The following is a 57,671-nucleotide window of genomic DNA, read 5'->3' on the forward strand; positions in this document are numbered from 1 at the left end:
CGCAAGAAGCTGTTGGCGCGGCTGCTGGCGATGGCTCAGAAAGACTGAACGGCCAAGCAGAGTCGCGCCGCACGCACACGCCGCATCACGGCCGATCACAACTCACTTGCCCAGACATCCACTGACATGATCCGGCGCATCGACGGCATCCCGCGATCGTAGTTGTATCGCGTCCGGGGGACGCTACGTTCCGCCGTGTTCGGCGATTCCTGCGAGGAATGGCCGGGCCCAATGGAGAGATCAGATGACCAAGACCGGCGCCGCGTTGCTCGCGGCAGCGACCATCCTCACCCTGGCGGCGGCTCCGGCCTCGGCCCGCGATTTCCCCTACTGCCTGCAAGGCGGCGAATGGGGCTATCCGGGTAACTGCCAGTTCGACTCGTACCAGCAGTGCATGGTGACGGCTTCCGGCACCCGCGCCTACTGCGACATTAATCCGGTCGTCGCGTTCAGTGCACGTCAGCAGGCCGCTGAGCCGCAGGACGTTCCACCGCAGCAGCTGCGCAAGCGCCGGCACTAATCAGAGACGCTTGTTCGCGCGCGTCACGGCACACAACGCCAGCTACCAAAAACAACGGCGCCGCTTCCTCTCGGAAGCGACGCCGTAAAACTTCGATCAGGCCACCGACCTATTCGTCGCGATACACCTTTTCGCGCTTCTCATGGCGCTCCTGGGCTTCGACCGAGAGCGTCGCAATCGGGCGCGCCTCGAGCCGCTTGAGAGAGATCGGCTCGCCGGTCTCTTCGCAATAGCCGTAGGTGTTATCTTCGATACGTTGCAGCGCTGCGTCGATCTTGGCGATCAGCTTGCGTTGACGGTCGCGAGCGCGCAGCTCAATTGCGCGGTCGGTTTCGGAGGAGGCGCGATCAGCCAAGTCGGGATGATTGACGTTCTCTTCCTGTAGTGCCTGGAGCGTGAGTTTGGCTTCACGCAGGATCTCGTCCTTCCAAGCCAACAATTTGGCGCGAAAATACTCGCGCTGCCGCTCGTTCATGAACGGCTCTTTCTCGGATGGTCGATAGTCTTTCAACTTTTCCAAGGGCAATCCATGATCCACATCAGGCGGTAAACACCCCGCCTGCGCGGCAGCTTATATAGCGCTGGGTTGTGACAGACAATATCGTCCGCGCCGATCGCACCGGATCGGCGGAATAGCTGGGGAACACGAATCGCAGACTTAGGCTTGGCCGGCTTTGGCGAGTTCGACCTCGACTCGCAGCTCGATCTCCGCCAGCACCGCGTCGAGGCCGGGATCGCCGGAGGAGTTCTTCAATTCGGCCGCAGCTGCCCGCAGCCGCGCCACCGTGGCACCGTCCAGCATGCCGGACAGCAGACCGATCTTCAGATCATCGAGCGCATCCAGCGCCGTCCGTCCGCGCTGCACTGAGCGCTTGCGGCGTTCGGTGGCGTCCTCCACCCCCTGCATGGCGAGCAGGGCGTCCAGCGCAGCCGGCGGCCGCGGCGCGCTGATCGGCTTGGCTTCCGATTGAGTCGGGGCAGTGGGCAGCGAAAACGTGCTCGATCCGGAGCGCCGGACAGTGCCGGAGCCGGTCGATGTGGTGGTGCCGTTCGGACCGTAAATGCGCATTGTGTCTCTCGCCGTGTCCAGGCTCGCCGCGGAACAGCTTACACCCAGGGCGGCAATAGGGCTGAGGCCCCCGACCCGCAGCAAACCGGTTTATGGTTAACGATGGGTAAACAGCTCGGCAAGAATTGCCGGTGACGGCAGTTTCGCCGCGGCGGGAACCCGAACGGAACTCTTCAGAGAGGAACTTACCCTCGGAAAATCAACAAGTTGCCTCAGATTCGCGGGTGGCACAGGACTGGCAAGGAAAGACTGACCGCATCGTCCGCGACAAGCGGCGATGGATCGACAGGAGCCGACAATGCCGCGCGTATCGACCCACTTTGTGAAACTGGCCGCGGCGGCCCTGTGCGCGCTGCTGCTGTCAGCCGTCGCAGCGAGCGCGACCTCGCGGATCAAGGACCTCGCCAACATCGAAGGTATTCGCCAGAACCAGCTGATCGGCTACGGCCTGGTGGTCGGCCTTAACGGCACCGGCGATACCCTCAACAACATCCCGTTCACCAAGCAGTCGCTGCAGGCGATGCTGGAACGCATGGGCGTCAACATCCGCGGCGCCACCATCCGGACCGGCAACGTCGCCGCCGTGATGGTCACCGGCAATCTGCCGCCGTTTGCCACCCAGGGCACCCGGATGGATGTGACCGTGTCGGCGCTGGGCGACGCCAAGAACCTGCAGGGCGGCACCCTGCTGGTCACCCCCCTCCTCGGCGCCGACGGGAATGTCTATGCGGTCGCGCAGGGCTCGCTGGCGATCGGCGGCTTCCAAGCGGAGGGCGAGGCCGCCAAGATCACCCGCGGCGTGCCCACGGTCGGCCGGATCGCCAACGGCGCCATCATCGAGCGCGAGATCGAGTTCGCGCTGAACCGGCTGCCGAACGTGCGGCTGGCGCTGCGCAATGCCGACTTCACCACCGCAAAGCGGATCGCCGCCGCCGTCAACGACTACCTCGGCACCAAATGCGCCGAGCCCCTCGACCCGTCGACTGTCCAGCTCTCTATCCCGGGCGAGTTCAAGGGCAATGCGGTGGCGCTGCTTACCGAGATCGAGCAGTTGCAGGTCGAACCGGACCAGGCTGCCAAGATCGTGATCGACGAGCGTAGCGGTATCATAGTCATGGGGCGCGACGTCCGAGTCGCCACCGTGGCGGTGGCCCAGGGCAACCTGACGGTGTCGATTTCCGAAAGCCCGCAGGTAAGCCAGCCGAATCCACTCGGAGGCGGCCGCACCGTGGTCACGCCGAACTCCCGGATCGGGGTCACCGAAGATGGCAAGAAGCTCGCCGTGGTCAAGGACGGGGTGTCGCTGCAGCAGCTCGTCGACGGCCTCAACAGCTTGGGCATCGGCCCGCGCGACCTGATCGGCATCCTGCAGGCGATCAAGGCCGCCGGGGCCATCGAAGCCGACATCGAGGTGATGTGATGACAGTCGCCACGACCTACGGGCCGACCATGCCGACCTACAATGGGCGGCCCGACTTTGCCCTCGCCGAAGCGCTGTCGAAGGTGCCGGCGCAGATGCAGGACAAGACCCGAAAGACCGCCAAGGACTTCGAGGCGATGTTCCTCAACACCATGTTCTCGCAGATGACCTCCGGGCTGAAGGGCGAAGGACCATTCGGCGACACCGTCGGGACCGGCGTTTGGCGTTCGATGCTGACCGAACAGCATTCGCAGATGGTCGCCAAGGCCGGCGGCGTCGGCATCGCCACCGACGTGTACCGCTCCCTGATCCTCCAGCAGGCAGCCCGCTCCTAAGCGCAAAGGACGACGCCATGACCGCGATGCAACGCCCGCAAGCCCATCCCACCGCCGTTCAACCGGTGGCAACGCCCGCAGACGCACGTAAGCTCGCCGATGGCCTGATCACGGTGATGGATTCGTTGCTGAAGGTGATCGAACACGAGACCGAGTTGGTCCGCGCCGGCAAGATCGCCGAGGCGATGCGGCTCGAGGCCAACAAGTCCGAAGGCACAAAGCGCTACATCACCGCGATCACGCTGGTGCGCGCCAGCCAGCCCTACATGTCCAAGGCGACGCCCGACCTGCTTGCGACGCTACATCGGCATCACGAAGTGTTCCGCGCGATGCTGCAGGTCAACCTGACGGTGCTGGCGACCGCGCATGCAGTGTCGGAAGGCATCGTGCGCGGCGTCAACGCCGAAGTGCAGAAGCGCAACGCGCCGCAGACCTACACCGCCTATGGCCGCCATACCGGTCCGAGCCCGCGCCAGCTGACGCCCATCGCGGTCAGCCGCTCGCTGTAACGCTTCGCCTCACAACGACCTTGCAGGCGTCGACGCGCATTGGCGCGCGAATTCGCACGCCTGGGCGATGCAGAGCTTTCGATTCAAATCATCGGAGTCTTTGCAGGAGGAATTTCAGAACTGTTTGCCACGATGCTGGAGGAGGTGTGGGATTGACCTGATGGAGGCCAGGAGGCTGACATGAGTATCGATTTCACCATCAAGCCGGTGGGGACGCCGGTGATTACGCCGATCCTCAGGCCGGAGCCTGAGGCGGCGCAAGCGGCCGTACCGACCGATCTGCCGGCGCCACAGAGCGTCACCGCGGCAGACGGCGGATCGGCGACGACTGCCACCAAGACCGGAAGCAACTCTGCATCTTCGATCTCCCGCCAGGTGATCTTCGATCAGGCTGCTGCCGAGATGGTCTACGTAGCAGTCGATCAGAACACGCAGTCGGTGATCAGCCAGTATCCTGACTCCTGGCAGCTCAAGGCACGCGCCTACTTCCGCGAACTCGATCAATCGAAGCCTCAGCGCATCGGATCGCTCGCAACCGACCGCGTCGCCTGACGCCGAGTTGGAATGAGACCGGATCTCCCGGCCCGTCGGTTGCGGGCGCGGGCGCTTCGTGCTGGGCAAAGAAAAAGTTGGAGGCGCACTAACGCAACATCACGACGTTGGTCGTGTCACGGACGGCCGCTGAGACCCGCGGCGATGTTGCGATTGATGTCGATCAGCGCCTGCAGGCGTTCGACTTCCGGCTTGATCTGCAAGGCGCTGGACTGGCTCATCACGAACACGCCGATGTTGGCGATGTTCTGCCGGATCTCGATCGACTGCGGATTGTCGTCGCGCATCGCCTCGGTGACGAAGATCGACCAAAGTTTGCGATTGAACAACAGCGCTTCCTGAAGTCCGATCGCGCCCTTCTCTTCCCAGTTTGTGACGACGTCCTGCAGTTGCTTAGCCGCCTTCAGCAGCGCCTGCGCTTCGATCTCGCGGGGAGATGCAGTTCTCTGCGCCGTTCTGGCGTAAGCTTGCGCGGCACTCGACATCGGCTACCTCGACAACAATTCTTCTTCACGCTTGATGAGGGGGCGCAGCTCTCTGAGTGCCTTATAGAGATTGCCGCTTAAGATATGATTACTGGTTGCTTCGATCGTTTCGCGGAAGCTCGGCACCGCCTCGATCAACTCTTTGATGAAACCTAGATACAAATCCTGATAAGCCGGGATGTCGTTCTGCAGATACATCATCTGCACGCACAGATAGATGCGCTTCACCGGCGTATTGGCCGTCTCCGCGGTGAGAATGTCTTTCTCACGAAGGATCGGCGCATCACCGTCGATCAGAAATGTGGTGCGGGTGTCGGAGTTGGTGATCACGCTCTGGCCGATCACGATCCGCTCGAACGGCTTCAATTCGACTCGCAGAGGCATCGCTTCTCCCTTCGCATATGGTCACGGGACCGAGATCGACTCATCCTCCAGCCCTTTTTCCTTATGCGCAGGGTTTGCGAATCGATCCAGTACAAACGCGCCGTACTTTCAGGGGAAAAATGCAACGGGAGATTGCGCGGCGCCGAATCGCGCCGCCGCCCGGGACGTGGCCGCCCCGCGATCGCCGCCCCGGCGCGAAGCCGGGGCCGCCGCGATTAACGCAGCAGCTGCAGGACGCTCTGCTGCGACTGGTTTGCCAGCGACAGCGCCGACACCGCGATCGATTGCCGCGTCGACAGCGCCTGACTGTTGGCCGCTTCTTCGTTGGTATCGGCGAGCGTCAGGTTCGCCGAGCCGGTCTGCAGCACGTTGATCAGACTCTTGGCGAAGTTCTGGCGGATCTGCACGATCGACAGATTGGAACCGTACGACGACGCCTGCGACCGCAGCGTGGTCGATGCGGTGTTGAGCGCAGCCAGCGTCTTGTTGGTGGCTGCGTTGTCGATGAAGTCCGTGCCGGCCACCAGCGTCGGCAGGCCGAGCGCAGCGGGCGTCAGCGCCGTGCCGACGATGGTCAGCGTCGACTTGCCGGTTTCGTTGAATACCAGCTTCAGCGTGTCGCCGTTCAGCAGGTTCACGCCGTTGAACGAAGCGTCCTGCGACGTGGTGGTGATCTGCGCGATGACGTTGTTGTACTGCTCGACCAGCTTGGCGCGCGCTGCCTGCGAATTGAGGTCGGCGACCGGCGGGTTCGGCGTGGTGAAGGTCAGCGTCGAGGTGATCGAGCCACCAAGCACGCCGCCGTCCGCGACCGAGCCGAGCGTCGACGACGCGTAGTCGTTGCTCGCCGAGATCATCAGCACGCCGTTGGCATCGACCTGCGCGGTCAGGTTGTTCGGCGCGAGCGCGGCGTTGAGCTGCGCCAGCGTCTTCACCGTGCCGCCGGTGCCATCGCCGAAGGTGACGCTGACCGGCGAGCCGCCCTTGAACGAGGTGAAGGTCATGGTCTTGCCGGAGACGCCGCCGGCGCCGGAGGCGCGCGACGCCTGAAACACCGTCGAGGTGCCGGTGTTGCCGGCGAGGCCGAGCGCCAGCATCGCATTGCCGGTGCCGCTGATGGTGAGGTCGGAAGCGCTGCCGGTCGAGATCTTCAGCGAACCGCTCGACAGCGACGAATTGGCGGAGCCGAGCTGGGTCGTCAGCGTCGCACCGGTCTGGGACAGCGTCGCGGTCTGCACGCCGGTGGCAAGGTCGATCGCCTTCAGCACGTCGGCGACGGTGCCGCCCTGCAGATAGACCGTCGAATTGCCGAGACCGTCGGTCTCGACGTGACCACTCACGCCGGTGTGGGTCGCCGAGGCGAGCGGCACCGGGGCGTTCTTGAAGGTGATAGTCTTGCCGTTGACGGTGAGGATCGAGCCGTCGTCGATCAGCGTGCCGATCGTGTTTGCACCGGTGATGCGCGGAACGTCGAGCGTGGTCGGGCCGGAGCCGGTCGAGGTGGTGAGGTTCAGCGACTTCAGGAAGTCGGCAGGACCGGTGACGTGGAGATCGGCGCCGGTCGAAGAGTTCAACGTCACCACGCCGGCGCCGCTGATCGAAGACGCCGTGCCGTTGGCCGTGAAGGTCGCAATGCCGCCCGAGATCGTCGCCGACTTCACGCCGCTGGCGAGATCGATCGACGTCAGCACGTCGCCGACGGTGGCATTGGTGAAGGTATTGCTGGTGCCGAGATAGATCGTCGAGTTGCCCTGCGAGTCGGCAACAATGTTGCCGAGCACGCCCGAGCCGACCAACAGGCCGGCCGGCGACGGCGGATCGGACGCCTTGAAGGTGATGGTCTTGCCGTTCACCGTCAGCGTCGTGCCGTCGGCGATCGCCGCACCCAGGCCGCCCACGGTGTTGAACAGCTTGGTGCTGGCGGTGATCGGCGCCGAGGCGCCGGTGCCGAGCGACGTCGAAACCGGGGCGCTGAAGCCGAGCTTGGCCAGCACGGTGCCGCCCGAGGTGTCGGAGACCGACAGCGCGCGGTTGGTGCCGGTATGGAGCTCAAGGTGGCCGCTGGAGTTGACCACCGACGGGTTGCTGGTGTTGCCGTTGATGGTGTCGACCGTGGCGAGCAGTGCGTTGATCGGCTGGTTGACGCCGATCGTATAGTTGCCATTGCTGTCGATGGTCGGGGTGCCGGTGGCGGTGAAGGTGATGGTCTTGCCATCGACCACCAGCACGTCGCCGGCCTGCGGGCCGGTCGGGGTCGTGGTCGAACCATTGGTCAGCGACGAAATCAGGTCGGTGCCGGTCGCAGTCGCCGTCGCGGTGCCGGTATAGAGCACTGAGCCGGTCGAGGTCGCGTCGGTCGGCACGTTCTTGGTGACCGCGGTGCCGACCAGCGAGCCGATGCCGCCGCCCAGCGTATCGGTCAACGACACGCCGCTGGTGCCGCCGGCGGTGCCGTCATAGATCACGTTGCTGGTCGCGATCGCGCTGGCGAAGGTCTGAGTGCCGCGCAGATCGTTCGGCGTGGCGCCCGCGATGGTCGCCGCAACGTTGGATTTGGTCGAGTAGCCGACGTTCGATTGCAGCGCCTGGTTGGCGATCGATTTGGCGGTGTCGATCAGCTTGTTCAGCGAGGTGATGCCGGTGTTGGCCGCCTGAAGGATCTGGACGCCGTTGCCGATGCCGTCGAGCAGGTTGTTGATGTCGCTAGCGCGGCTGTCGAGCCCTGCTGCGGTGAAGAAGTTGGTCGGATTGTCGAGCGCGGTGTTGACCTTCTTGCCGGAAGCAAGACGGTTCTGCGTCGTCGCCAACAGATCGGCAGTCGACTGCAGCGATAGCAGATTCTGGCGAACCGCTGCCGAGAGAACCACATCAGCCATGGTGCAAACCTTCCTGATCCGCGCTGGACGTCGACCTTCAGTCGCACGTCGCTGCTCGCGTCGAACGGTCGTTGCCGCTGCGACACTTGCCGGTTGTGTTTAGACGCCTGTTCTGGAGAGGGACCTCGGCTGCACGACACACGTGCGCACCGGATCAACGCGGCCGATTCTCGACCTACCTTCTTCCTGAGCACCCGGGACTATGGCGGGGGCCATTTAAAATATGGTTAACAGCGTCTTAAGGGGAAAAAAGTCAATTAAATCAACAGACCTGGTGTTTGCCCGCGATTGCTCCTGCCGGGTCAGCAACCAATTTATTAACTGATTCGCTCATTTGGGCACCGGCGATCCGCCCCCACCGGCCGCTCGCTGTGACGCGATGGCGTTTATTGGGCCGGGCCGCTATGGTTTATGAATTATTTACAGCCGCTGGCGCAGGATCCAGCTGCCCTACGGGTCTCTCTGAGGTGCGTCACAGGACCTGAGGAGCTACCATCACTCCGTCGGATTCGGATCCTGAGATGCAGCCCGGACGCAGCAAGGCCATTCCCTCCCGCAATGCCTCTGACAAGGCTTACGAGCCCGCTGTGCTGCTGATGCGTGCGCGTGTGCTCCATCAGCAGGGCCAGCTCGACGAGGCGCGCTCCGCCTATAAGAAGGTGCTGAAGAAGGCGCCGGACAATTTCATGGCGCTGCACTTCTACGCACTCGCCGAATATCAGAGCGGCAACGCTGAACTGGGCATCAAGACGCTGAAGCGTGCGCTACTGGCCGATCCGAAATCGGCGCAGGCGCAGTCCGACATGGGCAGCATGCTGATCGCGGTCGGCCGCTTCGCGGACTCTCTGGCGTCGTGCGACAAAGCGATCGCGATCGATCCGACACTGATGCTGGCTTACGCCAATCGCGGCCTCGCCCTCTCCGCTCTCGCCCGCTACGAAGACGCGATCGCCAGCTTCGACAAGGCGATCGAACTGATGCCGGATCGCGCCGATACCTGGAACGATCGCGGCAACGCGCTGCATAAGCTAGGACGCTACACCGAAGCGCTGGAGAGCTACGACAAGGCGATCGAGATCGATCCTCTCAGCGACGTCGCCTTCATGAACCGCGCCGGCACCTACAAGGATCTGAAGCAGCTCGACAAGGCCCTGGCGAGTTACGACCGCGCGCTGTCGATCGGCAAGCGGCCGGTCCAAGCCGGCCTCGCCCGCGCCGAAACCCTGCTGTTCATGCGCAACGTCAAGGACGCGATGGCGACCTGCACCGCGGTGCTGAAGGTCGAGCCGAACTCGGCAATCGCGCTTACGCTGCTCGGCAACTGCATGGCGTCGCTCGGCGATGCCGAGACCGCAATCGCCTTGCACAGCCGCGCCCTGGAGCTGATGCCGAACTACGAAGCGGCAATCTCCAGCAAGATCTTTTCGATGGACTTCTGCGCAGGCTCCAACGTCGAGGCGCAGCAGGCAGTTCGCAGCAGCTGGTGGACACAGATCGGCGCGCCGATCTACCGCGCCTGCGCCACTCCGCCGACCAACGACCGCGATCCCGATCGGCGCCTGGTTGTCGGCTACGTCTCGGCCGACTTCCGTGCGCATTCGGCGGCGTTCTCGTTCCGCCCGGTGATCGAGCATCACGACCACAGCCAGTTCGAAGTGGTGCTCTATTCGGGCGTGGTGGTGCCCGACGATTCCACTCGAGCCTTCGAAGCGATCGCGGACAAATGGCGCGACGCGACGCTGATGAGCGACCAGGGGCTCGCCGACCAGATTAAGGAAGACAAAGTCGATATTCTGGTTGACCTGTCCGGCCACTCCAACGGCAACCGGCTACGCGTGTTCGCCCGCAAGCCTGCTCCGGTGCAGGTCACCGCCTGGGGCCACGCCACCGGCACAGGCCTTCCGGTAATGGACTATCTGCTCGGAGACCCGGTGGCGATCCCGGTCGAAGATCGTCACTTTTATGCCGAAGCGGTCTATGACCTGCCGTCGATCGTCATCATCGAGCCGGTGCCGCAGCAATGGCGCTCTCTCGAACTACCGTTCGACCGCAATGGCTACCTGACCTACGGCTCGCTGAACCGCATTTCGAAAATCTCGGACGCGGCGATCGAGGTGTGGTCGCAGGTGCTCGCCGCGTCGCCAACGTCGCGGCTGATCCTGAAAGACCATCAGATCGACGACCCCGCGGTGCGGCAGACGCTACTGGAGAAATTCGGCGCGCGCGGCGTCGCAGCCAGCCGCATTACCTTGCTGGGCTCGAGCTCGCGCCAGGATCACCTGGAAACGCTGAAGCAGATCGATCTCTGCCTCGATCCGTTCCCGCAGGCTGGCGGCGTCTCCACCTGGGAAGCTCTGCATATGGGCGTTCCGGTGGTCAGCCGGCTCGGCCACACCGTGCCCAGCCGGGTCGGCTGTGCGGTGCTCGCCGCCGCCGGGCTGCCGGATTTCATCGCGCCCAATGACGCGCGCTACATCGAAATCGCCAGCAAGCCGGACCTTGAGCGGCTACGTTCGATCCGCCGCGGGCTGCGCGATTTCATCCTGCAGCGCTGCGGCCCGGCCGCCTACACCCGCGCGGTCGAAGACGCCTACCGGACGATGTGGAAGCGCTGGTGCGCCGCCCCGTTCGATGAAGCCAAGGACCGGGCCCTGCGCCGCGGGCGCTGAGCCCCGTTCCCGCTATACGCCAGCGCCGCCGCTGTGCTTTGGCGCGGAGCCAGGGACGAACGGCGCGATCAGCATTTCGCGCTTGATCAGCTCATCGTCGATCGACGGCAGCTGACTCTCCAGCGGCGCGCCGAACTTCAGCACCGGGTACAATTTCTGCGCCGGGTTGATTTCGACGTTGCAGAACACCGGGCCTCTGCGCGCATAGACATCGCGGAGCTGGCCGGCAATGTCGGCGCTGCGGCTGATCGTGACCACTGGCAGATCCATCGCCTCGGCAACTTTCCGGAAGTCGACGAACGACAGGCCGCTCGGCGCATCGACGCCGACATAGTGGCCATCGAGCCAGGTCTCCAGCGTCTGCTTCTGGATGCCATGGCCGTGATTATTGAACAGCATCAGCCGCACCGGCAGTTCGTGCCGCTTGAGCAGCGCCAACTCACCCAGCGACAGCATGAGGCCGCCGTCGCCGACGATGCAGGTGACACCGCCCCTCGCCTGCACCGCAGCGCCGATCGCCGCCGCCAGCGCGTAGCCCATCGCGGTGTTGTTCCAGTCCGAGATCAGCCGTTGCCCGCGTTTGATGCGGAAGCCGTTGCAGGTCCAGGTTAGGTTGCCGCCGGTGTCGACATAGAGCAGTTCGTCGGCGGGCGCAGCGTCGCTCAACTTGTCGATGAAGTCGTAGGCGTCGACGAAGCCGGCATTGTCGGGCGCGGGGCCAGGCCGATCATCCGGCAACGCGCTGCGCCAATGCCCGATGGTGTTCAGCCAAGCCTCGCGCGGCGGGGCCGCCTCGATCGCGGCGAGCAGCTTCGGCACGAAGGCGTCGAGCCGCGCTGCGATCCGCGTCGCGATGCGGATACCGCGGTCGTCGAACTTGTCCATCTCGCCGCGGCTGGCGTCGACCATCACGATCGTCGCCTCGCGTGCGAACGACGGCAGGATGCCGCCGGTGACGTTCTGCGACAGCCGGCTGCCGAGGCACAGGATCAGGTCGGCGTTCTGCACCGTGAAGTTACCGAGCCGCGGCCCATAGACGCCGAACGGCCCGACCCGCAGCGGATGGTCGGCTGCGATCAGATCAGTCGCCGCCCAGGTGGTCAGCACCGGCATGCCGAGGCGGCCGACGAGGTGATCCAGCATCGACCCGATCCGCGGCGTCGACAGCCCGCCGCCGAGCACCAGCACCGGCCGCTTGGCCCGCGCAATCAGCGGCAGCAGCGCCGCGATCTCGGCGTCGAGATCATTCGATGCGGCCTCTGGCTCCGGCATGAAGCCCGGCAACGCGTCGGGATCGATCTCGGCCCGTTGCAGATCGTCCGGCAGATCGATCAGCACCGAACCGGGCCGCCCCTCGAACGCGAGATGGTACGCCTTCTCCAGATGATAGCGGATCGTGGTCGGATCGGAGATCTGCACCGCGTATTTAGTCACGGTGGCGAAGATCGACGTCACGTCGGTCTCCTGAAACCCGAGCTGACGGATCTGGTTCTTGCCCTTCAGCCGATGGGTCGCGACCTGCCCGGTGATCATCAGCGTCGGCACGGAGTCGTAGTAGGCGCAGCACACCCCGGTCAGCAGATTGGTGGCGCCGGGACCCGAGGTGGTGATGGCAACGCCGAGCCTGCCGGTGGCGCGCGCGTAGCCGTCGGCAGCGATCGCGGCAGCCTGCTCGTGCTGGGGAAAGATCGGAGTGACGTCAGGGTGACGCTGGGCGGAGTCGAACATGTGTACCGCGGCGCCGCCGGAAATGCCGAACACATGGGTGACGCCGCGCCGCGCCAGAAAATCGATGACGTAGTCGGAGAGCTTCACGCGGATCCTCCTTGCGCGGCCGGTCAATTGCCGTGCCGGCGCAGCTTGTAGATGTTCGGATCGGTGGCGAGCCGTTCGGTCAGCGCCGCGCCGCCGCCTCGCCAGGCATCGTGTACCACCGAAAAATTACGTCCGCCGGTCGCGGCGCTGCCCGCTTCGAACGCCCATTCGATGCAACCAAAGATGTCTTCGTAAGACGTGCCCTGCACGCCGCTGTCGAGAAATTCCAACGTGCGGCGCAGATTGACGCCGGCGTCGTCACCGGCCTCGACGGTCTGACGATGGATCTTGGTGTTGACCCAGCCGGTACCGACCGCGATCGCGTGTACGTCTTGATACTCGTCGTCGAGCAGCTCGCACAGCTTCACCAGCATTACTTTGCCGAGGCAATAGGCCGAGTAGTTGCGGAACGGGCCGTTGATGCCGCCGCCTACCAGGAATGCGACCTTCGCGGTCGATGCTTGCGCACGCAACGGATACAGCGCATGCAGCAGCCGCATCTGCGCGACCGAATTCAGCGACAGCGACGCAGCCCACTCGTCGAAATTACGCCCGAAGAAATCTCCGATCGGCGACAATTGTCCCGCAGCGCTGATCAGCCGCTCCCAGGGCTTGCCGAGCGCCGCGATCTCCGTGGCTGCGCTGCGCACGCTGCCGGCATCGGTCAGATCGCAATGCACCAGATGGATGCCGGCATCGGCCTTCAGCTCGTCCAAATTCTCGCTGGAGCGATAGGTGCCGATGACCTCATAGCCCTGCGCCCGATACAGCTGCGCCAGCCTGACACCGATATCGCTGGAGATCGCCGCGATGATGACGCCGCCGCTCATCGCTGGGCCCCATAGGTCTTTGCCGCAGCCTGGGCGAAGGCTCGCGCTAGAGCGCCGTTCTTGTCGGTCATCAGGCCATACCAGGGATCGTCGTTATTGGTCTCCGTCATTGCGAGCCTAAGGCGAAGCAATTCAGGGGCCCCGTGCACCAGGCTGGATTGCTTCGCAGGCTGCACCTCCTCGTAAGGACGCGGAGAGGCGAGCACGGCCAGCGGATAGTCGAGCTGCGCCAGCGCCAGGCTCGACGGATTGCCGATGTCGCGGTGATAGCTGCCGTTGTGGAACGAGAAGATCCGCCCCATGAACACCGGCAGCACTTCGGTCGAGAAATCGACCACCGGTTTGCCGAGCGAGGCGATGAAGTCGATCACCTCGGGCTCGACGATATACACCGCCGCGTTGGCAAGATTGCCCTTGGGATGCTGCGGCTTCTCGTCCATCTCCAGGACGCGGCCGGCGGGATCGAGGGTGAGGATGCCGCAGCTCTGGGGATGATCGGTGACGAAACTCATCATCGTCATCGCCGTATCGGGCGGCCGCCCCGCATGGGCCGCGAGGAAGGCGCGCGGATCGAACAGGCTGAGATTGTCGGCATGGGCGAACAGCGTCGGCCCATCCGCGAAGTGCGCGCGATGCCGCAGCAGCGTGCCGGCGGTGCCGAGCAGCGTCGTTTCGGGTGCGAGGATCACCCGTTCTACCCACGGGCTGCGGCGGACGTACTCGCTCACGAGATCCGCATGGTGATGCAGATTGACGACGATCTCCGAGAACCCTGCCTCGCTCAGCATCTGCAGCCACAATCCAAGCAGCGGGCGCCCGGCGATCGGCATCAGGCATTTCGGCAGCACATCTGTGAGCGGGGCGAGCCGCGTGCCGAGGCCGGCCGCGACCAGCAGCGCCTTGGCGCCTCCGCTCATGTGTCGAGTTCCCGGATGATGTCACGCGCGGTGACCGGGATGTTGCCGATCCGGCCGACCTGGCAGGCCGCAGCGATCGAGGCCAGATAGGCGCTGCGCCAGATGTCGGTGCCGATCGCCAGCGCCAGCGCCGCACAGACGAAGAACGAGTCACCGGCGCCCGCCGCGTCTTTCGGCGCGGTGTTGAACGCCGGCAGCCGGTCGGTCACCACGGTGCCGGCGCTGCCGGTTTCGGCGTGGACCAAGAGGCCCTCGGCTGCCAGCGTCAGGATTACGTTCTTGGCGCGCGCCTTTTCACGCAAGGCTTCGACCAGCACGACAAGACCGGAGTCGAAATCGCGCATCGCCAGCCGCGCTTCGCGCTCGGTCGGCTTGATCAGCAGCATCTCGGCGAAGCGTGAGATATCACCGACCTGCGACGACGACTGGCTGTCGGCGACCATCGGAACGCCGCGAGCGCGGCACGCCTGCCCGATCGCCTCGACCAGCCGGGTCGGCAGGCAGCCGTAATTGAAGTCGGAAAACACCACCAGATCGGTGCTCGGCAGCCGGTGCTCGATCGTCTCCAGCATCCGCGTCTGCAGATCGGCATCGACGTCGTGCTGCTTGAGATGACTGACGCGCAGCAGCGTCTTGTTGCCGGCGCGAAACCGCTGCTTGGTGGTGGTCGGCCGGCTCTCGTCGGTGAGGATGGTGGCGTCGACGTTGTAGGAGGCCAGCCGCTCCCGTGCAAAGTCCGCCATCGCGTCGCCGCCGCCGACGGTGAGCAGGCCGACCTGCGCGCCCATGCCGGCCGCATGACCGGCGACGATGCCAGCACCGCCGACGAACAGCTCGCGCAGCACTGGCGTCACCACGATGGTCGGGTCTTCCTGCGACAGGCCGAGCGGATCGCAGGCGATGTACTCATCGACGATCAGGTCGCCGAGCACCAGCACGCGCAGCTTGGGAAATCCCGCCAGCACGTTCTTCAGTTCAAGCAACTCGAAGCGGTGCCGCCGCGGATAGTCCAGCGGCTTGACGATCGACGACGGATTGAACTCGCGAAACTCGCGCTTGATCAGATCGAGCGACGAGAACGCGACCTCGCCCGAGGAGAACACCAGCCGGCCGCCATAGCCGTCGAGCACCGCCTTCTCCGGATTGTCGGCGCCCTCGTGCTCCTTGCCCTTCACCACCACACTCGGCTGTAGCGCAGCGATGAAATCCTCCGGCGCATCGTGCAGCAGGAAGGCGTGATCGACCACGCCGATCGCGCGCACGCCTTCGAGCCGCAGCTCGGCCGGCAGCATCCAGTCGTAACCTGGATCGGCGGTGACGCCGACCACCAGATAGTCGCCGCAATCGGCCGCGAACTTCAACAGCCGGAGATGGCCGGGATGGACGATATTGAAATTGCCTGCGACGAAAACGATGCTGCGCCGGCGTCCGGCTTTTTTCCTGATATCCGCGAGCTCGGTGCTGGTTTCGGGATGCAGCATCGGCGTCACCTCAGCGACGGATCGATTTCGATCAGCGGGCGCACGCTGCGGCGTTGCTCCAGATCGTCCAGCGCCTCGTTGATCTCGTCGAGCTTGTAGCGGCGGGTGAACATCGCATCGAGCGGCAGCTTGCCGTCGCGGTACAGCCCCGCCAGCAGTTCGATGTCGCGTTCCGGCTTGCTGTCGCCTCCCCAGGTGCCGAGGATTCGCTTGCCGCAGATCAGTTCGAACGGATCGAGCGCGATCTTCTCGCCGCTCCGCGGGTGCGAGGCGAACACGCATAGCCCGCCGAACCGCCGCGTGGCGTCGAACGCCTGCTCGATCACGCGGGTGAGGCCGGCAGATTCGATTGCGTAGTCGACACCGAGGCCGCCGGTGAGCTTTCGGATCTCCTCGACCGGATCACTGCGCGAGGCGTCGATCACCGTCGTGGCGCCGAGCTCGGTCGCCATTTTCAGCTTGGCGGCTTCGACATCGACAGCAATCACCTGCTTACAGGCAAACAGCTTGCAGGCCATCAGCGCCGCGAGCCCGATGCCGCCGAGGCCGAAGATCGCCAGCGTCGCGCCCGGCTGCGGTTTGGCGATGTTGATGACGATGCCGGCGCCGACCGGCAGCGCGCAGCCGAACAGCACCGCAACGTCCATCGGCAGTCCGGCCGGCAGCGGCGTGACTCGGTTCTCCGCGACGACGGCATATTCGTTGAACGTGGTCACCGCGCCGGCGTTGATAACACGCTCCCCGCTGGCGTAGCGCACCCCCTGGGTGTCGGCGCCCTGCCCCTTGATCCAGCCGAGAATGACATGATCGCCGCGCTTGACCTTGGTGACCCCGCCACCGATCTCGACGACGACGCCGGAGCCTTCGTGCCCGAGCATGTGCGGCAGATAGCGATCCGGCCCGCGCCCGCCCCGCGCTTCCATCACCTGACTATGGCAGACGCCGGAATAGGCGAGCTTGACCAGCACCTGCCCCGCCGCGAGCGGTGGCGCCTCGACCGTCTCGATCGAGAGCAGCTGATTGAGTTCATGCAGCACCGCAGCGCGGAAGGTCACGGACATGACGACCTCCGCGCACTCGAGTCCTGCCCTCGCCCCGTCATGACGAGCGAAGCGAAGCAATCGAGGGGCTCCGGGCACTGAGCCCCTCGATTGCTTCGCCGGCTTCGCCTCCTTGCAATGACGGTGAAAGGTTGTGCCATCATCGCCCCCTCAAAACGGCCCCGAGAACCACGTACCCGGCACGTCGTGCGGGAAGGTCCGCTGAGCGACCAGCGAGGCGATTTCGACCTCGCGGCCGAGCATCCGGCCGACAGCCTCAGCGATGTGTTCGGCGCGGACATGATAATTTTTGGTCAGCGCCGGGCTGGTGGCCTCAGGGACGTCCGGCGCGGCGAGGCGCTGCGGCGCGCTTTTGAGGCTCGCGAAGTGATCGGTCGCGACGCGCGCGACGATTTCGCCGGCGACACCGCCGGTCAGATGCCCACTGTCCAGCGCCAGCAGACGCCCGGTTTTCTGCACCGATGCGATAACAGCCGGCCAGTCCAGCGGACGAATGCTGCGCAGGTCGATCAGATCGCAGGCGATGCCTTGCGTGGCGAGATGATCGACGGCATGCAGCGCTTCCACCGTCATGTAGCTCATCGCCACGATGGTCACCGCATCGCCCTGGCGCACGATGCGGGCCTTGCCGAGAGGGCTGCGGACATCGCCCGCCGGCACCTCGCCCTTCATGTTGTGCAGCCAGCGGTGCTCCAGGAAGATCACCGGATCGTCGTCGAAGATCGCGCCAAGCAGCAGCCCCTTGGCATCCTCGGCGGTGGTCGGCATCACCACCTTCAGCCCCGGGATATGCGCGAACCAGGATTGCAGGCTCTGCGAATGCGTCGGACCCTGGCCCCAGCCGCGGCCAATGATCATCCGGATGGTGATCGGCACGCCGCGCTTGCCGCCGAACATGAAGCGCCATTTGGCGGCGTTGTTGACGAGCTGATCGAGCGACAGCAGCGCGAAGTCGAGCCGCTGATGCGTCATCACCGGCCGCATCCCGTTCAGCGCCGCGCCGATCGCAAAGCCGGTCATCGCCGCTTCCGAGGTCGGCATGTCGAACACACGGTCGGAGCCGAACTGTTTGTGCAGGTCGAGCGTGGTGCCGAACACGCCCTTGGGGTCGTCGGTGCCTAGGCCGAAGCAGATCACATCGTCGTCGACCGCAAGCGCGGTGGCGAGCCCATCCCGGATGGCTGCGGCGAAGGTGGTTGCCATTTTCGCCCTCCCTAGCCTGCTGCTGACGCATAGACGTCGGTGAAGGCGTCTTCGGGCGGCGGAAACGGCGAGCTTTCTGCGAAGGCGAACGCCTCCTCGATCTCGGCATCGATCTCCGCCTGCATGTCGGCGACGTCGGCGGCGGTCACGATAGCTTCGGTGATCAGCGCACGCTGCAACGCCGGCACCGGATCGCGTAGCTTCCACGCCTCGAATTCGGCCATCGTGCGATAGCCGAGGTCGTTGTCGTACATCGGGCCGCAATGCTCGCGCCAGCGATAGGTCTCGAATTCGTAGAACCGCGGCCCCTCGCCGGCCCGGATCGCCGCAACGCCTTCGCTCAGCGCGGCATACACGGCGCGCGCATCATTGCCGTCGCCGTGATGCGTCTTGAGGCCGAAGCCGGCGACAAGCTCGTACAGCTTGCGGCCGGGCGGCTGCCGCACCGACAGCGGCGAATACACCGAGTAGCCGTTGTTCTCGCACAGGAACAACACCGGGAGCTGCTTCACGACCGCGAAGTTCACCGACTCGAAGAACACGCCGGTTTCCGGAACCGCGTCGCCAAGAAACACGCAGGAAATCTGACCCGTCTGATTCAGCTTCATCGGATACGACAGCCCGACGCCGACGGGCACCGTTCCGCCGACGATCGCGGTCGAGCCCATGAAGCCGACGCTCTCGTCGACCAGATGCATCGAGCCGCCTTTGCCGCGGGCGCAGCCGGTGACCTTGCCGTAGATCTCGGCGATCATCGCCTTCAGTGATCCGCCCTTAGCAAGATAGTGCGCGTGGGCGCGATGACCGCTGACTGCAAGATCGGTCGGCCTCAGCACCGCTCCGGCCGCCGCAGAGACGGCCTCCTGCCCGACCGAGAGATGCGTCGGGCAGCGCATCTTCTGCTCGCCGTAGCGCGCCGCGATGGTCTCCTCCACGCTGCGGATCCGCAGCATGTCGAACAACAGGCGGCGCGAGGTCTCGGGATTCATGGGATGAACCAGTAGTAATCGCCGGTGTAGCCGATCTGGGCGAAGAAGGCCTTCCACTCGTCGACATGCATGATGGTCTGAGCGGTCAGATTCCACGCCATCATCCTGCGTTTCTCCTCGTCGTCGCGATAGGCATCGACGGTGATGAACGCGCCCTTGCGCGCCACCCGCTCGATCTCGCGCAGCGCAGCCGCACAGTCGTCACGGACGAGGTTGTGCACCGTGTTGACCGAGATCACCACGTCGAACGACTTATCGGCGAACGGCAGCTTCACCGCGCTGGCGACGCTGAGGTGGGGCTTCATGTCGTCGATCGCATGCGCGATCGCGTAATCCGAGACGTCGACGCCCTTCACGGTGATGCCGGGGATCAGCTCGGCCATATCGTGCAGCATGAAGCCTTTGGCGCAGCCGACATCGAGCACCGACGACGAGGCATCGAGGCCGAAATGCTGCTGGAAGGTCGGGATCACCGGCTGCCAGAACCGCGGCAAATAGTTGAAGCCGCCATAGCCGTGGCGGCGGTCGCCGTCGAAAAACTCCTTGCCGAAGCGCCGCGCAATCGCGCGATCCTCTTCGGACTTGGTTTGGCCGCGCTCGTCGACATTGCGCTTGGTGCGCGGATAGTTGACGAGCAGATCGATTTCCTGACCCATTGCGGTCCTCAAGGCTTGTGCGCGTAGTCGAACGGCTGGCTCTTCAGTTCTTCGAACCAGCGATCGATCCAGGCGATCGTCTGTTCGATGCCCTGCTCCAGCGTGATCTGGTCGCTCCAGCCGAGTTCGCTGCGCAATTTGCTGCTGTCGAGCTTGTAGGCGGCGTCCTTGCCGAGCCGCTCGCCAACGATCTCGACCTGATCCTCGAACCGCACGCCCATCATCGCGCAGATCATCTCCACCAGGGCGCGGATGGTGACGATCCGGTCGGTGGAGATGTGATAGCTGTCGCCAAGCTTGCCGTTGCAGGCGATCCGCCTGGTGGCGTCGGCGACATCGGCCGCATGGATGAACGAGCGCTCCGAGGTTCCGCCGCCGTGCAGCTGCAGCTTGCGGCCGAGCTTGATGAACAGGATGGTGCGCGGCACGATCCGATACAGCCGCTGCCCGGGGCCATAGACATTGGCCGCACGGGTGAACAGCACGGGAAAGCCGTAGGCGCGGAAATACGATCGTAAGCTCATGTCGCCGGCGGCGCGCGACACCGCATAGGGCGTCGATGGATCGAACACCGCATCCTCGGTCAGCGTGCCGGTGGCGTTGCCGTACACTTCCGGCGTGGTGACGTGGACGTAGCGCTCGAGGAAGTCACAAATCCGCAGACGCTCGTGCAGCCGCACCGTCGACACCACATTGGTCATGAACCAATGGTCCGGATTGGCCCAGCTCTCGCCGACCATGCTCTGCGCGGCAAAATTGATGATGCAGGGAAACCGCTCGGCGGTCACCAGTTGCATGATCGCGTCGAGATCGTGGTTGAGGTCGAGCTTCTGAAACCGGAAGCGATCGGCCTTCTTCCAGCGATACGGCAGGAATGCCGGATGCGGCTCGTCGGAGCGGCTGATGCCGACGACGTCGGCACCCTGGTCGAGCAGATAGCTGACCATCGAGGCACCGGTAAACGAATTCGAACCGATCACCAGATATTTGTCGAAGCCCGCGCGGGCCATCGCACACGGCGCGGACGCGGGAACGATACCGGTCACGCCTGTAGGCTCCGCTGCATCCAGCGCAGATTGTAGTGGCGGTCCTCGTTCTTCAATTCGCCGCGCTGGAATTTGACGATGATCTCGCGGATCGCGTCGTTCACCGTCTTCTTCGGCTTGAAGCCGGTCGCCAGCAGCTTGTCGGAATTGATCCGGTAGGAGCGCGGATCGTTCGAGGCGGTGACGGTGATCTTGGTCGGCACCTGGGCGTCGACCATCTTGGCGATGTCGAGGATCGAGATGTTCTCGAAACCGGCATTATAGATGCCGCGCAGCTCGGGCCGGTCGAGCAGCATCAGGTACAGATCGGTGATGTCGTCGATGTGGATGTTGGGACGGACCTGATTGCCGCCGAACACAGTAATCTCACCGTTGGTCAGCGCCTGCATGGTCAGCATGTTGACCGAGACATCGAGCCGCATTCGCGGCGAGGGCCCGCACACCGTCGCCGGGCGTACGATCTGCACCGCCATGTCGCCGGCGTAGCTGAGCATCACCCGCTCGGCCACCATCTTGGTCTTGTTGTATTCGGAGATCGGCTCCAACGTCAGGTCCTCGGTGACCTGCTCTTCGTCCTTGATGCCGTAGACGCTGCCGGACGACGCGTAGACGAAGCGCTGGATGCCGGCGCGCGCGGCGCGGTCGGCGAGCTGCATGGTGGCGAGTGCGCTGATCTCCCAGGTCAGCTTGGGATCGAGATCGCCGCACGGATCGTTGGCCACCGAAGCCAGATGCACGATCGCGTCGATCCCGGAGAGGTCGATCGAGCTGGTATCGCGAACGTCGCCACGTATCACGGTAAGCGCGGGATGCGGCGGCAGATCGTTGCCGAACCACATGATGTCGAACGCCACCACTTCGTCGCCGCGTGCCAGAAGCTTCGGCACCAGCGTGGTTCCGACGTAGCCGCAGGCGCCGGTCACCAGGATCTTCATCGCTTCATTCCCACTGATAAGCCCGTCCCACGGCGCGCCGCATCGCGGCGCCGACGAATCATTGCAAGCCTGAATGCAAGAGATACACGCATTTTTGCACGCCCTGATAGGGCCGCGCGGATCGTCGCTCGCCTGGTCCGGTCAGCCGGCGGCCGGCAGCGGCACGCGCTGGCCGCAGGCGAAATCGAGAATGGCATGGCAGATTGTCAGATGGCCGAGCTCGACAAAACCGTATTGGTCGGAGGCCAGATAGAAATTGATGTCGCCCTCGCGGCGCAGCGGATTGTCGGCCGAAAAACCGCTTAAGGTGATCACCCGGCAGCCGCGCGCACGAGCAGCAGCGACGGCGTTGAGGATGTTCGGCGAGCGACCGGACGAGGAGATCGCGATCAACAGGTCGCCTTCCTGCGCGAACAGTTCGATCTGCTTGGCGAAGACCTGCTCGTAGCCGTAGTCGTTGCCGAGGCAGGTCAGCATCGCACCGTCGTTGAGGCAGAGCGCGCGCATGCCGCCGTTCTTGGAATAGTCGGTCGCCATGTGGCTGGCGATCGCAGCGCTGCCGCCATTGCCGATGAACATCAGCTTGCGGCCGTCGGCATGGACTTCGCGGGCCCAGGCGATCACCAGCGAGGCGGCGACTTCCTGCGCGAACGGCCGGCCTTCGCAATCGGAGGCCTGCGCGGCGGCGAGAGTCGCCCGGAGGTGGTCGTAATAGCCGAGCATCTGCCGTTTCGACAGCAGCGGCGTCGCGGCGACATCCTCAGGAACGTCGTCGGGAATGGGGGCGGTGCTGTTACGCGACTGCGTCATCGGCGTCCTCGGCATTCCGAGCCATCACGGTTGCGCGTGATTCGTTAGCAATGTGTAAATCATGACCGGCCGCGGCGTCCGGCGCCGATCGCCTCGGAATACTACCTGGCGATTGCGTGAGGTCATGACGGCGGCAGCCCCGGGATCGCGTCCTTGGCGGTGAGGAAGGCGCTGCCCTGCTTGTAGGAGATCGGCAGGTCGGCCAGCGTCTCCGCCCGGCGCCAGCCGGTCTTTTGGGTGAACAGTTGCACCCCAGCGCCGCGCGCATAATCAAAGATGGCCGCGGCGTTGGCGTCGCTGCCAATCTCGAGCATGATGTCGATTGTGGCCCAACGCTCGCGCGGCAGCGAGGTGATGATCACCGCCTCGTGGCCTTCGGCGTCGATCTTGGCGAAGTCGGCCTTTGCGGCGATCTCGTCGAACGCGGCGAGCCGCACCTTGAAGCGGTCGATCTCGCCATAGGGATCGAGCTTGGCCCCGGCAATATGGCTGCCGGTGGTGTTGCCGCGCAACCGGAGGAACTCCGCCTCACCCGGTTGCGCCGACACCGCCGCCTCGTTGACGCGGACGGTGGTGACGCCGTTGGCACGCATGTTGGCCAGGAACAGAGCGACGTGCTCGGGGTCCGGCTCGTAGGTTTCAACCGTGAAGCCGCAACGCGCCATTACGAGGCTGTGCAGACCGATGTTGCCGCCGATGTCGGCGACGCGCCGGTATCGATCGCGGTTCTGCCAATAAAACGAAAACAGGATCAGCTCGTCGAGCCCGAACAGGTCGAGCGAGTCCACCGCCCCCATCCGGTGATACGGAAAGCTGATCGGCCCGAACGGTCCGAACGGCACGTCGGTGCCGCCGCGGGCGAACAGCGCCACCACCGCGCTGCGGGCGGCCGAGGCCAAGGCCGTGTAGGCGGCTCCACCCGGCGCGTGATGCCGCGCCAGCTCGGGCAGAGCGGTGATGATATCAGCGAGGATCCGGTCGGGCCCCGGCGCATATGGCGCCGGCGCAGCACTGGAATCGGCCCTCGGAGCGGTATCGGTCATGCAACGGCGCCGTTGAAAAAGATGAGCCCGAATCACCTGCACCTTACTGCATCCCTGCCCGCAACACGAACCTCGGGAGGGCGGCAGCCGGAGCAGAAAGAAAGGCGGCGGGGTCGCCCCCGCCGCCTTCCGTCGTTTGATCAGCTACGCGGCGATTAGCGGAGGAGCTGCAGCACGCCCTGCTGAGACTGGTTGGCCAGCGACAGCGCGGACACCGCGATCGACTGGCGGGTCGTCAGCGCCTGGCTGTTCGCCGCTTCCTCGTTGGTGTCGGCCAGCGTGAGGTTCGACGAACCGGTCTGCAGCACGTTGATCAGGCTCTTCGAGAAGTCCTGACGGGCCTGCACGATCGACAGGTTCGAACCGAACGCGGAGGCCTGCGACCGCAGGGCGGTCGAAGCGGTGCTCAGCTTGCTCAGCACGGCGTTGGTGGCGTTGTTGTCGATGAAGTCGACGCCAGAGCTCAGGTTCGACAGGCCGAGGCCGGTCGGGTTGAAGGTGACGCCCTGGATCGAGATCGTCGACTTGCCGGTTTCGTTGAACACCAGCTTCAGGGTGTCGCCGTTCAGCAGGTTCACACCGTTGAACGACGCGTCCTGAGCCGTGGTCTTGATCTGGTCGAGCACGTCGTTGAACTGCTTGACCAGGCCGGCGCGGGTGGTCTGGGCGTTGACGTCGACCACCGGCGCGTTCGGCACCGAGAAGGTCAGGGTCGAAGCCAGGGTGCCGCCGATCACACCGCCGTCCGAGCCGCCCAGAGTGTGGGAGGCGTAGTCGTTCGACGCTGCGATCGTGAGCTTGCCGGAGGCGTTGTCGATCGACGCCGTCAGGTTGTTGGACGCCAGCGCAGCGTTCAGCTGAGCGAGCGACTTGACGGTACCGTTGGTGCCGTCGCCGAAGGTGACGTTGGTGGCCGCACCGCCGTTGAAGGAGGTGAAGGTCAGCGTCTTGCCGTTCAGGCTGCCGGCCGAAGCGCCACGAGCCGAGGTGAACGAGGTGGAGATGCCGCTCGGACCGGTGAGGCCGAGGGCAGCCAGCGCGTTGCCGGTGCCGGTGATGCTAAGGTCGGAGGCAAGTCCGGTCGACAGCTTCAGCGAGCCGCTCGTGATCGACGAGTTGGCCGTGCCGTTGGCAGTCGAGATCGTCGCACCGGAGACACCCAGCGAAGCCGTGCGGACGCCGGTGGCGAGGTCGATGGCCTTCAGGACGTCATCGATGGTGCCCTTCTGCAGGTACACGGTCGAATTGCCCTGGCCATCGGTCTCGACGTTGCCGGAGATGCCCTGGTGGGTCGACGACGCAGTCGGAACAGCGGCGTTCTTGAAGGTGATGGTCTTGCCGTTCACGTTCAGCGTGGAGCCGTCCGCGATCAGCGTGCCCATCGTGGTGCCGCTGGTGGTGCGCTGCTTGGTGAGGGTCAGCGGACCGGTACCGGTAGCGCTGGTCAGACCGAGGTTCTTGAACAGGTCGGTCCAGCCGGTGACGTTGAGGTCGGCGCCGGTCGAGCTGCGGATGGTGGTGATACCACCGGTGACGTCCGAAGCAGTCTGGCCGGAGTTGGTGCTGATGGTTGCGACACCCGACGAGATGGTCGCCGACTTGACGCCGTTGGCCAGATCGATCGCGGTCAGCAGGTCACCAACGGTCGCGTTGCTGAACTTGGTCTGGTCACCGAGATAGATCGTCGAGTTGCCGTTGCCGTCGGTGCCGATACGGCCGAGAACACCGGTGCCCGTCGGGATGTTATTGCCCTGCGGAGCGTCGGAGGTCTTGAACGTAATGGTCTTGCCGTTGACCGTCAGCTGGGTGCCGTCCGCGATCGCCGCGGTGGTGAGGCCACCATGGGTGTTGAACAGCTGCGTCGTGGCCGAGATGTTGGCCGAGGCGGTCGCAGCCGCGGTGTCGACGGTCTGCGCGGTCAGGCCGAGCTTGGCCAGCACGGCGCCGCCGGCGTTGTCGCCGATCGTCAGCGGGCTGTTGGTGCCCGAGTGCAGTTCCAGCTTGCCGGCGGTGATGGTCGACGAATGGCCGGTGTTGCCGTTGATATCGTCGATCGTGTTGGCCAGCTTGGTCAGGGTCTGGTCGAGACCGATCGTGTAGTTGCCGTTGCTGTCCTTGCTGGCGGCACCGGCAGTGGTGAAGGTGATGGTCTTGCCGTTCACCGTGATCGAGTCGCCCGCAGCCGGACCGGTCGCCGTGGTGGTCGAACCGTTGGTGAGGTCGCTGATCAGGTTGGAGCCGCCCGCGGTGGCGGCGGCGGTGCCGACGCTGAGAACGCTGCCGAGCGCGGTGTTGTCAGCGGCGCCGAGAGCGGTCACAGCCGTACCCGCCGCGATGCTGACGATCGCACCGCCGAGGGTGTCGGAGCCGGACGCAGCGGTGCTGCCACCCGCGGTGCCGTCGAAGATCACGTTGCCGGTGGCAACCGCGTTCGAGTAGCTCTGGGTACCGCGCAGGTCGTCAGCGGTGGCGCCGGAGATGGTGGCCGACACGTTCGACTTGGTGGCGTAGCCGGAGGTCGTCTGCAGGGCCTGGTTGGCGATCGACTTGGCGCTGTCCACCAGCTTGTTCAGCGAGGTGATGCCGGTATTGGCGGCCTGCAGGATCTGCACGCCGTTGCCGATGCCATCGAGGAGGTTGTTGATGTCGCTGGCGCGGCTGTCGAGCGAAGCGGCGGTGAAGAAGTTAGTCGGATTATCGAGCGCCGTGTTCACCTTCTTGCCGGACGAGAGGCGGCTTTGGGTGGTGGCGAGCAAGTCAGCCGTGGCCTGGAGCGAAGAAAGATTCTGGCGAACGGCGTTGGATAGAACGATACCGGACATTGTGATGCTACCTTCCTGGTGTGCAAACGCGATCTTCTTGATCGGTCGCGGCACCTTGCCGGCCAGACTCTAAAAATGCGTAAAGTCAGAGAACCGGGTTTAACGGAAGGAATCGCCCGTAAAATCACTGGCTTGTGCAAGATGAGACGGACGTGGAGACGCGGCTCGCAGCCTCGCAAGACTACGTAATTTGCCAGGATCAGTGAGCGTTTAGGAGGACTTGTGCTGCAGCTGCGGCAGCTAAGCGGCGCGAAATCGGTCGCCGCGGGGCCGCCGGAGCGGCGGCCCGTCGTTCAGAGATAATTAACTAGAGAAACTTGACGAGACTCAGCTGATAGAGTTTCGACGTCGTCTCATACGACGCCTGCAGCGAGGTTTGCAGCGCCAGGATCTTGGTCGCCACCTCATCATTGTTGATGCCTTCGATCGAACTGAGCATCGTCTGCGCCAGCGCCTTACTCTGCGTCTGGCGGTTGGCGGTGGCCTTGATCGACGCCTGAGCACCGGCCAATTCCGCCTGCATATTCTGGATCGACTGCTGGCCGGGAACGACCGCCAGATTAGCAGCCACGCGCTGGTTGAGCGCCGCAATCTTTCCGGAACTATAGGGATCGGTGGCCGAGGTCGTCACCGCGGCGAACACCGCAACGGTCTGCAACTGCTTGCGCAGCGCCTGCTCATCGGCTCGGGCGCCGTATTGCACCGTGATGGCGTCATCGATCTTGGCAACCGCGGTGCCGCGGGCCGGATCGCTCGCCGAGTCCGGCTCTCCGTTGTACCAGAAGATCGTATTGGCTTTGGTGCCGGCGACTTGCGCCGTGGCGACGCCGAACGGCGCGGTGCCGGCCACCCGCAGCGGCGGGGTGTTGTTGAAGAAGTCGTCGCCGGCCTTGATCGCCGAGGCGGCCGCCAGCGGGCCGTTGGCCATCTTCTTTACCGCAGCCGTCAGCGCGGTCTGCAGATTGGCCGCCGTCACCGACGGTGACGGCGCGACGGGGGGCACTGCGGTCGGCGAGCCCTGATCGATCGCGAAGCATCCGTCCGGCAGCGGCGTCTTTGAAGACGCCGTCAGCGTGATGGTCTCCTGCGTCCCATCCGGCATGTCGAAGGTGAACTTCACCGCATCGCCCTCGTTCGGAATGACGCCGTTGAGGTCGATCGACATCGCCTTCGGATTGGGGGCCGCCGGCGGGGTGGTCGGCGGCGTCTCGGTCGGCTGCGTCACCACCGCGCCGCTGATCGTGGTCGAAACCGCATTCAGCTTCATGCCGAACGGCGACGGCCCGATCGGGGTCGGAGTCGCGTACGGATTGGCGGCGAAGTCCTCACCGATCTGGACGGTCGTGGCGGTCGCGCCGGTCGACACGATGGTCCGGCCCATGCCGTTGGTGCCGACATCGGCGTCGTGACGCTCGCTGATCACCTGCTTCAGCCCAGCGACCGCCGCGCCGTCGCCGTTCATAATCTTGTCGGCCGCGGTCACCGGCGCAGTGTCGGTGATCCGGCCGCCGAACAGATAGCGGTCGCCGACCTGGGCGTTCAGCATGTCGACCGAGTCGAAGAAGTCGAGTGACGCGGTCTTCTGGCCCGGGGTTTGACCGGTGTTGTCCAGCGTCGAGCCGGCGCTCACCGCCGCGCCCTTCACCTCGCTGTTGATCGTTGCCATCCGCTGCAGCGAAAGGTTCGCCACGCTGATGCGGGTGGTGATGTTGGTCATCGTGTCGCTGTAGCTGGCGATGTTCGACATCTGCGCACGCAGGCCGATTGCAAGGCTGCGGCCGGTGCCGTCGCCGGCATAGGTGTTCGAGATCCGCCCGCTCGAGAGCTGTTGGCTCAGATTCTCGAGCTGGCTGCGAAGATTGAGGATCCCGGTGCCGATATAGGAAGTACGCCCGCTTACGCCGTCGATCGCCATGGCTCGCCTCAAATCGCCTGCATCAGGGACTGATACATCTGGTTGATGGTCGACATCACCCGCGCGTTCGCCGCGTAGGCGTTCTGCAGCGACAGCAGATGCGCCATCTCCTCGTCCATGTTGACGCCGGAGGACGTCGAGAATTTCTGCTGCAGTGTGTTCAGCACCACGTTCTGCCCCTCGGACAGTTGTTGCGCCGCCGCCGCATTGGAGCCCTGCTGGCTGACGAACTGCTGCAGATAGCTCAGCAGCGTGCCCTTGTAAGGTGCAGCATCCGAACCGATACCGGTCTTCGCCGAATACAGATACTTGCTGGTGTTGAGCTGCTTGACCAGGAAGTCAGGCCGCGTGGTATCGCCCGCGGCCGTGAGCGGCGAGGTCGAATACACCACCAGCCGGGAGTTATCCTTGATCAGGTCGGCGTTGACCGAGATCCGCTGCGCGTAGCCGGTCATCTGGCTGCCGTAGCCGTTGATCGCCCCGGTGTAAGCCGCGCCATTGTCATTGAACAGCGGCACCGATGCGGTGCCGCCGGTCAGCGACGTCTCGGTGCTGGTGACTGAGGCCGCGGTAATCGTCGAGAAGCCTGCGTTGTTCAGCACCGTGATGTTTGGCGCGGTGCCGCTGAACTGCAGGTTACGGCTGTTGAGCGCAGCGTTGAGCTGCGACACCACCGAGCCGGACAGGCCGGAGAAATCGATCCCGACCGCGTAGTCGTTCGGATCGGCGGTGGCGTTCTGCGGCAGTGGCAGCACCGACGGATCATCGACCCGCACCACCGTCACCGTATGCTGCGCACCGGTCAGCGTATCGGTGTAAGAGATGTTGACGGTGTTTCCGGTCTTCATCGACGACAGATCGAGACTGAAACCCGCCTGGGTGCCGGAGGTGACAGCCGTGCCGGCCGTCGTCTTGTCTGAAAGCGCGCTCGACAGCGAGGCCGCAAACTGATCGAGCTGGGTCTGGGCCTGGACAAGGGTCTTGTCGCGCAACTCGACATAGGCGGCCAACTTACCGGATTTCAGCGAGCTGGTCAGATCGGAAGAGGAGCCGTTGGCGTAGCCGACCCGGATCGAGCCGAGATCGCTGATCGCCGTGTTCGGATTCCACATCGTGGTCGGCGAAACCGTGCCCTGCGCATTGAAGGTCAGCTTCGCCGCTTCCATGCCGACGAGCTGCACGCCGGATCCGGTGAACACGGTCACCTGATTGGCGCCATTGGTGACGACGCGGATATCCATCAGTTGCGACAACTGATTGATCGCCTGATCGCGCTGATCGAGCATCGCCGAGGTGGCCGCATCGGTCGATGTGCCACCGAGCGGATTGGTCTGGATATGGGTGTTGATGTTGGCGATCTGCTGCATCAAGTTGTTCGCGGTGGTCACCGCGTCGGCGATGCCGGTTTCGCACCCTGCGCGCAGCGTTTGAATGCCGTTCGATGTCGAATTCAGATTGCTCGAAATCGCCTGCGCGGCATTCAGCACAGCAATCCGTGCAGACGTGCTGTCCGGACTGGTGGCGAGCGCCTGCAGCGCGGTGGTGAGACCGTTGTAGGAATTTTCGAGCGTCCCGGTGGAGTTCGGATCGCCGAATAGCCCCTGCAGCTGCTTCAGGAAGTCCGATCGCAACGACGCGTAGGCCCCTCCCGAAGTCTCGGTTCGAAGCTGCGCCAGGATGTAGTCGTCGAGCTGACGATCGACGCCGACGACCTTGACGCTGGTGCCGGTCTCCCCCGCATTCACCGCCGACTGGTTGACCGTCTTGCGGACATAGCCGGGCGTCTCGGCGTTGGCAACGTTGGATGACACCAGCGACATTGTCGCCTGGTTCACCCGAAGGCCGGCCATTGCGATGGCGAGTGCGTCTCCGAGACTCATGACTACCTACCCGGGGTTTGGAGGGCGGACCGCACCGCCTAGCGCATCACGTTGAGCAGATCCTGCACCATGGTGTTGGCCGTGGTGATCACCTTGGTGTTCGCCGAGTAGGCCTGCTGGGTGACGATCAGCTTGGTGAATTCGTCGGCGATGTCGGTGTTCGAAGATTCGAGCGACGAACCCGACACCGAGCCGCCCTTGCCGTACAAGGGCTGGCCGGATTCATTGGTGATTTCGAACGCGCCGCCGTCGGTGCGCTTGAGGAAGTTGGCACCGTTGAAGGTCGCGACCGACACTTCGGCGAGGTCGATATTGCGGCCGTTGGAATAGGCGCCGACCACGCGGCCGTCGTTGCTGACCGACACGCTGACCAGCTGGCCGGCCGAGTAGCCGTCCTGCTGCAGCTGGTTGACCTGAACGTTGCCGTTGGTGTCGGAGAACTGCGTCAGACCGCCGGTGCCGAACGCCATCGTCACGTCCCCCAGCGACACACCCGACACCGTCAGACCGGTCAGCGTGATCTGGCCGATCACCGGGCTCATCTGACCGTTCGAGGCGAAGGTGAAGTTGGTGTTGACGTTCTGCCATGCCGTCTGCGTGCCGGTCGCATTCGGATTGACCTGATAGAACAAGTTCCAGACGTCGGTGTGGCCGGTGCCGAGGGTGGCGGAGTCGACCTTGGCCCAGCGGAACTGCACGTTCACCGGCGCGCCGTTGCCGTCATAGGCGGTGGTGGAGCCGCCCGAGACCGACTCGTCGAGGAACGTCTGGTTGTCGACGCCAGTCACCTTGCCGGTACCGACCGAACCACCACCGTTGCGGACCACATTGACGGGGCTGGTGAGACCGAGCGAGGCGAACGCCGCAGCGCCGGACGTCATGGCCAGATCACTGGCGACGCCGGTGTGCAGCACCACCGCGCCCGAAGTCACCGTCGACGCCGCACCGCCGGCCGAGATCGCGTCGATCTTGCTCAACAGGTTGGCGATGGTGGAGTCGATCGGGATGTGGGTCGCGTCGTCGGTGCCGCCCGAAGCCGTGAAGGTAATGGCCGTGCCGTTCACCGTGATCGTGTTGCCGACCGCGAAGTCGACGCCGATCGAGTCACTGCCGGCGACGCCACTCAGCTTGGTCGCGCCGGTGATCGGGACGCCCTGCTTGTTGTTGATCTGGAGGCCGGTCTTGCTGTTGTCGCTGAACGGCGGCGGGGTCGTGCCGAGGACCTGCGGGTTGGTGGCGAAGTCGGCGGCGCGCAGCAGTTCCGAGCCGGGGATCGACTTGTCGTGCTTGGTGGTCAGCGGATACGAGGCGAGGTTCGCGCGGTAGCTGATTTTGGTGGTGGCCTGCGACGGCAGGAAGTCGTTCTGGAACTTCAGGACGCCGGGGCTGCCGCCGACCGGGTTGCCGGTGGTCGGGTCGATCTTCACGCCTTCCAGATAGTAGCCGGCGCCGTTCACCAGATAGCCGTTCTTGTCGAGCGAGAAGTCGCCCCGGCGGGTGAAGTTGTCGACGCCCGGGAAGATCGGGTTGTTGTCGCTGAACGAGCTCGGCTTCTGCACTACGAAGAAGCCTTCGCCGTTGATCGCCATGTAGGTCGAAACCGAAGCGGACTGCACCGAGCCCTGCGTGGTGTTGGTCAGGCGCGATCCCGCGGTCACCGACCCAGCGAGCTGCTGATTGTTGCCCGCCTGCGGGATCAGGTCGAGGAACGAGGTGTCGATGCGCTTGAACGCCGTGGTCTGCGAGTTGGCGATGTTTCCGGAGATGTTCTCCAGCGCATAGGAGTTGGAGCGCAGGCCCGCGACCGACGTGGTGAGAGCGCCGAAAATACCCATTACTGACTTCTCCCGATGCGGCCGCCCCGTGGCGGCTGTTGACAGCAGATCCACGAGGCTTCCCGCAAGCCTCGTGCCAAGGAGCAAAATCCATATTTTTCAATCGCTTGGTGATTAGCAGAGGGCACTGAGGCCGGGGCGGTTTTGCCGGGTCGGGCAACTATTGCCGGGACCATTTGACTATCTTGCCCCTACCCCAATGCCGGGGAACCAAACTTCCGCCTGCGCGTTGCGACCCGGGACAGCGAGGGGGTTGATCGGGGGATCACTTGGCTGAAGATACGCCCGGCGGGCACCTGGGCCGCATAGACGCGGTCCCAGACAGTCTTTTTCTGGGCCGCGGCGAACTGGCGTCGCTGATGCGCGCATTCGATTGGGCATCGACCCCGATCGGACAGCCGGAGAGCTGGCCGCAGGCGCTCAAGACCGCGGTTCGCATCATGCTGACCTCGCAACAGCCGATCTGGATCGGCTGGGGCACGGAGCTGACCTATCTCTATAACGATCCCTACAAGTCGATCATCGGCGGCAAGCACCCATGGGCACTCGGCCGGCCGACTTCGGAAGTCTGGTCCGAAATCTGGGAAGATATCGCCCCGCTGCTCGCCAAGGCGACCAGCGGCCATGAGGGCACCTATGTCGAGGCCCAGCTCCTGATCATGGAGCGAAACGGCTTTCCCGAGGAAACCTACTACACCTTCTCCTACAGCCCGATTCCGACCGATGACGGCTCGCCGGGCGGCATCTTCTGCGCCAACACGGACGATACCCAGCGGGTCATCACCGAGCGGCAACTGTCGCTGCTGCGCGATCTTGCCGCCAGCGCTGCAGAATCCCGCAGCGTCGGGCAAGCCTGCGAACGGAGCGCCGCCGCGCTCGCCACCGATCCTCAGGACCTGCCATTCGCGCTCATCTATCTGACCGACCTCGGCGGCGGTCACGCCGAACTTGCCGCCTCGTCCGGGATCGATGCCAGCCATCCCACGGTCAAGCCGACGCTGGCGCTGGCGGGCGGTGACGAGCCCTGGCCCGTCGCCGAAGCCTTCCGTCTCAACGCGCCGATCGTGGTGCCGGATCTCTATGACCGCTTCGGCGTCGCGTTTCCGGCCGGTGGGTGGCGCCAGCCGCCGACTCGGGCGGTGGTGGTGCCGATCCCGGCAAGCGGCGACACCGGCCGCTCCGGCTTCCTGATTGCTGGGCTCAACCCGTTCCGGCTGTACGATAGCGCCTACCAGGACTTCCTCGCCTTGGTCTCCGGCCAGATCTCGTCGGCGATCACCAACGCCGACGCCTATCAGGAGGAGCGCCGCCGCGCCGAGGCGCTGGCCGAAATCGACCGCGCCAAGACCGCGTTCTTCTCCAACGTCAGCCACGAATTCCGGACGCCGCTGACGCTGATGCTGAGCCCGCTGGAAGAAGCGCTAGGGCGCGATGGCATCCCGGAAGAGCAGCGGTCGCTGCTCGGCATCGCTCACCGCAACGGTCTGCGGCTCTTGAAGCTGGTCAACACCCTGCTCGATTTCGCGCGGATCGAGGCCGGCCGCGTCACCGCACATTTCACCCCGGTCGACCTGTCGTCTTTCACTGCCGAACTCGCCTCGAATTTCCGCTCGGCGCTCGACCGTGCTGGCCTGCGCTTCGTGATCGAAGCGCCACCGCTGCCGCAGCCGGTCTATGTCGATCGCGACATGTGGGAGAAGATCGTCCTTAACCTTCTCTCCAACGCATTCAAGTTCACCTTCGAAGGAGAAATCGTAGTCCGCGTTGGTCCCGATCCGGACGGCCGTCATGCCGTGATCGAAGTCAGCGACACCGGCACCGGCATCCCGGAGGCCGAGATCCCGCATCTGTTCGAGCGGTTTCGCCGGGTCGAGGGCGCGCGCGGCCGCTCGATCGAAGGCAGCGGGATCGGACTGGCGTTGGTGCAGGAGCTGATCAAGCTGCACAGCGGCTCGATCGACGTCGAGAGCGAGATCGGTCGTGGCTCGACCTTCCGCGTGACCCTGCCGTTCGGCTCCGCGCACCTTCCGGCCGACCGGCCGCGGCACGCCGCGCTGCAGGTCTCGACCAATGTCCGCGCCCAGGCCTATCTCGACGAGGCGATCGGCTGGCTCGATGAGGGCGGCGATGCCGATCTGCCGCCAGCTTCCGGTGCGCAGGATCTCGGCATCGTCACCGCGCCTGCCGCGGGCAGACCGCACATTCTGCTTGCCGACGATAACCACGACATGCGCGACTACGTCGCCCGGCTGCTCGGCGATGCCTATGAGGTCGAAGCTGTCAGCGACGGCGTCGCGGCGCTCGAAGCGGTGAAGAAGCGTCGGCCGGATCTGGTGCTCAGCGACGTGATGATGCCGCGGCTCGACGGCCTCGGTCTTTTAAAAGCACTGCGCAGCGATCCGGCGGTGGCTGACCTGCCGGTGATCTTCCTGTCAGCGCGTGCCGGGGAAGAAGCCAAGCTGGAGGGTCTGGAGGCGGGCGCCGACGACTATCTCAGCAAGCCGTTCAGCGCCCGCGAGCTGCTCACGCGCGTTCGCGCCAATCTCGATACCGCGGCGATCCGGCGCACGGCGCTGCGGACCGAATACGCGCTGCGCCAGGAAGCTCAGGCCGCCCGTAAGCATGCCGAAGGCATCCTGGCCTCGATCAGCGACGGCTTCATCGCACTCGATGAGCAGTATCGGTTCACTTACGTCAACGCCGCCGCCGAACGGCTGATCGCCAGCACCGCGGAGGAGCTGATCGGCAAGGTGTATTGGGACGTCTACCCGATGATGCTCGGCACCAAGATCGAGCAAGCCTATCGCCGGGCGATGACCGAGCGCGTCGCCTGCGAGTTCGAAAGTTATCATCCGCCGAGCAAGCGCTGGTTCGAACTGCGGGTGGCGCCGACCAACGGCAAGAGCATCTCGGTGTATTTCCGCGACATCACCGAGCAGAAGAAAGCCGAGGCGGCGCTACGCGACATCAACGAGCAGCTCGAAGAGCAGGTAGCGGAGCGCACCGCCGAACTGCAGCAAAAGGAAGCCCGTCTGCGCACCATCTTCGCGGCGAGCTACACTTATCAGGCGCTGCTCGACGTCGACGGCGTCGTGCTCGACGCCAACCGCACCTCGCTCGCCGGAATCGGCGGCCAGCTTGAGGACGTAATCGGCAAGCCGGTGTGGGCGACACCGTGGTTCGGCAGCACGCCAGGACTGCCTGAGATGATCCGCAGCGACATCGCCGCGGTCGCGGCCGGCGAGACGGTGCGGCGCGAACTTCACGTCAACCTGCCGGCTGGCGGCTGGCGCTGGTTCGATCTGCAGATGCGCCCGGTGCAAGACCCGCAGGGCCAGGTGATCGCGATCGTGCCCGAGGCGGTCGACATCACCGAACGCCGCAAGGCCGAAGAAGCATTCCGGCAGGCGCAGAAGATGGAAGCGATCGGCCAGCTCACCGGCGGCGTCGCGCACGACTTCAACAACATGCTGACGGTGATCCGGTCGTCGGCCGATCTGCTGCGCCGGCGCGAGCTGCCGCCGGAGCGGGTCCGCCGCTATGTCGATGCGATCTCCGACACCGCCGACCGCGCCGCCAAGCTGACCGGTCAGCTTCTCACCTTCGCACGCCGCCACGCGCAGAACCGCGAAGTGTTCGACGCGGCCGAGCACATCGAGGACGTCTCCGACATGCTGAAGACCGCGCTCGGCTCCCGCGCGGTGTTCAATCTCGACATCGCCGAGCGGCCGTTGCCAGTCGAAGCCGACACCAATCAGTTCGACGCCGCGCTGGTCAATCTGGTGGCCAACGCCCGCGACGCGATGGACGGCCACGGCACCCTCACCGTCTCGGTGACCCGCTCGGCGCCGATGCCCCAGGAAGCCGCCGCAGGCAGCAGTGGTTTCGTCGAGGTGTCGATCGCCGATACCGGCTGCGGCATTCCACGCGAGCAGATCGAACGGATCTTCGAGCCGTTCTTCACCACCAAGGACATCGGCCGCGGCACAGGCCTTGGATTGTCGCAGGTTTACGGCTTCGTGCAGCAGTCCGGCGGCACCATCAATGTCGACAGCGCGATCGGCTGCGGCACGACGATCACGCTCCGGCTGCCGCTCAGCGACAAACCGATCCAGCGCCGCAACGGCAATGGCAGCAATGCCGTCGACGGTCGGCAGCGCGGCTGCATCCTGGTGGTCGAGGATAACGCCGAAGTCGGCGAGTTCTCCACCCAGCTGCTCCATGACCTCGGCTACCAGACCGTGCTCGCCTCTTCCGGCGAACAGGCGCTGGCTCTGCTCGGCGATAACGCCAAGCGTTTCGACCTGGTGCTGAGCGACGTGGCGATGCCGGGCATGGACGGCGTGACGCTGGGCCGGGAGATCAAGAAGCGTTTGCCGGAGCTGCCCGTGGTGCTGAACTCCGGCTACGCCCACATGCTGGCCGACGAGGACCACGGCTTCGAGCTGCTGCACAAGCCGTATTCGGTCGAGGATCTATCGAAAGTCTTGCGCAAGGCGATGGCCGAGCGGACCTGATCGCCGTTCCATTTCGCGGAACCGGCGAATGCACGGCAGATGCAACGTTCGCGTCAATGTGATCGGCCGCCTGCCGAACCTACGCTATCGCATTGAGGCAGATCATTTCTCCGGACATACAAGCGTGGCATCGAGGCCCTCATTCCGGCCCGAGCATGTTTGTCCGCGAGCGTTGCGAAGAGCGTACCCATGACCGAGATCGAGATCGCCCAGCAGGTGTTGTCCTGCCTGCACCAGACCGAAACGGCGGAGCCGCATTCTGCCGTGTCGTCGCTCAAGGGACTGATCAGCTACATCCACGGTGCCGGCACCGTGCATTCCTGCGAGGTCGACGAAGCCCGCTCATCGACCTTCATGGCGATCTGCGAATACGCCAAGGCCCTGCATCGCGGCCTGCCCGCCGACAATCTGCGCCCCGCCGCAATCGACGCCGCCGAAAAATGGCGGGCACTGGCGAGCTGAGCCGCCGCCACAGTCTTCCGAGCTAATTCCCGACCGCTACTTGCTGCACGCCTTCGGCGCGACGAAGCGATAGAAATACTCCTTGGTCTTGCCGTTGTGGGTCCGCAGCACCGGCACGTCGATGCGCTTCTCATCCGACATCGCCCGGCCCGGATAGGCAGCGGCAAAATGCGCCGGCACCTGCGGCAGCGTGTACACCAGCACCGCACCCCGATCCTCCAGCTTGCGCGGATCGAACCAGCGCGTCGCCGGAATGAAGTGGATGGTGATCGAGTCGGCTTCCGGCCCGGCCGCGATGCCGATGCCGTACACCGTCTGGCGATCACCGAGAAAATACCCCGGTCCACAGCTGTACTGGCTGCGCCAGTCGTCGAGGATCAGGCGTGCCGCATCGGCGGTCGGCTCCTGCAGCCCACTGTGCGAGGCGGGGCCGAGATAAGCGATCATCACCGCCGCGCTCATCACCGTATAGAGCCCCGACAGTGTCCAACCGGTCTGCCGCTCGCAAGTGTCGCGCCGTGCCTCGTTCCAGCTCAGGAGCGGCGCCAGCGCCGGCACCGCCAACAGCGAGAACGGTGCGCCATAACGGGCGATGTATTCGAGGCCGAGCCCGACGATCATGCCGAGCAGGATCAGCACCATCGCCAGATCGATGATGACGATGAACTTCAGCTCATCGCTGGCTTCGACGAACCTCGGCACCCGCACATTGATCATCCGGCGCGCGCTCGACACCGCGACGATCACCGCGCCGGGCAGCAGCATCGGCAGATAGCCGGCAACCAGGAGGCCGACGCGGCGGGCGGTGTCACCGATCGAGCCGAACCCGGTGAAATGCCGCTCGCCGTAAGCGATGGTGCTGCCGAACTTCACCGCAGTGACCACATGCGGCAGCAGGAGTAGCGTGGCGATCAACACTGCCACATACAGGCCGGGCCGCGTCAGGCAGCGACGGAACGACGGCAGCGCGACGACGCCGATCGCCATCGCCAGAAACAGCACCGCCGCGTTGTATTTGGTCAGCGCCGCGACCGCGGCCCATACCCCGAGCAGGATCCAGTCGAGCCAGCGGTTGTCCTGCCGCGCACGTAGGAAGTGATAGACCACCGCCGGCCACGAGGTGAGCTGCAGGATGTCGGCGTTCAGCGCCCAGGATAGCGGCGCGAACACGGCGTAGAACGAGGTGCCGGCGAGCACGACGAGGTAGATCGCCATCGTCCGTTCGACCAGCAGTCGCAGGATCGCGTACAGATACGCAAAGCCGATCGCCATCAGCACCTGATTGGCGGCGACGATGGCGGTGCCGGATGGCCCGAACAGGCGATCGACCACGCCGCCGGCCCACACCATCATCGGCGGGTGCACGGGTGTGATCAGCGGGAAGTGGCGCCCCCAGGCGACCAGTTCGCGGGTGTCGTAGAGCGGCGTCGGAAATACGATCGCCGCGAGGACTACCGGCAGGACGATTGCCGCCGCGAGAATGGCCAGCAGGCTACGGGAGCCCCCCGGCTGCGACACCACAGGTTGCATCAGGGCCGGCCGCCACGTTTCTGAAAGTTAATGTGCTCGGGATATGCGTGGGCGGCGCTTGGATTGTCAACTGAGGCGGGCGACTTCCCCACGCCAGCCGCAGCGTTTGAGACGCGGAAACAAGTCTTTCACGCGATTCACAACCAGCGCGTCAGCTCGCGTTCGGCGTCGCCGGATGGAAGGTCAGCGCGTAGCCATCCATGCAGTAGCGCAGCCCGGTGGGCTTCGGTCCGTCATCGAACACGTGGCCGAGATGACCGCCGCAGCGGCGGCAATGCACTTCGGTGCGAGTCATGCCGAGGGTACTATCGGTACGTTCGCCGACCGCGTTCGGCAGCGGTTGCCAGAAACTCGGCCAGCCGGTGCCGCTGTCGAACTTGGTATCGGACGAGAACAGTGGCAGGTCGCAACCGGCGCAGGCGAAGGTGCCCTTGCGATGCTCCTTGAGCAACGGGCTGGAGAACGGCCGCTCGGTGCCCTCCTCGCGCAGGATGTGGTACTGCATCGGCGTCAGCTGCTTGCGCCATTCCTCGGGCGTCTTCTCGATCTCGAACTTCTCGGCCGCGCGGGCGGCATCCGGCCGCAGCCAGCGGAAGCCAAAGGCAGCGGCAAGGGCGGCAGAAGCGAGCAGCATGCGGCGATCGATCATGATGATGTTCCCTGCGTGACGGGCGCGGGCGCCCCGGCGGCACTTCCCTCAGGTACGAGCGGCCGCACCTCAGGTTACACCGCCGGTATTTTCGCCCGCTCACATTGTCGCGAGAACGCCGACGCTGCCGGAGCTATTCCGGCGATGGCGGCGGCACCGGACGACGCGACGGCGCATTCGGAGGGGGCACATTTGCGGCCTCGGCAGCCCGCAGCAGCGCGACGCGGGCGCGGCGCTCCTCCTGCTTGACCTCGGCACGCGCATCACGGACCCGGGTCCGCGCGGCGGCGCGCTCGCGGTAGCGCGCCAGGGCACCGGCGGCGAGTGCGCCCTCCCGGGTGGCGAAATACACCCCCTGCCCGACGATGCGGCCGATGGTGCCGCCAGCCCACACCAGATCAAACGGCGAAAAAAGCTTCCAGCGCTCGTCGCTATGGGTCAGGCCGCGAGCAATCAGCCGCCCGGCAATCGCGGTGGTGGCGAGCCCCTGCCGACCGAATCCGCTGGCGACCCACAGCCCCGGCCGCAGTTCGCCGATCTGCGGCATGCCGTGCACCGTCATCCCGACAGCCGCGCTGAAGGTCTGGGCGATCTCGACCTGCCCGAGTTGGGAGAACACCGCCGCGATCCGCCGCCGGATGATTCCGGCGAGCCGCTGCGGCGCAACATCGAAGGTGGTCTCGCCGCTGGACCACAGCAGCCGGTCACCGCCGACGATCCGGTAATGATCGACCCCATCGGTGTCGGCAATCGAGCCGGCAAACGCGATCGCCTCGGGGAGTTGCTCGCCGAGCGGCGCGGTGAGAGCCGCAGTGCGCCAGACCGGCAGCAGAGTTTCGGCGACGCGCGGCGACGGCGCACCGAGGTGCACGCTGCCGGCCAGCACGATGTCCGAGGCGCGCAGCCGCGCGTTCGGCGTGGAGATCCGCTTGCGGATGCCGGCGAAATCGATACTGACCGCCGGCGTTTCCTCGAAGATCCGTGCCCCGGCCTGCCGCGCCAAGCGCTCCAGGCCGCGCAAGTAACGGCGCCCATCGAGCTGAAACGCGGTCGGGTAATGGATGCCGTGAAAATAGCGGTTGGTCCGCAAGACATCGCGGACCTTGTCGATCGGCCAGCCTTCGACTTCGGAGCCGAAGTCGACACCGAGCGTCTGCAGCCGCTCGACCAGCCGGTCGCCGATATCGACATTGGAGACTTCCAGCGCGCCGTCCGACAGCGCGACGCCGGGCATCGCCTCCTCGGTGGCGCGGGCGCGGACGATCTCCATGCCCTCGCGGGTCAACGCCCACAGGGCGCTGGCGTGATCCAGCCCGACCCGGGCGATCAGATCGCCGATCGGCACGCCGTAGCCTGGGGTCACCGAGCCGAGATTGTGCCCTGACGCCCCCCAGCCGATCCGCCCACTCTCCAGCACGGCGACGCTGAGCCCGGCCTGCGCTGCTTCCAGCGCGACCGATAGTCCGGCGAGGCCGGCGCCGATCACGCAGAGATCGACGTCGAGGTCGAAGGTGAGCCGCGCGTGCGGTTCCGCATCGGCTTCGGCGGACAAGCCGGCCGGTCCATTCGTCGCACTTGTCGGGAGCGAATCCATGCCGTTTCCTAAAAGAGCGCATCCGCAAGCAGGGCCATCTTGCGAGATACGCGTTCAATACGGACAGCATGGACGGTTGTCACCTTGTCCTGCCGGCCAGTCTCGATTAATCCGCAAGCTCCGCCCTCAGGAAAGAACTCATGCGCCGCCTGATCCTGCTGCGACACGCCAAAACCGAAAGGGACGCGCCGAGCGGCAAGGACCACGATCGCCGCCTGGAAGATCGCGGCCGCAGCGACGCCGCCGAGATCGCCGCCTGGCTCGCCGCCGAGCATCTGATGCCGGATCAGGTGCTGATCTCGACCGCGACCCGGACTCGGCAGACCTGGGACGTTCTGTCCGAACTGTTTCCGGCGAACCGCGAACCGCAGGTCGAGTACCTGCCGGAAATGTACAGCGCGAGCTCTTCGCAGTTGCTGCAGGCGATTCATGAGGTCTCGGCCGGCATCAACCAGCTGATGCTGATCGGGCACAATCCGGGCCTGCACGAACTGGCCCTGGCGCTCACTTGCACCTGCAACGAAGCCGAGCGGCGCAAGCTCTCCGGCAGCATGCCGACCGCGGCCGTGGTGGTGATCGACTTCCCGATCGCCGACTGGGCCGATGCCGCATTCGGCACCGGCAAGCTGCAGCATTTCGTCAGCCCGAAAGTGTTGCGCGAAGCGAGCTAACGGAAGACCATGGCATCGCCCTTCCGCGGATAGGAGGCCGGAGATGTTCAAGTCCATCCTCGTGCCGATCGACCTGGTCGATACCGCGCTGGCGCAGCCCGCGATTGCCACCGCAGCCAAGCTCGCCGACAGTTACGACGGCAAGGTGCGGCTGCTGCACGTGCTGGCGATCACCCCGGTGATGCTTGCCGAATACGTCCCGGCGGATTTCGACGATCAACAGCGGCAGTCGGCCGAAGCCGCACTGGCTGAGATTGCCCGCACCTCCGGCATTCCGGCGCAGCGGCTGTCGAGCAGCGTTCGCCAGGGCGGCATCTACCACGAGATTCTCGAAGAGGTTGAGGCGGTCGGCGCGGATCTGATCGTGATGAGCTCGCACCGGCCGGCGATGCGCAGCTACTTCCTCGGATCCAACGCCGGCCACGTCGTCCGCTACGCACCGTGCTCGGTACTGGTGGTGCGGGAACTGCACATAGACCCGAGCTAAACAGAACGAGCCTACGGCAGCAGATCCTTCGGCACGTCGTCGAAGGTATAGCGGCGTGGGCGGTTGCGGCGGATGAAGCCGCCGATCTGCCAGCCGAACAGCAGCGCAAAGCCGGCCAGGAACAGCGCGCCCGACCATGACCCCACCGCCACTGCACGCGCCAACAGCCCCGTCAGTGCGGCGGCCACCAGCGCGATCAGCACCAAAGCTCCGGTATGGACCGCCGGCGGCAGCCCGCCGATCAGTTCGGCGCGGCTACCGGCATCCCGCATCCGCCGGTGCAGTTCGATCATGAAGGAGCGGTAGGCCTGGTCTTGCGGCGCCATCAGCGCCACGGTCTGCCAGGTGGTGGACACGATCCGCAGCCGACCGCCGGAGACGTCCTGGAGATCGGCCCGGTAACGGCGCGACTGCATTGATACCGGCCGATAGCTCAGCCGAACCTTGGCGATCGTCGCATAGGGCCACACCCCGGCTTTCGGCCCTATCCGCCAGATCAGCCCGTCGTCGCCGAGTTCGAATTGCTGCGCCGCACCGATCAGCGAGGCCTTGTAGGTATAGGCCGTGCCGAAATCGGCGTCGTCGTGTCGGTCGGATCGTGGCGTCACCCGAAAGCCCCTGTTGCCGATCCCACCGTCCATGCCGGAGCCAGCGCGGCGATGCAATGCGGCGTTCAGCCCGCGACCTGAGCCGGACGGGGTTCACCTTGCCGGCCGGGGCGCGGTTTTCTACAATCCGACCTTACGCGGACCACAGCATGCCCAAGACTGAAACTCCCCACTATCCTCGCCACCTGATCCTGGGCGGCGCCCTGATGTCCGGCCTATTGATGGCGTTGGCGCTGCACATGCTCGGCCAGAGCGTCGGGCTCGACCTCGGGGGCCTGTGGCGCAACGATTCCGGCAGCTTCATGCCGGCGAGCGCAGCGCTGGCGTGGTGGCTGGTCGCGACGGGTGGCTTTGCCGGCGGTTACTTAACGGCGCGGCTGATGAATCATGCGGTCGCCGGTCAGATCCCGCCGAAGCTCCGCCAGTTTCTGATCGTTGTGCTGGTACTGGTGCTCGCCGCCGCCGGACAGGCAGCCTCGGCGCCGTCCGCAGTGCCGACCGCGTCAGGTGTCATCGCTGGTCTGGCGACGTTGCTGCTCGGTGCTGCTATGGCATTCTGCGGCGCTTATTTCGCCTTGCGCAAAGTCTGAAGCCTCGCGCTCCAAGCACGCTGTTGAAAACACCAAAGGCCGCCCGGAAATCCGCGCGGCCTTTGGCCTCATTGTTGCGTCACAAACCTGTCAGACAGACTCAGCCGGCCGCGCGCAGATTGATCTGGCTCTCGGCGAGGGTGTTGAGCTTCTTGTCGGTGGCCTTTTCCTCGTCGAGCGTCTTCTGCAGCACCGCCGCGCAGTCGTTGCGGCCGAGCAGCTTGGCCCATGATACCAGGCTGCCGTAGCGCACGATCTCGTAGTGCTCCACCGCCTGCGCGGCGTTGATCAGCGCGGCGTCGAGCACCTTCTTATCCTCGACTTCGCCCGCGGTTTCGTCGGCTTCCTCGATGATGCCGTCGATCGCCGGGCAGTCGATCGCCTTGGGCTGGACGCCATGCATCTCGAACACCTGCTCCAGCCGCTTCACGTGGCCCTTGGTCTCGTCCAGATGGGTCAGGAAGCCCTGTTTCAGCATCGGATCCGAAGCCTTGTTAGCCATCTTCGGGATCGCCTTCAGAAGCTGCTTCTCGGCGTAGTAGATATCCTGTAATTGATGCACGAACAGGTCATCCATCGTCTTGATGTCTTTGGTAAAAAGTCCCATCGGGGTGCCTCTTTGGTTGCGCCTCGGCGAGCCTCGCCCATGTTCCGCGGGCGGTTGCCTCGGCCGTTCGGGTCGTTAACCAGCGACAGCGACCGCCGTTCCGAGTTCCATTTGAGCATCGAGTCGCAATGGCGCGCAGTGGGGGCGACGCCTATATGGATGGGGTCGGCTGACGGAAGGCTTGCTTGGGGGCGGCCATGCAGCCACCGGACGGCTCGTTTGCGCCACGTCAAGGGCGCACACCGCCGACCGTCCCATGGATGCGCGATCCGCAGCGACAGTACGGCGGATTGCACGACGGGCCGTTTATGCCCTAAGGAATTGCTCAGATGAGTAAGTCGGACGCCGGGAGCAGGGTCGTGCTGCAGGCGGCGTCCGTCGCGTTGCCGCCCCGCCGGGAGGACGAATGCATCGACTGCTGAGCGCGCTGGGGCGTGGCTTCAAGACGTATATCGGCTGGAAACGTGTCGGTATCGTCGCCAGCATCCTGATTATCGGCTTTGCGATTTCGTCGCTGATCCGCACCCTCAAAGGGGTCGATCACAACGTCATCCTGACCGCGCTGACCGACAAGAGCCCGACCCAGATCGGGATGGCGGCGCTCTGTGTTGTCGGTGCGTTCTGCACCCTGACGTTCTACGATTTCTTTGCGCTACGCACGATCGGCAAGCTGCATGTGCCGTACCGCATCGCCGCGATGTCGGCGTTCACCTCCTACGTCATCGGGCACAACCTCGGCGCCACGGTGTTCACCGGCGGCGCGATCCGGTTCCGGATCTATTCGGACTACGGCCTGTCGGCGATCGACGTCGCCAAGATCTGCTTCATCTCCGGCCTGACATTCTGGCTCGGCAATCTGTTCGTGCTCGGCATCGGCATGATCTGGCATCCAGCCGCGGCGAGCGCGATGGACCTGCTGCCCGACCAGATCAACCGACTGATCGGCGTCGCCTGTCTGGCCGGTATCGCCGCCTATTTCATCTGGCTCGCGACCGGCAAGAAGCGCCGCGAGCTCGGCCAGAACGGCTGGAAGGTGGTGCTGCCGTCGGCCAAGCTGACGCTGGTGCAGGTGCTGATCGGCGTGGTCGACCTCGGCTTCTGCGCGCTGGCGATGTACCTGTTGATGCCGTCCGCCCCCTATATCGACTACGTGTCGCTGGCGGTGGTGTTCATTCTCGCCACCCTGCTTGGCTTCGCCAGCCACGCTCCGGGCAGCCTCGGCGTGTTCGACGCCGCCATGCTGGTGGCGCTGCCGATGTTCGCCCGCGAGGACGTCATCGCCACACTGTTGATCTACCGCGTGCTGTACTTCCTGCTGCCGTTCGGGATCGCGATCTCGATTATGGGGGTGCGGGAAATCTGGCTCAGCGTGATCAAACCGTGGCAGGAACGCCGCGCCGCCTGCAACGGCAACGAGCATGCGGCGACCGCCGCTCCGGCCGCGGCGCCCGCCCGTGCTCCGGTCGGCCAGGTCGTACAGCGCTCCTCCAAGCTCTGACCGCTGCATTCGCTTGTCGACGCTGCCGAGGCCCATATTTTGGCCTCAACAGCGGCGTCAATGGCCGCGATCTCCTCATGGCCGCGTGGTGACATGTCCCGTTTCCGCTCCCTGGCGCTCCTGTTGCTGCTGACCGCGGCGGTGAGCGCCTCGTCGCTCCCCGCTTCCGCTCAAATCCCGCTGTTTGGTGGCTCGAGCAGCCCCGAACCGGCCGCCCCCGCCGCGCCGCCCCCGGCGGCAGCTCCAGCGGCGCCTGCCGCACCGCCCTCCGCCGCACCGGCCGTCGCCGCGGTGCCGGTCACCGATGGCTCGATCCAGATCGCCTGGGAGGTCCGCAACCGCTTCCGGCTGTTCCGGGAGGAACGCGATTTCCGCGAGCAGGTCGACGCGCTGAACGGGCTCACGGTGCTGGCCTCTGAGCAGACGCTCGGCCGGCAGAGCGAAGGCCGCGGCTGGGCCCGCAACGTCGTCAACCGGCTGTGCATCGACCTCACCGGCCGGGTCAACGAGCCGTGCACCCGCGACGGCGTCAAGGAGAGCTACCTCACCCCGACCGAGCACCCGGTGACGGTGCATCTCGCTGGCGCCGTCCCGATCGGCGCGATCTGCGCTTGGACGTTCGACGACGGCGACGGCCCGCGCAACGCTACCCAGGACTGTGCCGAGCCGATCAATTTCCGCGCCCGCTACGGCAAGCCGACGGTCACCACCGTGGACATCACCAGCGGAGCCGACGCGCCGCTGCGCGTCACCACCCAGATCATGGTGCGGGACTTCTTCATCGCCGGGCTGGGCGACTCGATCGGCTCGGGCGAAGGCAACCCGGATCGCCCGATCGCGCTGTCGGACGAAGGCTTCTGCTTCAAGTCGTATCTCGGCAGCGGCACCGGCCAGTTCTACAGGCCCAGCCGGGCCGGCTTCAAAGGCGGCCGCGCCTGTGAAGCGCCGGACACGCTGGCGAATTGGCAGCGCTATTCGGCGACCTGGTTCAACGCCGCCTGCCACCGCTCGTTGTACAGCTACCAGACCCGCACGGCGCTGGCGCTGGCGGTCCGCCATCCGCATATCGCCGTCACCTATCTGCCGCTCGCCTGCACCGGTGCCACCATCACGGACGGCCTGTTCGGCTCGCAGCGCGCCCGCGAGTGCTTCCGCACCAAATCCGGCACCTCGTGTCCCGGCAGCGTCGATGGACAGCTCGGCGAACTGCGCGCGGCCCTCACCGCCGCGCACCGCCGTCAGCCCGACCGCACGCTCGACCTGGTGCTGCTCTCGATCGGCGCCAACGACATCAACTTCTCCGGCCTCGTCGCCGACGTCATCGTCGACTCTCCGACCGAGCGCGTGCTGTTCCGGCGCTCCGGGGTGATCGGTTCGGTGGAAGAATCGCGCACCGCACTCGCCCGCACCCTGCCGCGGGATTTCGCCCGGCTCCGCGAGGCGCTGAAGCCGATGGTCGAGGATCTGTCGCGGGTGGTCTATGTCGCCTACGGCAATCCAGCGCTGTCGAACCGCGGCACCCCCTGCCCCGGCGGCCCGGCCGGCTTCGACATCCATCCCTCGTTCAATGCCGATCCGACCCGGCTCGGCGCCGTATCCTCGTTCGTCGATAACGAATTCCTGCCGCGGCTGAAGGATCTGGCGCAGTGCTCCAACGGGGTACTGTGCCGCGATCCGTCGACCGAGCGGATGACGTTCGTCGATTCCCATCAGCGGGTATTCGCCGACCACGGCTTCTGCGCCCGCGCCGCCACCGACCCGGAATTCGATCGCGTCTGCTTCTCGCAGAGCGGCAACAGCTTCAACGCCGACATCGTCACCGCCGGCAACTCGCCAATGACCTGCGGCGCCGGGGCGAGCAACTACCGTGCTTATCTGCCGCGCGCGCGCTGGATCCGCGACGCCAACGACAGCTACTTCGCGGCGATGACGTATCCGCAAGGCCTCGCCGCCGCGATCCAGCCGGCCGATATCCATGACGCAACCTGGGGCGTGGTGTCGGCGGTGTACGGCGGCGCGATCCATCCGACCGCCGAAGGGCACGCCGCCATGGCGGACGCCGCCTTGCCGGCCGCGGAGACCGTGCTGTCGCTGCAGCCCGGCCCCGACGTCACCAGCCAGCCTCTGCCGCCACCGGCGGGAGCCATTCCGCAGCACGCTGAGTAGGATCTTGTTGTTCTGATCATTTCTGGAAACGGGAGTAGTCGGCCTCGACCAACCCCGCCCGCCCAGGCAAATGAAAAGAGCGCCCTCCGTGGAGAGCGCTCTTTTGCAAGCTCAAAAAACTCTTACGTCCGATTCGGGAGCGAAGCGCTACTTCGCGGGCGCCATCGCGCCGCCCTTCGGGGCGGGGGCCGGCGGAGCCTTAGCCTTGCCGGCGGTTCCCGGCGCGGCGGCCGGCGGCTTGCCGGCTTGGGCCGCCTGCATCGCGGCCTGCTCAGGCATAAACTTGGTGACGATCTCCGGGTCGAGCTGGGAGATCGCGGTGTCGGGCAGCCGGAACCAGTCCTCGTCCTTGCCGAGCGCCGGGGTCATGAGATAGCCGCGCAGCGTCAGGGTCTGGCCATCGGGGCTAACCGTCAGCATCGCCTTCCACACATCGCCATTGCGCGGATCGAGGATGTTGCCGTTCTCATAGACACGGCCCTTCCGCTTCATATCCCGGATCAGCGAGATGCCGAGGATCGGCTGGTTCTTTCGATCGTCCTCACACTCTTCGCAGATCGTCAGGTTGGGCTGTCCGGCCTGCGGAAAGCTCTTGGCGACGATGCCTTCATACATGTTGTTGCCGCGATCGAGCATCAGCACCCAGACCACCGGCTTGCCGCCGGGCTTGCCGGTGTCCGTGCGTTGCCAAAGGCCGGCCGCGGTCGGTTCCGCGGCGACCGATGGGGCGGCCGCGGATAGCAACAGCGCGAAAGCCGCTACAGCAGCCCGCGCGACTAATCGGATCGGTCGATGTGTGATCATAGCAACACCTGAAACACCGCGATGAGACGACAATATGGCGGATCGATCCGGCAATCCAGTGAGCAGAGCGCGGCGGTTCGTGATCGTTTCTATGACACAGCGATGTCAGCCGGCGGCGTATCAGGTCGCGGATCGGGAACTCGTACCGTGGCCAAGGCAGTGCCGAGGCAGATCGCGACCGGCAGCCAGAACAGAATATAGAGATAGCTGAGATCGCTCGGAATGATCTCGTAGTCGACCGCGCTCGCCGCTAGGCAGGCCGCCAGCAGCGCCAGCGCCGTCACTTCGCCGGACTGGCGAAATGCCCGCCATCCGCTCGCCGCCGCGGCCAGGACTACTGCCGCCAACGCCAGCGCCGCGACGACGCCGCCGCGGACCGCCGCGCACATGAAGATGTTGTGGCCGTTCATCACCTCGATGCCGTTCGGCAGGGTGACCCTGGTGTCAAACGCAAGGCCATAGCCGAGCCAGGGCTTCAACGTCACCATGTGCAGATACACCGGCCACAGTTCGAACCGCAGACTGTCCTTCCGCTGTACCAACTCACCCGCAAGCGGCGTCAGCAGCGCAGCGACGGCCGCGATGGCCAGCAAAGCGGCGACCGCCACCGCGATCCGCCAATTGGCTGCAAGCAGCACCGCCACACCGATCCCTCCCAGCGCGGCCATCAGCGAACCTCGGCTACCCGACAATAGCACCGCGGCCAGGAGCACCAGCGCAGAAACAAACAGCAACACAAATTGCCAGGACCGCAGGCGGCGCGTTGCCATCATCGCCACCGCGCCCACGCACGGCATCGCGTACATCAGGCCGACGACGTTGGAATTGTAGTACAGACTGAGCCCCTTGGTGCCCTGCAACCGCACCGTCAGCATCTCCGACACCGACCAATGGCTGAAGGTGCCGACATCTCGGATCGCGGCCAGCGCAGCGACGGGTGCAAGCCACAGGAAAAGCAGGCGAAGAAAGTCGCCGTCGCGGCTGGCGAGATGAGCCACGATCGTGATGAACACCAGCACCGCCGCGACGTAGCGGATGTTCTTCCACAGGAGCGATCCTGAGACGCCGTCACCGAACAACGACGTGACGATGATGACGCCCAGGAAGGCCGCCGAGGCGACGAAGACACCGGACTTGATGATCGGCGCCAGGGTGCGCGGCGGAAGAGCGGCGATCAGCAGCGTCGGCAACACCAGGAACCACAGGATGGTGCGGGCCAGCCAGATGTTGTGCAACACGTACATCAGGCACATCACCAGCGCGAACAACCGTTCGGGCGCTTTGACCGCCAACAGCCAGGCACGGCTCCGGTCGAACACCGAATGGGACGGCGACGAATGGGCAACGAAAGACACCATAAAACCTCTATCTGGGGTGTGCAGAGGACCCCGTCGCGGCCAGGCCGCGTAGCACGTCGGCGAGTCGCGTTGCCGATTGGGCCCAGGTGACTGGGCGATAACCGGCGCGGATCGCGGCTTCGTGGCGGGCAAGTTGCTCAGGCGCCGCGATCAGGTCAAGGACGACAGCACGCCAGGCGGCGAAATCGAGCGGATCGAGGTGGCGCGCGAGTCCTGCCCCGGCTTCCGGCAGCGACGAGGTATCGGAGGCGAGGCAGTATTTGCCGAAGGCGAGGCTTTCGGATACCGGCAACCCCCACCCCTCATAGAACGACGGATACAGCGTGAACAAGCAGTGCTGATACAGCCATGCCAGTTCATCATCGGTCGCGCGCGGGAGGTGCCTGATTGAATTTGCAGTCACCGGATCATTGGCGATCTGCCACAATAGATCACTGCTGCCAAACCCCGGTTGGCCGACGATCACTAGCGTCGGCAGATTTGGTGTATTCTGTTCGGTGAGCCGGTGCCACAGGTGGTACAAGAGATCGAAGTTCTTCCGCGACTGAATAGTCGAGACGCTGATAACAAAGCGTGCGGCCTGCTCCTCGGTCAGCGAGGTAGGTTTCTTCGCGGTGTGCACGGTCGGAATATCAGCGCCGTGCTCCACCAGTTCAATCCGACCACGCAAGCCGCCCCGCCCATCTGCATATCTTAGAATGTCTCGCTTGGAAGACTCTGAATTCGATACAATAAGGTCCACTTCGCGGAGCAAGAACCGAGCGTAGGCTTCAAACTTTGCGACGAAATCTCCGCCGGCAAAGAACTGCGGAGCAAAAGCTGGGATGAAGTCCTGGCACAGCGCCGCCACTTTGGTGCCGCGCTCGCGGCGCATCCGGGCGACGGTGGCAAAGTCGACCCGCGACCAGTTCTCACCAGCGAGAAACAGCACCTCGCTGAGGCCGTCCCCTCCGAGTTTCGGCAGCGGCTCGGCTTGGCTGGCCTTGCGCAGCAGCGACGCGGTTGCGCCGCGGACCGCGGTCTTGACGGCGCGTTCGACGGATTTGCCGATCGGCTTCAGGACGGCGGCGATCCCGCTCGCCTGCTTTGACTTGGCTTTGCCGGCGACCGGCTTGCCGCTCAGGTCGGGCGGTGTGGCGACCGCGACGTAGTCGCGCCGCAGTGGGTCATAGCGACAGAACCGCAGCCCTGGAGCCATCTCCGCCGATAAGGCGCGAATGTAACTTTGTTCAACCCGAAGGGTGCCATTCATCTGGCCGGAGCGCGCCCGCGCACTGGTCGAGACGTCCATCCACAGCCAGGGCTGTTCGTGCCGGTCGGCGGTCTGATCCAAAGTACTGTCCGTCTTTGCCGTGGTCGGCCCTTCGGCCGCTGATCGGCGGGTCTAGCGGGTCCGGCTTTGCAGCGTCAATGCCGACCGCTTGCATTGCCCGCCTGCCCGCAGTCTAAGTTTCCTCCGCCGCCCGCTTCCAGGGCGGAACAGCGATGAGGGATGGCGTGTCGCCGGAGCAGCCCAAAGTCTCGGTGATCATGCCGGTACGCGACGGCGAACGCTGGGTCGCCGAGGCGATCCGTAGCGTTCAAAACCAGACATTCAGCGATTTCGAGCTGTTGGTGATCGACGATGGCTCTGCCGATGCGACACCGGCAATTTTGGCTGATGCGGCTGCAGCCGACCCGCGCATTGCCGTGCTCACCCAGCACCGCGATGGTCTGGTGGCTGGCCTCAATCGCGGCCTCGCTGCGGCTCGAGCCCCCTTGATTGCCAGGCTGGACGCCGACGACATCGCCCTGCCCGACCGGCTGGCACGGCAGGTGGATTACATGACGACGCATCCCGCGGTCGTTCTACTCGGCGGCTGGGCGACCATTATCGACGAGAACGGTCAGCTGAAGGGACGCGACATGCGCCCGAGCCCGAACGATCTGCGGGCGACGCTGATGAAGAAAAGCCCGTTCATTCATCCGACCGTCATGTTCCGCGCCGAGGCGGCGCGCCGGGTCGGCGGCTACCATGCCGCCTTCGAGGCCGGCGAGGATTACGACTTCTGGCTCCGACTCGCGGATATCGGCGAGGTAGCAATCCTTCCGGAGCTCCTGATCCGCTACCGCGAGCACGGCGCGAGCGTCACCCGCACACGACAGCTGCGTCAGATCTACTCCGCCCGCCTTGCCAAGCTCGCTGCCGCCGCGCGCCAAGCCGGTCAGCCCGATCCCTCGGCCGCACTCATCACCGCTCCGGATTGGCACGATCCATCCCCCGGCCCGTTCGAGCGCGACAGTTCGCGGCTGTTCCGAATGCTGGAGCTTGGCGATCCGGCCGCCGCAACCGGCGTCCCCCCCTCGGCGATCGATCTCAACGCCATCGCCTCGCAGCTTGGCTCCCTGACGGCTGGCGAGCGGAAATTCGCGCAGGCAGCAGTGCTCAACCTGTTGCGCCTACCCCACGAAGTGCCCGGGATCTCGCGGTTGAAACTATACTGGTTGCTGCTCAGGCTCGGTCCCTTAAAGGCGGCCAAGCTGCTAATCGCGAAGTAGGTGGACGCGCCTTCAGTCACATTAGATTATTTCGCTAAATGCTCCGGCTGCACGAAACGCCTAGCGAGCGCGTGGTAGATTCCTTCCTCGGCGATCAGCCGCGAGGTCGCGTAGGCGATCAGGGCGGTCGCCATCAGCGGGATTACCATCGCGTGGTTGTCGGTCATTTCGATCACGATGACGAAGGCGGTGATCGGAGCCTGCACCACGCCGGAGAAGTAGGCCACCATCCCGAGCAGCATGATCGCCGCAATCGGCGTCGCCGGAAACAATGCCGCGACGTTGCTGCCGAGTCCGGCGCCGACCGCGAGCGAAGGTGAGAAGATGCCGCCAGGCAGGCCGCTGACCGAGGACAGCGTGGTCGCGAGGAATTTCAGTACGCCGAAATCCTCAGGCAGCGCCGTGCCGCTCTCCAGTGCCGTCTTCACTTGGCTGTAGCCGGTGCCGTAGATCGTATCGCCCGATACGAAGCCGCAGATCGCAACAGCTAGGCCGCAGAGCAGCGCCACGATCAGCGGACGGCGATTGAACGCCGCGCTCCCGCCTGCCGCGACAACACATCGGATGAACAAGCCGCCGGCCGCTCCGCCGACGATTCCGCACGCCGGAATGGCCAGCCAGTCGATGCCGCCGCGCAGCCCCATCGCGCTGGTGCCAAAATACGTGTAGTTGCCGAGCAGAGCGATCGACGTCAGGCCCGCCGCGACCACAGCCGCAATGATCAGCGTGCTCGACCGCGTTTCGAACGACCGACTCATTTCCTCGATGCCGAAGATGATGCCCGCCAGCGGAGTGTTGAATGCGGCAGCGACGCCGGCGGAGGCACCGGCCAGGATCAGGCCGGGCTGCCGGCGCGGCGAGAAACGGCCGAGCGCGAACATGATCGAGGCACCGATCTGCACCGTCGGCCCCTCGCGGCCCACCGAAGCGCCGACCAGAAGGCCGAACAGCGTCAGAAGGAATTTGCCGATCGCGATCCGCAGCGACACCAGCTTCGCCCGCGCGGTCTGGTCAGTGAGGCGCCGCGCCGCGATCGCCTGCGGGATGCCGCTGCCCTGTGCGTTCTGGAAGAAGCGGTTGGTCAGATACACCGAAAGCAGAAAGCCGAGTGGCGTCACCACAAATGGTATGTAACGCGAGTGGCCGAGCAAGTCGGCGAACAGTAGTTGCGCCCAATCGGCGAGCTGCGCCAGCACTGCCGCCGCGGCACCGACTACGACGCCCCCGAGCAGAAAGATCGCCCGCCGCCGCGACCGCGTCGATGCGATGATCAGGATGCGCTTGTGGCGATGGGACAGAGCGAACTTCATTGCGGTGATCGGCAGCTCGGGCAGACTTGAATGAGAGGTCTTTCTTGACGCGCATCACTCAGGCAAGTCCAGCGCACACCGGCGTCACTTTGACGTGACCCGCGCCCCCCAAAACAGAAGAGCGCGCCGACTGGGCGCGCTCTTCAAGGACCAAATAGCCGGCGTTCTTAGTTCACGCCCAGCTTCTTCTGCAGATTGGTGGACGAGGTCGTGTACTGGAACACAACGCGCTTGTCCGGATAGACGTACTTGACGGCCTTCTGCGCCATCAGCGCACCCTCATGGAAGCCCGAGAGGATCAGCTTCAGCTTGCCTGGATAGGTGTTGATGTCGCCGATCGCGAAGATGCCGGGGACGTTGGTTTCGAACGTGCCGGTATCGACCGGGATCAGGTTGTTCTCCAGATCCAGGCCCCAATTGGCGACCGGGCCGAGCTTCATCGTCAGGCCGAAGAACGGCAGCATCGCGTCGCACTTGATCTGCGAGGTGGTGTTGTCGTTCAGCTTCACGGTCGCGCCGGTAAGCTGGCCGTTGTCGCCCTGCAGCTCGGTAATCTGGCCGATCTTGAGATCGAGCTTGCCGCTGGCGACGAGCTGGCGCATCTGCTCGACTGAATGCGGCGCACCGCGGAAGTCATCGCGGCGATGCACTAGCGTCATGCTCTTGGCGATTGGATTGAGGTTCAGCGTCCAGTCGAGCGCGGAGTCACCACCGCCGACGATCAGGATGTCCTTGCCGCGGAAGTCTTCCATCTTGCGCACGGCGTAGTGCACCGAGGTGCCTTCGTAAGCTTCAACGCCCGGCACAGGCGGACGCTTCGGCAGGAACGAGCCACCGCCGGCCGCAACCACTAGCACGGTGCATTCGAACACCTTGCCGGCGTTGGTGGTGACGCGGAATCCGGGGTCTCCGATCTTCTCGACATTCTCGACCATCTCGCTGAGATGGAAAGTCGGGTTGAACGGCTTGATCTGCTCCATCAGTGCTTCGGTGAGGCCATGGCCGGTCACCATCGGGACGCCGGGAATGTCGTAGATCGGCTTCTCCGGATAGAGCTCGGCGCACTGGCCGCCGACCTTGTCGAGAATGTCGACGAGATGCGCTTTGACGTCCAGCAGGCCCAGCTCGAACACGGCGAACAGTCCGCACGGACCCGCGCCAACAATCAGCACATCGGTTTTGATCGTTTCGGTCATCTTTGTTTTCTTTGTCAGTTGAAGATGTTCGGACGCGGGCGGTCCGGTCGCGGCCTGTCTAACCAAGGCCGACGGGGGAGAAAAGCCATAAATGGATATTGGTATCTTGTTCTAGCGCAAGTTTTGCGTTCAATGGTTCTAAAAAGCCCGGAGAATGGCCCTTGACCGCACGATCTCGTGACCACGCGCTGCCACAGCTCGCTGATTTCCCCTTCCGTCTCGCCGACAACGTCCGCTTCGCCGACCTCGACCCAAATAACCACGTCAACAACGCGGTTTATGCCAGTTATTTCGAGACCGGCCGGGTCACGCTGATGAAGGATCCGAACGCCGGACTGATCCCGCCGGGACTATCTTGGGTGCTGGTGCGGCTGGATATTCACTTTCGCAGCGAACTGCATTGGCCGGGCAAGATCGAGCTTGGGCTCGGCCTGGTCAAGCTGGGGCGCACGTCGACGCATTTCGATCAGGTGGTGTTTTCCGAGGGCGTCTGCGTGGCCTCGGCGCGGGCGGTGACAGTGCTGGTCGACGAGACCAGCCGCAAGCCGACGCCGCTGACCGAACAGATTATCACCAATCTCGGACCGTGGTGGCGCCGCAACATCGAGCACGATTGACACCAGCGGCGCTGCTGCTGAGCTTTGAACTCAGCCGGGACAAAATAGCAGCTGAGCGACCCAAAAAAGCGGGTAGCCGCCGTGCTGAGCTCGGCAGGCTTAGTTCTAAGACTCAAACTAATACGAGAGACGTCGCGCAGCAGACCGCGCGACGCGTCTCCGATCGCAGATAACGGAATTAGGCTTGGCGTTCGGGGGTGGTGACGATCAGCCCGTCGAGTTCGTTCGAGACTTTGATCTGGCACGACAGCCGCGAGTTCGGGCGCACGTCGTAGCCGAAGTCGAGCATGTCTTCTTCCATCGGCGACGGGCCGCCGACCTTCTCGCGCCAGGCTTCGTCGACATAGACGTGGCAGGTCGCGCAGGCGCAGGCACCGCCGCACTCTGCTTCAACGCCGGGGATGGCGTTGCGGATCGCCGCTTCCATCACCGTCGCGCCTTCCTCGACTTCGACAGTGCGGGTTTCACCGGTGTGATCAACGAAGTTAATCTTGGCCATGATTGCTCGTCGGACGCTTTGCTCGTTTTATGAATTATGGGCTGACGCGCCAGTCCTATAGCGTCTCGGCCGGCGTTCCGCCAGCCGTTACGCCTTTCAAAAGCCTGGACGAGTCGGCTTGAAGCGGTCTTCGATCGCGGCCCGGGCATGATCGACCGCAGCCTCCAATACGGCGAGCCGTTCCGCCGCATCCTCGCCGCGGCGCAGCGCGTCTTCGAGACCCGCGGCGGCTTCCGCCACGGCGAAAGCGCCGATCGCGCGGGCGGAGCCTTTCAACGTATGCGCGAGTGCGGCGGCATCGGCAGGCCAGGAGGCGAGCAGCGCCATCAGGCTCGCAGCCTGGGCGGTGAAGAGCAGCAACACCTCGCGCTCGAGCGCGGCGTCGCCCAGCGTCATCTTATAGAGATGAGCGTCATCGATCGGCTCGAAGTCCGGAACCAGCGGCGGCGATGGCATCCATTCGATCCGTTCGACCTGTATCGGCACGTTCACCTCGGCACAGAATTGCGGTTTTCCACATCTCGGCAATCCAGGCCGAGAAGCGAACCATGAGTCTAGTTAACGCATTCTTGCCGGTGCAGGCGCACCGTTTTGGCACAACATCGCCGAGTTGCCGCGAGGATGTCGCTAAAATGCCACCGTTACCGCTCGGCGTGGTGGGATTTTTCCGTCCTCCGAAGGGCTTAGCCGGGTATGCCGTTAACGATGATTAAGAAAGTCTTAATTCGAACCATTTCATTCGCGCCATCGAGCCAATAGGATGTTTCAGGAAGTGGCGGACAAAAGCGCGGTGGGAATGGGGTTCAACTTCGCCGTGCTGGGGGAGCACCGAGGGGCCTTTCTGCGGTCTCCACTGAACCGACGTCCCCGGATGCGTAACAAGGGCGTAAATCAAGATGGCGAACAATCCTAAGAAGATCAAAGATCCGACCGAAGTCGCGCTGTCGGCGATTCAGGAAGCCCTGAATATCCCCGATGCGCCTCCGGCCGGTGACGATCAGGCCGCCGGGCCAAAGGAAAGTGTGCCAAATTCGGACAACCCCGAGCCCAGCTTCTCCGAACTGACGGAGCTGGCCGGGGAGCCGCGGATCACGCCGCCGGCACCGAGCTTCGAGCCGGCCGCCGAGCGCAGCTTCGCCAGCCGCCCCGCCAACGACGACCGCGAAACCATCGGCCAGTTGCTGCAGTCGCTGCAGAAGGGCCGCACCACCCGTAACGTCTATACGCTCGCCACCATTTTCGCCGGCGTCTGGGTGTTCGGCGGCATCATTCTGACCGTCAGCTTCCTGCCCGCCCTGCAGGCGCTGGTCGGCCAGGGCAGCGGCGGAACGTTGGCGCTCGCCGGTCTCGCTGCGCTGTTCTTCGCGCCGGTGATGCTGTTCTATTTCCTCGCCAGCCTCGCCTGGCGCGGCCAGGAACTGCGGATGATCGCGCAGTCGATGGCGCAGGTTGCGATCCGCTTTTCCGAACCCGAAATCGCCGCGAGCGACTCGGTGGTGACCGTCGGTCAGGCGATCCGCCGCGAGGTCGCCGCGATGGGCGACGGCGTCGAGCGCGCGATCGCGCGCGCCAGCGAGCTTGAAGCCCTGGTCGCCAACGAAGTGTCGGCGCTGGAGCGCGCCTATTCGGACAACGAAGTGCGCATTCGCGCGCTGCTGCAGGACATCGCGCATCAGCGCGACAACCTGGTCGGTCAGGCCGAGCAGGTCCGCAGCGCCATTTCCGGCGTGCAGATCGACCTCCGCCACGATATCGCGCTGATCTCGGACGCGATCGCCAGCCGCGTCGACGAAGTCGCCAAAAGCATCACCAGCGCGCTGGAAGAGCGCGGCGCCCACATCACCAGCGCCCTCGGCCACGCCGGCGACAACATGATTCTCGCGCTCGGTGAGCGCGGCGGCGAATTGCTCGAT

General features: G+C 64.8%; 50 protein-coding genes (2 of these 50 running past the window's edge). 17 read left to right on the forward strand and 33 right to left on the reverse strand.

What is annotated here, in order from left to right:
- Positions 1-48 carry the 3' end of a TetR family transcriptional regulator gene (locus HZF03_RS19740; protein WP_012497259.1) on the forward strand. The gene continues 516 nt to the left of window position 1, outside the view, so 48 of the gene's 564 nt are visible here — the last part of the coding sequence; its start codon lies off the left edge, out of view; it ends in the stop codon at positions 46-48.
- 196 nt (positions 49-244) lie between these two features.
- Positions 245-520, forward strand: a complete 276-nt coding sequence (locus HZF03_RS19745) for a DUF3551 domain-containing protein (protein ID WP_119019667.1) — start codon at positions 245-247, stop codon at positions 518-520.
- A 109-nt stretch (positions 521-629) separates the two neighbouring features.
- Here HZF03_RS19745 and dksA read toward each other — a convergent pair whose 3' ends face one another.
- Together dksA and HZF03_RS19755 are read right to left on the reverse strand one after the other, a co-directional pair.
- Entirely contained in the window at positions 630-1,040 is a 411-nt protein-coding gene (gene dksA / locus HZF03_RS19750; protein WP_013501217.1) for an RNA polymerase-binding protein DksA, read from the reverse strand.
- 138 nt (positions 1,041-1,178) lie between these two features.
- A complete protein-coding gene (locus tag HZF03_RS19755; protein ID WP_011159444.1) occupies positions 1,179-1,589 on the reverse strand; it encodes a flagellar assembly protein FliX in 411 nt (136 codons plus the stop codon).
- A gap of 298 nt (positions 1,590-1,887) precedes the next feature.
- On the opposite strand from HZF03_RS19755, the gene HZF03_RS19760 reads away from it, so the two are divergent.
- The 4 genes from HZF03_RS19760 (at position 1,888) to HZF03_RS19775 (ending at position 4,405) form a co-directional block, all read left to right on the forward strand.
- Positions 1,888-3,009 (forward strand): flagellar basal body P-ring protein FlgI, encoded by a 1,122-nt coding sequence (locus tag HZF03_RS19760; RefSeq protein WP_119019666.1) that lies wholly within the window; start codon positions 1,888-1,890, stop codon positions 3,007-3,009.
- Positions 3,009-3,344, forward strand: a complete 336-nt coding sequence (gene flgJ / locus HZF03_RS19765) for a flagellar assembly peptidoglycan hydrolase FlgJ (RefSeq protein WP_012497262.1) — start codon at positions 3,009-3,011, stop codon at positions 3,342-3,344. Before HZF03_RS19760 ends, flgJ begins: the two co-directional genes overlap by 1 nt.
- 17 nt (positions 3,345-3,361) lie before the next feature.
- A complete protein-coding gene (locus HZF03_RS19770) occupies positions 3,362-3,853 on the forward strand; it encodes a hypothetical protein (RefSeq protein ID WP_119019665.1) in 492 nt (163 codons plus the stop codon).
- A 180-nt stretch (positions 3,854-4,033) separates the two neighbouring features.
- The gene (locus HZF03_RS19775) at positions 4,034-4,405 is read left to right on the forward strand and encodes a hypothetical protein (protein WP_012497263.1); all 372 of its coding nucleotides are present in this window, start codon (positions 4,034-4,036) and stop codon (positions 4,403-4,405) included.
- 116 nt (positions 4,406-4,521) lie between these two features.
- Here HZF03_RS19775 and flaF read toward each other — a convergent pair whose 3' ends face one another.
- The 3 genes from flaF to HZF03_RS19790 all read right to left on the reverse strand — a co-directional run bounded on the left by flaF (position 4,522) and on the right by HZF03_RS19790 (position 8,150).
- Positions 4,522-4,890 (reverse strand): flagellar biosynthesis regulator FlaF, encoded by a 369-nt coding sequence (gene flaF, locus HZF03_RS19780; protein WP_011159449.1) that lies wholly within the window; start codon positions 4,888-4,890, stop codon positions 4,522-4,524.
- Positions 4,891-4,893: 3 nt separating this feature from the next.
- Positions 4,894-5,274 (reverse strand): flagellar biosynthesis repressor FlbT, encoded by a 381-nt coding sequence (flbT, locus tag HZF03_RS19785; RefSeq protein ID WP_011159450.1) that lies wholly within the window; start codon positions 5,272-5,274, stop codon positions 4,894-4,896.
- A 215-nt stretch (positions 5,275-5,489) separates the two neighbouring features.
- Positions 5,490-8,150, reverse strand: coding sequence for a DUF1522 domain-containing protein (locus HZF03_RS19790; protein WP_119019664.1), 2,661 nt, complete (start codon positions 8,148-8,150; stop codon positions 5,490-5,492).
- A 521-nt stretch (positions 8,151-8,671) separates the two neighbouring features.
- Between HZF03_RS19790 and HZF03_RS19795 the strand changes: the two genes are divergently transcribed.
- Complete coding sequence (locus tag HZF03_RS19795; protein WP_119019663.1) at positions 8,672-10,819, forward strand: O-linked N-acetylglucosamine transferase, SPINDLY family protein; 2,148 nt, start codon at positions 8,672-8,674, stop codon at positions 10,817-10,819.
- A gap of 12 nt (positions 10,820-10,831) precedes the next feature.
- Here HZF03_RS19795 and HZF03_RS19800 read toward each other — a convergent pair whose 3' ends face one another.
- From HZF03_RS19800 to HZF03_RS19875, 16 genes are all read right to left on the reverse strand, one after another.
- Complete coding sequence (locus HZF03_RS19800; RefSeq protein WP_119019662.1) at positions 10,832-12,634, reverse strand: thiamine pyrophosphate-binding protein; 1,803 nt, start codon at positions 12,632-12,634, stop codon at positions 10,832-10,834.
- Between the two features lie 23 nt (positions 12,635-12,657).
- Positions 12,658-13,464: an SDR family NAD(P)-dependent oxidoreductase gene (locus tag HZF03_RS19805; protein ID WP_119019661.1), complete on the reverse strand. Its 807-nt coding sequence runs from the start codon at positions 13,462-13,464 to the stop codon at positions 12,658-12,660.
- A complete protein-coding gene (locus HZF03_RS19810; protein ID WP_119019660.1) occupies positions 13,461-14,381 on the reverse strand; it encodes a nucleotidyltransferase family protein in 921 nt (306 codons plus the stop codon). The genes HZF03_RS19805 and HZF03_RS19810 overlap by 4 nt, the downstream gene beginning before the upstream one ends.
- Complete coding sequence (locus tag HZF03_RS19815; protein ID WP_119019675.1) at positions 14,378-15,862, reverse strand: PfkB family carbohydrate kinase; 1,485 nt, start codon at positions 15,860-15,862, stop codon at positions 14,378-14,380. Before HZF03_RS19815 ends, HZF03_RS19810 begins: the two co-directional genes overlap by 4 nt.
- 5 nt (positions 15,863-15,867) lie before the next feature.
- Positions 15,868-16,923 carry a zinc-binding dehydrogenase gene (locus HZF03_RS19820; protein ID WP_119019659.1) on the reverse strand — a complete coding sequence of 352 codons (1,056 nt, stop codon included), beginning with the start codon at positions 16,921-16,923 and terminating at the stop codon, positions 15,868-15,870.
- 150 nt (positions 16,924-17,073) lie between these two features.
- A complete protein-coding gene (locus HZF03_RS19825; protein ID WP_104512364.1) occupies positions 17,074-18,126 on the reverse strand; it encodes an alpha-ketoacid dehydrogenase subunit beta in 1,053 nt (350 codons plus the stop codon).
- An 11-nt stretch (positions 18,127-18,137) separates the two neighbouring features.
- A complete protein-coding gene (locus HZF03_RS19830) occupies positions 18,138-19,115 on the reverse strand; it encodes a thiamine pyrophosphate-dependent dehydrogenase E1 component subunit alpha (protein ID WP_119019658.1) in 978 nt (325 codons plus the stop codon).
- The gene (locus tag HZF03_RS19835; RefSeq protein ID WP_119019657.1) at positions 19,112-19,771 is read right to left on the reverse strand and encodes a class I SAM-dependent methyltransferase; all 660 of its coding nucleotides are present in this window, start codon (positions 19,769-19,771) and stop codon (positions 19,112-19,114) included. Before HZF03_RS19835 ends, HZF03_RS19830 begins: the two co-directional genes overlap by 4 nt.
- Positions 19,772-19,779: 8 nt before the next feature.
- A complete protein-coding gene (locus HZF03_RS19840) occupies positions 19,780-20,817 on the reverse strand; it encodes a GDP-mannose 4,6-dehydratase (protein WP_119019656.1) in 1,038 nt (345 codons plus the stop codon).
- Positions 20,814-21,752 (reverse strand): NAD-dependent epimerase/dehydratase family protein, encoded by a 939-nt coding sequence (locus HZF03_RS19845; protein WP_011159462.1) that lies wholly within the window; start codon positions 21,750-21,752, stop codon positions 20,814-20,816. Before HZF03_RS19845 ends, HZF03_RS19840 begins: the two co-directional genes overlap by 4 nt.
- A gap of 141 nt (positions 21,753-21,893) precedes the next feature.
- Complete coding sequence (locus tag HZF03_RS19850; RefSeq protein ID WP_011159463.1) at positions 21,894-22,562, reverse strand: SIS domain-containing protein; 669 nt, start codon at positions 22,560-22,562, stop codon at positions 21,894-21,896.
- Positions 22,563-22,684: 122 nt separating this feature from the next.
- Positions 22,685-23,605: an FkbM family methyltransferase gene (locus tag HZF03_RS19855; protein ID WP_119019655.1), complete on the reverse strand. Its 921-nt coding sequence runs from the start codon at positions 23,603-23,605 to the stop codon at positions 22,685-22,687.
- Between the two features lie 155 nt (positions 23,606-23,760).
- On the reverse strand, positions 23,761-26,427 hold the full coding sequence (locus tag HZF03_RS19860; protein ID WP_119019674.1) for a DUF1522 domain-containing protein: 2,667 nt from the start codon (positions 26,425-26,427) through the stop codon (positions 23,761-23,763).
- A 307-nt stretch (positions 26,428-26,734) separates the two neighbouring features.
- Positions 26,735-28,342 carry a flagellar biosynthesis protein FlgL gene (locus HZF03_RS19865; protein WP_119019654.1) on the reverse strand — a complete coding sequence of 536 codons (1,608 nt, stop codon included), beginning with the start codon at positions 28,340-28,342 and terminating at the stop codon, positions 26,735-26,737.
- Between the two features lie 8 nt (positions 28,343-28,350).
- Entirely contained in the window at positions 28,351-30,222 is a 1,872-nt protein-coding gene (flgK, locus tag HZF03_RS19870) for a flagellar hook-associated protein FlgK (protein WP_104512314.1), read from the reverse strand.
- Positions 30,223-30,260: 38 nt separating this feature from the next.
- A complete protein-coding gene (locus HZF03_RS19875) occupies positions 30,261-32,057 on the reverse strand; it encodes a flagellar hook-basal body complex protein (protein WP_011159468.1) in 1,797 nt (598 codons plus the stop codon).
- A gap of 359 nt (positions 32,058-32,416) precedes the next feature.
- Here HZF03_RS19875 and HZF03_RS19880 point away from each other — a divergent pair, with 359 nt between their 5' ends.
- Positions 32,417-36,574, forward strand: coding sequence for an ATP-binding protein (locus HZF03_RS19880; RefSeq protein WP_234832324.1), 4,158 nt, complete (start codon positions 32,417-32,419; stop codon positions 36,572-36,574).
- A 189-nt stretch (positions 36,575-36,763) separates the two neighbouring features.
- Positions 36,764-37,036, forward strand: coding sequence for a hypothetical protein (locus HZF03_RS19885; protein WP_011159471.1), 273 nt, complete (start codon positions 36,764-36,766; stop codon positions 37,034-37,036).
- A gap of 36 nt (positions 37,037-37,072) precedes the next feature.
- Here the strand turns inward: HZF03_RS19885 and HZF03_RS19890 are convergent, their stop codons facing one another.
- The 3 genes from HZF03_RS19890 to HZF03_RS19900 all read right to left on the reverse strand — a co-directional run bounded on the left by HZF03_RS19890 (position 37,073) and on the right by HZF03_RS19900 (position 40,809).
- The gene (locus HZF03_RS19890) at positions 37,073-38,566 is read right to left on the reverse strand and encodes a glycosyltransferase family 39 protein (protein ID WP_119019652.1); all 1,494 of its coding nucleotides are present in this window, start codon (positions 38,564-38,566) and stop codon (positions 37,073-37,075) included.
- Between the two features lie 151 nt (positions 38,567-38,717).
- Positions 38,718-39,215, reverse strand: a complete 498-nt coding sequence (msrB, locus tag HZF03_RS19895; protein ID WP_119019651.1) for a peptide-methionine (R)-S-oxide reductase MsrB — start codon at positions 39,213-39,215, stop codon at positions 38,718-38,720.
- Positions 39,216-39,348: 133 nt separating this feature from the next.
- Positions 39,349-40,809, reverse strand: a complete 1,461-nt coding sequence (locus tag HZF03_RS19900) for an NAD(P)/FAD-dependent oxidoreductase (protein WP_119019650.1) — start codon at positions 40,807-40,809, stop codon at positions 39,349-39,351.
- Between the two features lie 140 nt (positions 40,810-40,949).
- Here HZF03_RS19900 and HZF03_RS19905 point away from each other — a divergent pair, with 140 nt between their 5' ends.
- Complete coding sequence (locus HZF03_RS19905; protein ID WP_011159475.1) at positions 40,950-41,480, forward strand: SixA phosphatase family protein; 531 nt, start codon at positions 40,950-40,952, stop codon at positions 41,478-41,480.
- A gap of 43 nt (positions 41,481-41,523) precedes the next feature.
- On the forward strand, positions 41,524-41,967 hold the full coding sequence (locus HZF03_RS19910) for a universal stress protein (RefSeq protein WP_119019649.1): 444 nt from the start codon (positions 41,524-41,526) through the stop codon (positions 41,965-41,967).
- An 11-nt stretch (positions 41,968-41,978) separates the two neighbouring features.
- On the opposite strand, the gene HZF03_RS19915 is transcribed toward HZF03_RS19910, so the two are convergent.
- Positions 41,979-42,608 (reverse strand): hypothetical protein, encoded by a 630-nt coding sequence (locus tag HZF03_RS19915; protein WP_042441248.1) that lies wholly within the window; start codon positions 42,606-42,608, stop codon positions 41,979-41,981.
- 116 nt (positions 42,609-42,724) lie between these two features.
- On the opposite strand from HZF03_RS19915, the gene HZF03_RS19920 reads away from it, so the two are divergent.
- Positions 42,725-43,165: a hypothetical protein gene (locus tag HZF03_RS19920; RefSeq protein WP_119019648.1), complete on the forward strand. Its 441-nt coding sequence runs from the start codon at positions 42,725-42,727 to the stop codon at positions 43,163-43,165.
- 100 nt (positions 43,166-43,265) lie between these two features.
- On the opposite strand, the gene HZF03_RS19925 is transcribed toward HZF03_RS19920, so the two are convergent.
- Positions 43,266-43,772: a YciE/YciF ferroxidase family protein gene (locus HZF03_RS19925; RefSeq protein WP_119019647.1), complete on the reverse strand. Its 507-nt coding sequence runs from the start codon at positions 43,770-43,772 to the stop codon at positions 43,266-43,268.
- Positions 43,773-44,178: 406 nt separating this feature from the next.
- Here HZF03_RS19925 and HZF03_RS19930 point away from each other — a divergent pair, with 406 nt between their 5' ends.
- The gene (locus HZF03_RS19930) at positions 44,179-45,270 is read left to right on the forward strand and encodes a putative bifunctional lysylphosphatidylglycerol flippase/synthetase (protein ID WP_011159480.1); all 1,092 of its coding nucleotides are present in this window, start codon (positions 44,179-44,181) and stop codon (positions 45,268-45,270) included.
- Between the two features lie 93 nt (positions 45,271-45,363).
- Positions 45,364-47,436, forward strand: a complete 2,073-nt coding sequence (locus tag HZF03_RS24400; RefSeq protein WP_207804892.1) for an SGNH/GDSL hydrolase family protein — start codon at positions 45,364-45,366, stop codon at positions 47,434-47,436.
- Positions 47,437-47,583: 147 nt separating this feature from the next.
- On the opposite strand, the gene HZF03_RS19940 is transcribed toward HZF03_RS24400, so the two are convergent.
- The 3 genes from HZF03_RS19940 to HZF03_RS19950 all read right to left on the reverse strand — a co-directional run bounded on the left by HZF03_RS19940 (position 47,584) and on the right by HZF03_RS19950 (position 50,931).
- The gene (locus HZF03_RS19940) at positions 47,584-48,240 is read right to left on the reverse strand and encodes a DUF2147 domain-containing protein (protein ID WP_119019646.1); all 657 of its coding nucleotides are present in this window, start codon (positions 48,238-48,240) and stop codon (positions 47,584-47,586) included.
- Positions 48,241-48,329: 89 nt separating this feature from the next.
- Positions 48,330-49,598: an O-antigen ligase family protein gene (locus HZF03_RS19945; RefSeq protein WP_119019645.1), complete on the reverse strand. Its 1,269-nt coding sequence runs from the start codon at positions 49,596-49,598 to the stop codon at positions 48,330-48,332.
- Between the two features lie 7 nt (positions 49,599-49,605).
- On the reverse strand, positions 49,606-50,931 hold the full coding sequence (locus HZF03_RS19950; RefSeq protein ID WP_119019644.1) for a glycosyltransferase family 4 protein: 1,326 nt from the start codon (positions 50,929-50,931) through the stop codon (positions 49,606-49,608).
- Between the two features lie 152 nt (positions 50,932-51,083).
- Between HZF03_RS19950 and HZF03_RS19955 the strand changes: the two genes are divergently transcribed.
- Complete coding sequence (locus tag HZF03_RS19955) at positions 51,084-52,136, forward strand: glycosyltransferase (RefSeq protein WP_119019643.1); 1,053 nt, start codon at positions 51,084-51,086, stop codon at positions 52,134-52,136.
- Between the two features lie 26 nt (positions 52,137-52,162).
- On the opposite strand, the gene HZF03_RS19960 is transcribed toward HZF03_RS19955, so the two are convergent.
- A complete protein-coding gene (locus HZF03_RS19960; protein WP_119019642.1) occupies positions 52,163-53,446 on the reverse strand; it encodes a chloride channel protein in 1,284 nt (427 codons plus the stop codon).
- 167 nt (positions 53,447-53,613) lie between these two features.
- Positions 53,614-54,642: an NAD(P)/FAD-dependent oxidoreductase gene (locus HZF03_RS19965; protein ID WP_119019926.1), complete on the reverse strand. Its 1,029-nt coding sequence runs from the start codon at positions 54,640-54,642 to the stop codon at positions 53,614-53,616.
- Between the two features lie 161 nt (positions 54,643-54,803).
- Between HZF03_RS19965 and HZF03_RS19970 the strand changes: the two genes are divergently transcribed.
- Entirely contained in the window at positions 54,804-55,259 is a 456-nt protein-coding gene (locus tag HZF03_RS19970; protein WP_042441251.1) for an acyl-CoA thioesterase, read from the forward strand.
- 178 nt (positions 55,260-55,437) lie between these two features.
- Here HZF03_RS19970 and HZF03_RS19975 read toward each other — a convergent pair whose 3' ends face one another.
- A complete protein-coding gene (locus tag HZF03_RS19975; protein WP_011159492.1) occupies positions 55,438-55,758 on the reverse strand; it encodes a 2Fe-2S iron-sulfur cluster-binding protein in 321 nt (106 codons plus the stop codon).
- 96 nt (positions 55,759-55,854) lie between these two features.
- Positions 55,855-56,214: an Hpt domain-containing protein gene (locus tag HZF03_RS19980; RefSeq protein ID WP_119019927.1), complete on the reverse strand. Its 360-nt coding sequence runs from the start codon at positions 56,212-56,214 to the stop codon at positions 55,855-55,857.
- 440 nt (positions 56,215-56,654) lie between these two features.
- Between HZF03_RS19980 and HZF03_RS19985 the strand changes: the two genes are divergently transcribed.
- A protein-coding gene (locus tag HZF03_RS19985; RefSeq protein WP_119019925.1) for an apolipoprotein A-IV repeat region-like domain-containing protein crosses the window boundary here: on the forward strand, positions 56,655-57,671 show its 5' portion. It continues 5,061 nt past the right edge of the window; 1,017 of the gene's 6,078 nt are visible here — the first part of the coding sequence; the start codon lies at positions 56,655-56,657; the stop codon falls past the right edge of the window.

The sequence above is a fragment of the Rhodopseudomonas palustris genome (assembly GCF_013415845.1).
Classification (GTDB): Bacteria; Pseudomonadota; Alphaproteobacteria; order Rhizobiales; family Xanthobacteraceae; genus Rhodopseudomonas; species Rhodopseudomonas palustris_F.

Coding starts and splice junctions, on each gene's coding strand:
- HZF03_RS19745 (WP_119019667.1), top strand. CDS start 245: ATGACCAAGACCGGCGCCGCGTTGCTCGCGGCAGCGACCATCCTCACC.
- HZF03_RS19960 (WP_119019642.1), bottom strand. CDS start 53,446: ATGAAGTTCGCTCTGTCCCATCGCCACAAGCGCATCCTGATCATCGCA.
- flgK (WP_104512314.1), bottom strand. CDS start 30,222: ATGAGTCTCGGAGACGCACTCGCCATCGCAATGGCCGGCCTTCGGGTG.
- HZF03_RS19860 (WP_119019674.1), bottom strand. CDS start 26,427: ATGTCCGGTATCGTTCTATCCAACGCCGTTCGCCAGAATCTTTCTTCG.
- HZF03_RS19795 (WP_119019663.1), top strand. CDS start 8,672: ATGCAGCCCGGACGCAGCAAGGCCATTCCCTCCCGCAATGCCTCTGAC.
- HZF03_RS19820 (WP_119019659.1), bottom strand. CDS start 16,923: ATGTCCGTGACCTTCCGCGCTGCGGTGCTGCATGAACTCAATCAGCTG.
- HZF03_RS19930 (WP_011159480.1), top strand. CDS start 44,179: ATGCATCGACTGCTGAGCGCGCTGGGGCGTGGCTTCAAGACGTATATC.
- HZF03_RS19910 (WP_119019649.1), top strand. CDS start 41,524: ATGTTCAAGTCCATCCTCGTGCCGATCGACCTGGTCGATACCGCGCTG.
- HZF03_RS19805 (WP_119019661.1), bottom strand. CDS start 13,464: ATGAGCGGCGGCGTCATCATCGCGGCGATCTCCAGCGATATCGGTGTC.
- HZF03_RS19905 (WP_011159475.1), top strand. CDS start 40,950: ATGCGCCGCCTGATCCTGCTGCGACACGCCAAAACCGAAAGGGACGCG.
- HZF03_RS19775 (WP_012497263.1), top strand. CDS start 4,034: ATGAGTATCGATTTCACCATCAAGCCGGTGGGGACGCCGGTGATTACG.
- HZF03_RS19790 (WP_119019664.1), bottom strand. CDS start 8,150: ATGGCTGATGTGGTTCTCTCGGCAGCGGTTCGCCAGAATCTGCTATCG.
- HZF03_RS19855 (WP_119019655.1), bottom strand. CDS start 23,605: ATGACCGATACCGCTCCGAGGGCCGATTCCAGTGCTGCGCCGGCGCCA.
- HZF03_RS19810 (WP_119019660.1), bottom strand. CDS start 14,381: ATGAGCGGAGGCGCCAAGGCGCTGCTGGTCGCGGCCGGCCTCGGCACG.
- HZF03_RS19940 (WP_119019646.1), bottom strand. CDS start 48,240: ATGATCACACATCGACCGATCCGATTAGTCGCGCGGGCTGCTGTAGCG.
- HZF03_RS19900 (WP_119019650.1), bottom strand. CDS start 40,809: ATGGATTCGCTCCCGACAAGTGCGACGAATGGACCGGCCGGCTTGTCC.
- flgJ (WP_012497262.1), top strand. CDS start 3,009: ATGACAGTCGCCACGACCTACGGGCCGACCATGCCGACCTACAATGGG.
- HZF03_RS19835 (WP_119019657.1), bottom strand. CDS start 19,771: ATGGGTCAGGAAATCGATCTGCTCGTCAACTATCCGCGCACCAAGCGC.
- HZF03_RS19875 (WP_011159468.1), bottom strand. CDS start 32,057: ATGGGTATTTTCGGCGCTCTCACCACGTCGGTCGCGGGCCTGCGCTCC.
- HZF03_RS19920 (WP_119019648.1), top strand. CDS start 42,725: ATGCCCAAGACTGAAACTCCCCACTATCCTCGCCACCTGATCCTGGGC.
- HZF03_RS19850 (WP_011159463.1), bottom strand. CDS start 22,562: ATGACGCAGTCGCGTAACAGCACCGCCCCCATTCCCGACGACGTTCCT.
- HZF03_RS19770 (WP_119019665.1), top strand. CDS start 3,362: ATGACCGCGATGCAACGCCCGCAAGCCCATCCCACCGCCGTTCAACCG.
- HZF03_RS19885 (WP_011159471.1), top strand. CDS start 36,764: ATGACCGAGATCGAGATCGCCCAGCAGGTGTTGTCCTGCCTGCACCAG.
- HZF03_RS19880 (WP_234832324.1), top strand. CDS start 32,417: ATGCGCGCATTCGATTGGGCATCGACCCCGATCGGACAGCCGGAGAGC.
- HZF03_RS19945 (WP_119019645.1), bottom strand. CDS start 49,598: ATGGTGTCTTTCGTTGCCCATTCGTCGCCGTCCCATTCGGTGTTCGAC.
- HZF03_RS19865 (WP_119019654.1), bottom strand. CDS start 28,342: ATGGCGATCGACGGCGTAAGCGGGCGTACTTCCTATATCGGCACCGGG.
- HZF03_RS19975 (WP_011159492.1), bottom strand. CDS start 55,758: ATGGCCAAGATTAACTTCGTTGATCACACCGGTGAAACCCGCACTGTC.
- HZF03_RS19925 (WP_119019647.1), bottom strand. CDS start 43,772: ATGGGACTTTTTACCAAAGACATCAAGACGATGGATGACCTGTTCGTG.
- HZF03_RS19760 (WP_119019666.1), top strand. CDS start 1,888: ATGCCGCGCGTATCGACCCACTTTGTGAAACTGGCCGCGGCGGCCCTG.
- HZF03_RS19755 (WP_011159444.1), bottom strand. CDS start 1,589: ATGCGCATTTACGGTCCGAACGGCACCACCACATCGACCGGCTCCGGC.
- HZF03_RS19955 (WP_119019643.1), top strand. CDS start 51,084: ATGAGGGATGGCGTGTCGCCGGAGCAGCCCAAAGTCTCGGTGATCATG.
- flaF (WP_011159449.1), bottom strand. CDS start 4,890: ATGTCGAGTGCCGCGCAAGCTTACGCCAGAACGGCGCAGAGAACTGCA.
- HZF03_RS19845 (WP_011159462.1), bottom strand. CDS start 21,752: ATGAAGATCCTGGTGACCGGCGCCTGCGGCTACGTCGGAACCACGCTG.
- HZF03_RS19815 (WP_119019675.1), bottom strand. CDS start 15,862: ATGCTGCATCCCGAAACCAGCACCGAGCTCGCGGATATCAGGAAAAAA.
- HZF03_RS19915 (WP_042441248.1), bottom strand. CDS start 42,608: ATGGACGGTGGGATCGGCAACAGGGGCTTTCGGGTGACGCCACGATCC.
- HZF03_RS19825 (WP_104512364.1), bottom strand. CDS start 18,126: ATGGCAACCACCTTCGCCGCAGCCATCCGGGATGGGCTCGCCACCGCG.
- HZF03_RS19830 (WP_119019658.1), bottom strand. CDS start 19,115: ATGAATCCCGAGACCTCGCGCCGCCTGTTGTTCGACATGCTGCGGATC.
- msrB (WP_119019651.1), bottom strand. CDS start 39,215: ATGATCGATCGCCGCATGCTGCTCGCTTCTGCCGCCCTTGCCGCTGCC.
- HZF03_RS24400 (WP_207804892.1), top strand. CDS start 45,364: ATGTCCCGTTTCCGCTCCCTGGCGCTCCTGTTGCTGCTGACCGCGGCG.
- HZF03_RS19965 (WP_119019926.1), bottom strand. CDS start 54,642: ATGACCGAAACGATCAAAACCGATGTGCTGATTGTTGGCGCGGGTCCG.
- HZF03_RS19980 (WP_119019927.1), bottom strand. CDS start 56,214: ATGCCATCGCCGCCGCTGGTTCCGGACTTCGAGCCGATCGATGACGCT.
- flbT (WP_011159450.1), bottom strand. CDS start 5,274: ATGCCTCTGCGAGTCGAATTGAAGCCGTTCGAGCGGATCGTGATCGGC.
- HZF03_RS19890 (WP_119019652.1), bottom strand. CDS start 38,566: ATGCAACCTGTGGTGTCGCAGCCGGGGGGCTCCCGTAGCCTGCTGGCC.